General features: G+C 57.9%; 45 protein-coding genes, 1 tRNA gene, 18 pseudogenes and 1 riboswitch (1 of these 65 cut by a window edge). Of the genes and pseudogenes, 30 read left to right on the forward strand and 34 right to left on the reverse strand.

Annotation, left to right across the window (positions count from 1 at the left end):
- Window positions 1-28: 28 nt before the first annotated feature.
- From JCM25143_RS16240 to nfsB, 8 genes and pseudogenes are all read left to right on the forward strand, one after another.
- A pseudogene (locus JCM25143_RS16240) lies at window positions 29-765 on the forward strand (TlyA family RNA methyltransferase).
- Between the two features lie 143 nt (window positions 766-908).
- On the forward strand, window positions 909-1,496 hold the full coding sequence (locus tag JCM25143_RS02730) for a hypothetical protein (protein ID WP_025859943.1): 588 nt from the start codon (window positions 909-911) through the stop codon (window positions 1,494-1,496).
- 129 nt (window positions 1,497-1,625) lie between these two features.
- Entirely contained in the window at window positions 1,626-2,852 is a 1,227-nt protein-coding gene (gene rlmN, locus JCM25143_RS02735; protein WP_025859944.1) for a 23S rRNA (adenine(2503)-C(2))-methyltransferase RlmN, read from the forward strand.
- 110 nt (window positions 2,853-2,962) lie between these two features.
- Window positions 2,963-4,204, forward strand: a complete 1,242-nt coding sequence (locus tag JCM25143_RS02740) for an argininosuccinate synthase (protein WP_025859945.1) — start codon at window positions 2,963-2,965, stop codon at window positions 4,202-4,204.
- 92 nt (window positions 4,205-4,296) lie between these two features.
- Window positions 4,297-4,757, forward strand: a pseudogene (locus tag JCM25143_RS16245) (FKBP-type peptidyl-prolyl cis-trans isomerase).
- A 68-nt stretch (window positions 4,758-4,825) separates the two neighbouring features.
- Entirely contained in the window at window positions 4,826-5,284 is a 459-nt protein-coding gene (locus JCM25143_RS02750; protein ID WP_148299987.1) for a c-type cytochrome, read from the forward strand.
- Window positions 5,285-5,322: 38 nt separating this feature from the next.
- On the forward strand, window positions 5,323-6,318 hold the full coding sequence (gene trpS / locus JCM25143_RS02755) for a tryptophan--tRNA ligase (protein WP_025859947.1): 996 nt from the start codon (window positions 5,323-5,325) through the stop codon (window positions 6,316-6,318).
- A 111-nt stretch (window positions 6,319-6,429) separates the two neighbouring features.
- Window positions 6,430-7,080: an oxygen-insensitive NAD(P)H nitroreductase gene (gene nfsB, locus JCM25143_RS02760; protein ID WP_025859948.1), complete on the forward strand. Its 651-nt coding sequence runs from the start codon at window positions 6,430-6,432 to the stop codon at window positions 7,078-7,080.
- Window positions 7,081-7,135: 55 nt separating this feature from the next.
- On the opposite strand, the gene JCM25143_RS02765 is transcribed toward nfsB, so the two are convergent.
- The 18 genes and pseudogenes from JCM25143_RS02765 to JCM25143_RS02850 all read right to left on the reverse strand — a co-directional run bounded on the left by JCM25143_RS02765 (window position 7,136) and on the right by JCM25143_RS02850 (window position 23,124).
- Window positions 7,136-7,399, reverse strand: coding sequence for a DksA/TraR family C4-type zinc finger protein (locus JCM25143_RS02765; RefSeq protein ID WP_025859949.1), 264 nt, complete (start codon window positions 7,397-7,399; stop codon window positions 7,136-7,138).
- Window positions 7,400-7,556: 157 nt separating this feature from the next.
- A complete protein-coding gene (locus JCM25143_RS02770; protein ID WP_025859950.1) occupies window positions 7,557-9,338 on the reverse strand; it encodes an AMP-binding protein in 1,782 nt (593 codons plus the stop codon).
- A 20-nt stretch (window positions 9,339-9,358) separates the two neighbouring features.
- Complete coding sequence (locus JCM25143_RS02775) at window positions 9,359-10,606, reverse strand: MSMEG_0569 family flavin-dependent oxidoreductase (protein ID WP_025859951.1); 1,248 nt, start codon at window positions 10,604-10,606, stop codon at window positions 9,359-9,361.
- A 16-nt stretch (window positions 10,607-10,622) separates the two neighbouring features.
- Entirely contained in the window at window positions 10,623-10,910 is a 288-nt protein-coding gene (locus tag JCM25143_RS02780; RefSeq protein WP_025859952.1) for an MSMEG_0570 family nitrogen starvation response protein, read from the reverse strand.
- A pseudogene (locus JCM25143_RS16250) lies at window positions 10,898-12,074 on the reverse strand (MSMEG_0565 family glycosyltransferase). The gene JCM25143_RS02780 and the pseudogene JCM25143_RS16250 overlap by 13 nt, the downstream one beginning before the upstream one ends.
- Window positions 12,071-13,045 (reverse strand): sll0787 family AIR synthase-like protein, encoded by a 975-nt coding sequence (locus JCM25143_RS02790; RefSeq protein WP_025859953.1) that lies wholly within the window; start codon window positions 13,043-13,045, stop codon window positions 12,071-12,073. Before JCM25143_RS02790 ends, JCM25143_RS16250 begins: the two are co-directional and overlap by 4 nt.
- Window positions 13,042-13,596 carry an MSMEG_0567/Sll0786 family nitrogen starvation N-acetyltransferase gene (locus JCM25143_RS02795; protein ID WP_051542810.1) on the reverse strand — a complete coding sequence of 185 codons (555 nt, stop codon included), beginning with the start codon at window positions 13,594-13,596 and terminating at the stop codon, window positions 13,042-13,044. The genes JCM25143_RS02790 and JCM25143_RS02795 overlap by 4 nt, the downstream gene beginning before the upstream one ends.
- 6 nt (window positions 13,597-13,602) lie before the next feature.
- Window positions 13,603-14,709 (reverse strand): annotated as a pseudogene (locus tag JCM25143_RS16255) (MSMEG_0568 family radical SAM protein).
- A pseudogene (locus JCM25143_RS16260) lies at window positions 14,706-15,668 on the reverse strand (Nit6803 family nitrilase). The pseudogenes JCM25143_RS16255 and JCM25143_RS16260 overlap by 4 nt, the downstream one beginning before the upstream one ends.
- A gap of 25 nt (window positions 15,669-15,693) precedes the next feature.
- Complete coding sequence (locus tag JCM25143_RS02810; protein ID WP_025859955.1) at window positions 15,694-16,176, reverse strand: MSMEG_0572/Sll0783 family nitrogen starvation response protein; 483 nt, start codon at window positions 16,174-16,176, stop codon at window positions 15,694-15,696.
- A 339-nt stretch (window positions 16,177-16,515) separates the two neighbouring features.
- A pseudogene (locus JCM25143_RS16265) lies at window positions 16,516-17,917 on the reverse strand (aminotransferase-like domain-containing protein).
- Window positions 17,918-18,027: 110 nt separating this feature from the next.
- Window positions 18,028-19,202, reverse strand: a pseudogene (locus tag JCM25143_RS16270) (MFS transporter).
- Window positions 19,203-19,230: 28 nt separating this feature from the next.
- A complete protein-coding gene (locus JCM25143_RS02825) occupies window positions 19,231-20,439 on the reverse strand; it encodes an NTP/NDP exchange transporter (protein WP_025859956.1) in 1,209 nt (402 codons plus the stop codon).
- A gap of 77 nt (window positions 20,440-20,516) precedes the next feature.
- Window positions 20,517-21,155 carry an NADPH-dependent F420 reductase gene (locus tag JCM25143_RS02830; protein WP_025859957.1) on the reverse strand — a complete coding sequence of 213 codons (639 nt, stop codon included), beginning with the start codon at window positions 21,153-21,155 and terminating at the stop codon, window positions 20,517-20,519.
- Between the two features lie 139 nt (window positions 21,156-21,294).
- The gene (locus JCM25143_RS02835; RefSeq protein WP_148299988.1) at window positions 21,295-21,726 is read right to left on the reverse strand and encodes a cupin domain-containing protein; all 432 of its coding nucleotides are present in this window, start codon (window positions 21,724-21,726) and stop codon (window positions 21,295-21,297) included.
- A 72-nt stretch (window positions 21,727-21,798) separates the two neighbouring features.
- Window positions 21,799-22,260, reverse strand: a complete 462-nt coding sequence (locus JCM25143_RS02840; RefSeq protein WP_025859959.1) for a hypothetical protein — start codon at window positions 22,258-22,260, stop codon at window positions 21,799-21,801.
- A gap of 266 nt (window positions 22,261-22,526) precedes the next feature.
- Window positions 22,527-22,784: a hypothetical protein gene (locus JCM25143_RS02845; RefSeq protein WP_234394899.1), complete on the reverse strand. Its 258-nt coding sequence runs from the start codon at window positions 22,782-22,784 to the stop codon at window positions 22,527-22,529.
- A gap of 265 nt (window positions 22,785-23,049) precedes the next feature.
- Window positions 23,050-23,124, reverse strand: a tRNA-Val gene (locus JCM25143_RS02850).
- A 241-nt stretch (window positions 23,125-23,365) separates the two neighbouring features.
- On the opposite strand from JCM25143_RS02850, the gene cbiB reads away from it, so the two are divergent.
- Window positions 23,366-24,304, forward strand: coding sequence for an adenosylcobinamide-phosphate synthase CbiB (gene cbiB, locus JCM25143_RS16275; protein WP_234394900.1), 939 nt, complete (start codon window positions 23,366-23,368; stop codon window positions 24,302-24,304).
- Window positions 24,305-24,313: 9 nt separating this feature from the next.
- Here cbiB and JCM25143_RS16280 read toward each other — a convergent pair.
- Together JCM25143_RS16280 and cobO are read right to left on the reverse strand one after the other, a co-directional pair.
- Window positions 24,314-25,764: pseudogene (locus JCM25143_RS16280) on the reverse strand (cobyric acid synthase).
- Window positions 25,765-25,776: 12 nt separating this feature from the next.
- Complete coding sequence (cobO, locus tag JCM25143_RS02865) at window positions 25,777-26,424, reverse strand: cob(I)yrinic acid a,c-diamide adenosyltransferase (RefSeq protein ID WP_025859961.1); 648 nt, start codon at window positions 26,422-26,424, stop codon at window positions 25,777-25,779.
- Between the two features lie 63 nt (window positions 26,425-26,487).
- Window positions 26,488-26,719: riboswitch (cobalamin riboswitch) on the forward strand.
- A 107-nt stretch (window positions 26,720-26,826) separates the two neighbouring features.
- Here cobO and JCM25143_RS25505 point away from each other — a divergent pair.
- From JCM25143_RS25505 to cobJ, 9 genes and pseudogenes are all read left to right on the forward strand, one after another.
- Window positions 26,827-27,102, forward strand: a pseudogene (locus tag JCM25143_RS25505) (DUF1636 family protein); the annotation flags it as partial.
- Window positions 27,103-27,229: 127 nt separating this feature from the next.
- A pseudogene (gene cobW / locus JCM25143_RS16285) lies at window positions 27,230-28,287 on the forward strand (cobalamin biosynthesis protein CobW).
- 22 nt (window positions 28,288-28,309) lie between these two features.
- Window positions 28,310-30,289 carry a cobaltochelatase subunit CobN gene (locus JCM25143_RS23255; protein ID WP_234394901.1) on the forward strand — a complete coding sequence of 660 codons (1,980 nt, stop codon included), beginning with the start codon at window positions 28,310-28,312 and terminating at the stop codon, window positions 30,287-30,289.
- Window positions 30,256-31,548, forward strand: coding sequence for a cobaltochelatase subunit CobN (locus JCM25143_RS23260; protein WP_234394902.1), 1,293 nt, complete (start codon window positions 30,256-30,258; stop codon window positions 31,546-31,548). Before JCM25143_RS23255 ends, JCM25143_RS23260 begins: the two co-directional genes overlap by 34 nt.
- Entirely contained in the window at window positions 31,548-31,802 is a 255-nt protein-coding gene (locus tag JCM25143_RS22635; protein ID WP_199897813.1) for a hypothetical protein, read from the forward strand. Before JCM25143_RS23260 ends, JCM25143_RS22635 begins: the two co-directional genes overlap by 1 nt.
- A 44-nt stretch (window positions 31,803-31,846) precedes the next feature.
- On the forward strand, window positions 31,847-32,716 hold the full coding sequence (locus JCM25143_RS16295; protein WP_199897814.1) for a precorrin-3B synthase: 870 nt from the start codon (window positions 31,847-31,849) through the stop codon (window positions 32,714-32,716).
- Window positions 32,716-33,344 (forward strand): annotated as a pseudogene (locus JCM25143_RS16300) (precorrin-8X methylmutase). Before JCM25143_RS16295 ends, JCM25143_RS16300 begins: the two are co-directional and overlap by 1 nt.
- A 4-nt stretch (window positions 33,345-33,348) precedes the next feature.
- The gene (locus JCM25143_RS02895; RefSeq protein ID WP_025859962.1) at window positions 33,349-34,128 is read left to right on the forward strand and encodes a precorrin-2 C(20)-methyltransferase; all 780 of its coding nucleotides are present in this window, start codon (window positions 33,349-33,351) and stop codon (window positions 34,126-34,128) included.
- Entirely contained in the window at window positions 34,125-34,877 is a 753-nt protein-coding gene (gene cobJ, locus JCM25143_RS02900) for a precorrin-3B C(17)-methyltransferase (RefSeq protein WP_025859963.1), read from the forward strand. The genes JCM25143_RS02895 and cobJ overlap by 4 nt, the downstream gene beginning before the upstream one ends.
- Here cobJ and JCM25143_RS02905 read toward each other — a convergent pair.
- On the reverse strand, window positions 34,835-35,602 hold the full coding sequence (locus tag JCM25143_RS02905; RefSeq protein WP_025859964.1) for a cobalt-precorrin-6A reductase: 768 nt from the start codon (window positions 35,600-35,602) through the stop codon (window positions 34,835-34,837). The two genes, cobJ and JCM25143_RS02905, sit on opposite strands and share 43 nt — an antisense overlap.
- On the opposite strand from JCM25143_RS02905, the gene JCM25143_RS23265 reads away from it, so the two are divergent.
- From JCM25143_RS23265 to JCM25143_RS02935, 7 genes and pseudogenes are all read left to right on the forward strand, one after another.
- Entirely contained in the window at window positions 35,601-35,801 is a 201-nt protein-coding gene (locus tag JCM25143_RS23265; protein WP_234394903.1) for a hypothetical protein, read from the forward strand. The two genes, JCM25143_RS02905 and JCM25143_RS23265, sit on opposite strands and share 2 nt — an antisense overlap.
- Entirely contained in the window at window positions 35,786-36,817 is a 1,032-nt protein-coding gene (cbiT, locus tag JCM25143_RS16305; protein ID WP_234394904.1) for a precorrin-6Y C5,15-methyltransferase (decarboxylating) subunit CbiT, read from the forward strand. The genes JCM25143_RS23265 and cbiT overlap by 16 nt, the downstream gene beginning before the upstream one ends.
- Entirely contained in the window at window positions 36,814-37,251 is a 438-nt protein-coding gene (locus JCM25143_RS02915) for a cobalamin biosynthesis protein (RefSeq protein ID WP_025859965.1), read from the forward strand. Before cbiT ends, JCM25143_RS02915 begins: the two co-directional genes overlap by 4 nt.
- A pseudogene (cobM, locus tag JCM25143_RS16310) lies at window positions 37,211-37,992 on the forward strand (precorrin-4 C(11)-methyltransferase). The gene JCM25143_RS02915 and the pseudogene cobM overlap by 41 nt, the downstream one beginning before the upstream one ends.
- Window positions 37,989-39,311, forward strand: coding sequence for a cobyrinate a,c-diamide synthase (locus JCM25143_RS02925; protein WP_234394905.1), 1,323 nt, complete (start codon window positions 37,989-37,991; stop codon window positions 39,309-39,311). Before cobM ends, JCM25143_RS02925 begins: the two are co-directional and overlap by 4 nt.
- Window positions 39,312-39,357: 46 nt before the next feature.
- Window positions 39,358-40,128 carry a precorrin-6A synthase (deacetylating) gene (cobF, locus tag JCM25143_RS02930; protein ID WP_234394906.1) on the forward strand — a complete coding sequence of 257 codons (771 nt, stop codon included), beginning with the start codon at window positions 39,358-39,360 and terminating at the stop codon, window positions 40,126-40,128.
- Between the two features lie 121 nt (window positions 40,129-40,249).
- Window positions 40,250-40,564 carry a hypothetical protein gene (locus JCM25143_RS02935; protein WP_148299990.1) on the forward strand — a complete coding sequence of 105 codons (315 nt, stop codon included), beginning with the start codon at window positions 40,250-40,252 and terminating at the stop codon, window positions 40,562-40,564.
- A 69-nt stretch (window positions 40,565-40,633) separates the two neighbouring features.
- Here the strand turns inward: JCM25143_RS02935 and JCM25143_RS02940 are convergent, their stop codons facing one another.
- Window positions 40,634-41,347: a response regulator transcription factor gene (locus JCM25143_RS02940; RefSeq protein WP_025859969.1), complete on the reverse strand. Its 714-nt coding sequence runs from the start codon at window positions 41,345-41,347 to the stop codon at window positions 40,634-40,636.
- A 140-nt stretch (window positions 41,348-41,487) separates the two neighbouring features.
- Between JCM25143_RS02940 and JCM25143_RS16315 the strand changes: the two are divergent.
- Window positions 41,488-42,005 (forward strand): annotated as a pseudogene (locus tag JCM25143_RS16315) (L,D-transpeptidase family protein).
- Here JCM25143_RS16315 and JCM25143_RS16320 read toward each other — a convergent pair.
- The 4 genes and pseudogenes from JCM25143_RS16320 to JCM25143_RS02965 form a co-directional block, all read right to left on the reverse strand.
- Window positions 42,002-43,319: pseudogene (locus tag JCM25143_RS16320) on the reverse strand (RsmB/NOP family class I SAM-dependent RNA methyltransferase). The pseudogenes JCM25143_RS16315 and JCM25143_RS16320 overlap by 4 nt on opposite strands.
- A gap of 9 nt (window positions 43,320-43,328) precedes the next feature.
- Window positions 43,329-44,806, reverse strand: a pseudogene (gene guaB, locus JCM25143_RS16325) (IMP dehydrogenase).
- 135 nt (window positions 44,807-44,941) lie between these two features.
- A pseudogene (locus tag JCM25143_RS16330) lies at window positions 44,942-46,095 on the reverse strand (pyridoxal phosphate-dependent aminotransferase).
- A gap of 92 nt (window positions 46,096-46,187) precedes the next feature.
- A complete protein-coding gene (locus JCM25143_RS02965) occupies window positions 46,188-46,400 on the reverse strand; it encodes a hypothetical protein (protein WP_025859970.1) in 213 nt (70 codons plus the stop codon).
- Window positions 46,401-46,573: 173 nt separating this feature from the next.
- Between JCM25143_RS02965 and JCM25143_RS16335 the strand changes: the two are divergent.
- Together JCM25143_RS16335 and JCM25143_RS02975 are read left to right on the forward strand one after the other, a co-directional pair.
- Window positions 46,574-47,586 (forward strand): annotated as a pseudogene (locus tag JCM25143_RS16335) (ABC transporter permease).
- 8 nt (window positions 47,587-47,594) lie between these two features.
- The gene (locus JCM25143_RS02975; RefSeq protein ID WP_025859971.1) at window positions 47,595-48,569 is read left to right on the forward strand and encodes an ABC transporter permease; all 975 of its coding nucleotides are present in this window, start codon (window positions 47,595-47,597) and stop codon (window positions 48,567-48,569) included.
- A 30-nt stretch (window positions 48,570-48,599) separates the two neighbouring features.
- On the opposite strand, the gene JCM25143_RS02980 is transcribed toward JCM25143_RS02975, so the two are convergent.
- Genes JCM25143_RS02980 through JCM25143_RS23270 form a run of 3 tightly spaced genes read right to left on the reverse strand, consistent with a single transcriptional unit; the run spans window position 48,600 to window position 50,538 of the window.
- Window positions 48,600-49,703, reverse strand: a complete 1,104-nt coding sequence (locus JCM25143_RS02980) for a zinc-binding metallopeptidase family protein (RefSeq protein ID WP_025859972.1) — start codon at window positions 49,701-49,703, stop codon at window positions 48,600-48,602.
- Complete coding sequence (locus JCM25143_RS16340) at window positions 49,700-50,287, reverse strand: transglutaminase-like domain-containing protein (RefSeq protein WP_234394911.1); 588 nt, start codon at window positions 50,285-50,287, stop codon at window positions 49,700-49,702. Before JCM25143_RS16340 ends, JCM25143_RS02980 begins: the two co-directional genes overlap by 4 nt.
- 35 nt (window positions 50,288-50,322) lie before the next feature.
- Entirely contained in the window at window positions 50,323-50,538 is a 216-nt protein-coding gene (locus JCM25143_RS23270) for a transglutaminase N-terminal domain-containing protein (RefSeq protein ID WP_369347350.1), read from the reverse strand.
- A gap of 269 nt (window positions 50,539-50,807) precedes the next feature.
- Here JCM25143_RS23270 and JCM25143_RS02990 point away from each other — a divergent pair, with 269 nt between their 5' ends.
- Window positions 50,808-52,286: a circularly permuted type 2 ATP-grasp protein gene (locus JCM25143_RS02990; RefSeq protein ID WP_025859973.1), complete on the forward strand. Its 1,479-nt coding sequence runs from the start codon at window positions 50,808-50,810 to the stop codon at window positions 52,284-52,286.
- A complete protein-coding gene (locus JCM25143_RS02995; RefSeq protein ID WP_025859974.1) occupies window positions 52,268-53,290 on the forward strand; it encodes an alpha-E domain-containing protein in 1,023 nt (340 codons plus the stop codon). Before JCM25143_RS02990 ends, JCM25143_RS02995 begins: the two co-directional genes overlap by 19 nt.
- Before the next feature lie 289 nt (window positions 53,291-53,579).
- Here JCM25143_RS02995 and JCM25143_RS03000 read toward each other — a convergent pair whose 3' ends face one another.
- The 5 genes and pseudogenes from JCM25143_RS03000 to JCM25143_RS24615 all read right to left on the reverse strand — a co-directional run.
- Window positions 53,580-53,774 carry a hypothetical protein gene (locus tag JCM25143_RS03000; RefSeq protein WP_025859975.1) on the reverse strand — a complete coding sequence of 65 codons (195 nt, stop codon included), beginning with the start codon at window positions 53,772-53,774 and terminating at the stop codon, window positions 53,580-53,582.
- A gap of 13 nt (window positions 53,775-53,787) precedes the next feature.
- Window positions 53,788-54,920: pseudogene (gene cydB, locus JCM25143_RS16345) on the reverse strand (cytochrome d ubiquinol oxidase subunit II).
- A gap of 66 nt (window positions 54,921-54,986) precedes the next feature.
- On the reverse strand, window positions 54,987-56,582 hold the full coding sequence (locus JCM25143_RS03010; protein WP_025859976.1) for a cytochrome ubiquinol oxidase subunit I: 1,596 nt from the start codon (window positions 56,580-56,582) through the stop codon (window positions 54,987-54,989).
- On the reverse strand, window positions 56,573-56,890 hold the full coding sequence (locus JCM25143_RS25085) for an ATP-binding cassette domain-containing protein (RefSeq protein ID WP_081773461.1): 318 nt from the start codon (window positions 56,888-56,890) through the stop codon (window positions 56,573-56,575). Before JCM25143_RS25085 ends, JCM25143_RS03010 begins: the two co-directional genes overlap by 10 nt.
- Window positions 56,887-56,914, reverse strand: the end of a protein-coding gene (locus JCM25143_RS24615) for an amino acid ABC transporter ATP-binding/permease protein (RefSeq protein ID WP_267879905.1). Its footprint extends 1,253 nt past the window's final position; 28 of the gene's 1,281 nt are visible here — the last part of the coding sequence; the start codon falls outside the window, past its right edge — the gene reads right to left on this strand; the stop codon is at window positions 56,887-56,889. Before JCM25143_RS24615 ends, JCM25143_RS25085 begins: the two co-directional genes overlap by 4 nt.

The raw sequence follows: 56,914 nt of genomic DNA on the forward strand, positions 1-56,914 counted from the left end.
CAGCATGACCGAACAGACGGCCTAAGATATGGCGCGGCGTCGGGCTGATCAGCTCCTAGTTGACCGGGGGCAGGTCGAAAGCCGCAGTAAGGCACAGGCCCTGATTATGGCAGGGCTTGTGTTCTCGGGGGAAAAGCGGATTGCCAAGGCGGGCGATCAGATTGCCGAGGAAACTCCGCTTGAAGTTCGTGGGCAGCCGCATCCATGGGTCTCACGCGGCGGTTGCAAGCTTGATCACGCTCTTGCCCATTTTAACCTCTCCCCGCAGGGGCTGACAGGGCTTGATGTCGGAGCGTCTACGGGCGGATTTACCGATGTGCTCCTGACCAACGGCGCGGAAAAGGTTTACGCCGTAGATGTGGGGCATGGGCAGCTTGCATGGAAACTCCGGGCGGACCCTCGGGTGGTCGTTCTGGAAAAGTGCAATGCGCGACATCTCGACGAAACACTCATTCCGCAGCCGCCGCAGGCTATTGTCTGTGATGCTAGTTTTATTGGGCTGAGAACCGTGCTGCCGGCTGCACTTGCTCTGGCAGCGCCGGATGCATGGGCGGTGGCCCTTATCAAACCCCAGTTTGAAGCAGGGCGTGAGCATGTGGGCGCCAAGGGCGTGGTGCGTGATCCTGCCGTGCATGACGCCGTGTGCGCATGATAACAGAATGGTGGAGCGCCCTGCCCGGCTGGACTGTTCTGGGGGTTGAGGCAAGCCCGATCACGGGACCGGAAGGAAACCGTGAGTTTCTGATTGCCGCGCGCCGGGTCTGACGCGCGAGCGTTTCGATAGCGTTTCAAGCATTAAATTATTATTTCAGGTTTGCGCGCGTCTTTTGCATGGCAGCCACCTGTTTTTTTGTGTCAAACTCCTGAGAGGTCACAAACCTGTAACACTTGAAAGGGAGCAACGCATCATGCGCAAACTCGCAGCCTTGTTTGGCACAGCCTGTCTTATTGGTGCGACCGGTATCGCGCATGCGGGTCCCGTTGCTTCCTCACCCGCGATCAGCCAGCCACGCCTGCATGAGTCCGGTGTTGGCCTTCTTAGCCGTTACGAACATGACGGTCTGGTGCTGGCGGATAACGTTCAGGCTGGTTCGCTGACCATTCAAGCTGACCCGGCGGCCATTCAGGTCATGTCCGGCGAGGAAAGCAACCGCTATCGTCTGGCGTTGAAGGATATTCTTTCCGCCGCCGCGACATATGCCTATCTGTATTTTGGTCAGCATCCCGAAAAAGCGACTCTTGTTGTTACGGCAGATGTCCAGCGTGACGGTTTCAGCCATGCTAGCGCTTCCGCCGGTGCACAAGACAATGCAGGCCCGGCGCTGACCATGGAAATTGCCCGCCCGTCTTTCCCTATTTCGGCTGATTCCCGGCCTGATGCCTATTCGGCCCAGACCATTGGCATGATCCTTGACCAGATTGACACGGGCAAGGTGAGCATGGCGCCGTGGTTGCGTTCAGCTCTGAAAAAACAGGCAGCGCTGCCACGTCAGTAAAATGACAGGCCGGCGACGCAGGTAACAGGAAAAAGCCCATAAAAACCGATTATTGAAAGAGGCTGGTATCTGCCAGCCTCTTTTTTTGTTATAAGAACGGCCTTCTTCTCCAGCAACGCAGCCTGTCTTATGTCCTCTTTTACTTCGTCCTCCCCTTCCCTCACGGCGGATGCGCATGCCGTAGCGCTCATGGATGAGCGTGAACGCGCGCGTATTCTGGCCAAGGCTGCGCTTTTCAGTCCGCCATCTGCAACATTGCCGGATGGCCGTCGTGATCTTGTTGGTCTCTCGCGCGAAGAGATCACGGATATTCTGGTCGAAATTGGTGAAAAACCTTTTCGAACCAAACAGTTATGGCACTGGATTTACCATCAGGGCGTAACGGATTTTTCTCTGATGAGTTCGATCGCCAAGCCGTTGCAGCAAAAGCTGGCCGAGCGTTTCATTATCGGACGGCCCGAACCGGCTACGGTGCAGACCTCATCAGATGAAACCCGGAAATTTCTTTTCCGCTTCCGTGACGGGCAGGAGGCGGAAACCGTCTATATTCCTGACCGCAGGGAGGACCGGGGCGCTGTCTGTATTTCATCGCAGGTGGGTTGCACCCTTTCATGCACCTTCTGCCATACCGGTACCCAGAAGCTGGTGCGTAACCTTGGGGCTGCGGAAATTGTCAGCCAGTTCATGGCCGCCCGTGATTCTTATGCGGAATGGCCCAGCCCCAGAGGGGAAACCCCGCGCCTGCTGTCCACCATCGTGCTGATGGGCATGGGGGAGCCGCTCTATAATTATGAGAATGTGGCCAAGGCCATGAAAATCATTATGGATGGCGAGGGTATCGGGCTTTCACGTCGCCGTATTACCCTTTCGACATCCGGTGTCGTGCCGCTGATGGATCGGTGCGGGGAAGAGCTTGGCATTAATCTGGCGGTTTCGCTCCACGCTGTGCGGAACGACCTGCGAGACCAGATTGTGCCCCTTAACCGTAAATACCCGATTGAGGAAGTTCTGGCCGCCTGCCGTCGTTACCCGGCGGCGAGCAACGCGCGACGCATCACGTTTGAATACATCATGCTGCGTGATGTTAATGACAGCGATGCGGATGCGCGGGAACTGGTCCGGCTGATTTCGGGTATTCCTGCAAAGGTCAACCTTATTCCCTTTAACCCATGGCCGGGCAGCGACTATCGTCCATCCACCCGGGAGCGGCAGGCCAGATTTGCGGAAATCGTGATGAATGCGGGATTTGCATCCCCCATTCGCACGCCCAGAGGTCGCGATATTCTGGCGGCCTGCGGGCAGCTTAAAACCGCCAGCGAACGCGCCCGGGCGGGACAGGCACCGGCTGACGAGTAATTTTTGCATCGATACAGACCATATGCGCACAAAGCAGACTGGTTTGATGGTTGCCTCGGTGATAGGAGAGAGGCAACCAGTTGTTGAGCGTGTTTCAGGAGCACAGTTGTATGGGCATGACTTCCGCCAAAAAAGACGTCAAGAAAGTTGTACTTGCCTATTCAGGCGGGCTTGATACGTCTGTTATCCTGCGCTGGCTGCAGAAGACCTACCAGTGCGAAGTCGTGACATTTACTGCCGACCTTGGCCAGGGCGAAGAACTGGAACCCGCACGCAAAAAGGCGGAGCTGTTCGGCGTAAAGGAAATTTTTGTCGAAGACCTGCGCGAGACCTTCGTCAAGGACTTCGTTTTCCCGATGTTCCGCGCCAATACGCTTTATGAAGGGCAGTATCTGCTGGGCACCTCTATTGCCCGTCCGCTGATCGCCCAGAGGCAGATCGAGATTGCCGAGGCGGTTGGGGCCGATGCCGTGGCCCATGGTGCCACCGGCAAGGGCAATGATCAGGTTCGTTTCGAACTGGCTTACTATGCCCTCAAGCCCGATATCACCGTTGTGGCTCCGTGGCGTGAATGGGATCTGACATCGCGTACCCGCCTGCTATCCTTTGCCGAGGAAAACCAGATTCCGATTGCCAAGGACAAGCGCGGCGAAGCCCCGTTCTCGGTTGATGCCAATCTGCTGCATTCGTCCTCCGAAGGCAAAATGCTGGAAGACCCGGCGATCGGCCCGGAAGAAATCGTGTTCCAGCGCACGATCTCTCCTGAATCTGCCCCCGATAAGGCAACGGAAATCACCATTGATTTCGTCAGCGGTGATCCGGTTGCCATCAATGGCGTGGCCATGTCTCCTGCAACCCTACTGACCGAGCTGAACAGGCTGGGCAAGGAAAACGGCATTGGCCGCCTTGATCTGGTGGAAAACCGCTTTGTAGGCATGAAGTCACGCGGCATTTACGAAACACCCGGTGGCACCATCCTGCTGACGGCGCATCGTAGCATCGAGTCCATTACGCTTGACCGTGAAGCCATGCACCTCAAAGACAGTCTGATGCCGCGTTATGCGTCCATCATCTATAACGGGCTGTGGTTCTCGCCGGAACGGCGGATGCTTCAGGCACTGATCGATGCTTCTCAGCACTCCGTGACTGGCCGTGTGCGGCTGAAGCTGTACAAGGGGAATGTGATCTGCGTTGGCCGCGAAAGCCCCAACAGCCTGTATGATACGCGTGTCGTGACCTTTGAGGACGATGAAGGCGCGTATAATCAGGAAGATGCACAGGGCTTTATCAAGCTCAACGCCCTGCGCCTGCGCCTGGGTGCCCAGATCGGCCGCAAGGGTGGAACGCTGTAAGCCTGCGTTTTACCCGACCAGACCTTTTAAAAGGAGCCTGAACGAACATGGTCCGTCATTTTCTGTCAAAATCTGGAACTCTTGCCGCTGTCATGGCGGCCTCTCTCGCGCTGACAGGCTGCGGGGCGCACAAGGATTCAGATGAAGATCTGACACCCACCCAGCAGATGGCCAAGCTTGTAGCCGAGCCGGGTGTGGTGAAGCTGAAAGACGGACTGGCTTACAAGGTTCTGGAATCAGGCCCCAAAAATGGCGAGCAGCCCAAGCTGGGCGATGTCATGATGCTGATCTATGAAGCCGACTGCCTGATGGGTCCATTTTTGACAGCTCCGAACAGCACGGCAACGGCGCTTATATGCAGATGCCGCTGAATGGTCTGGTCAAAGGCTGGATGGAGGCGCTGCCGCTCATGCATGTGGGTGATAGCTGGATGCTGTATGTGCCGCCGGAGCTGGGTTATGGCCATAAGGCCATGGGCGTTATTCCTTCCGATAGCCCGCTTATTTTCCGTATCCAGTTGCTGGGTGTTGAACATACCCATGCAATGCCCTGATCAGGCACAGGCGCGTATGGGGGCCCTTTTTTCAGAAAAGGCCCCCATTTGCGTTTGATGGTGCAGAGATGCGCATGATGCGTCGGGGAATTATGACGGTGGCGGCAGTTCTGCTGCTCGCGGGATGCTCTCCAAAAAGTCCCAAATCACTTTACGGCAATAATTGCGGCATCTGCCACCATGGTGGTGATGGCATGCCGGGTTCCGTGCCGCCTCTTGTCGGGCGTATAGACAAGATAGCCGCAACGCCTGAAGGGCGGCATTATCTGGCGGATGTGCTCATGCACGGTGTCAGCGGCAGGATCATGGCCAATGGCCAGCCCTATAATGCCGAAATGCCCCCTTTTCGCTACCTGAAGGATGAGGATGTAGCCAGTATCCTGACATGGCTTTCCGCCCGGGGCGGGAGAGAGAATGCCCCTGCCATCAGCCCATCGGATATTGCTGCGGCGCGTGCCGCTGCCAAGTCCGCAGGACAGGTGGCGGATGAACGCGATGCTCTGAACCGTCAGCACCCCATTCCCTGAAATTTTGTATAACGTCACTACGGATAGCAGTTACTCTCATGCAGCGTATTTTTTCCGGTATCCAGCCTTCAGGCGTGCCCCAGCTAGGTAACTATCTCGGGGCCATTCGTAACTGGGTAAGCCTGCAGGCAGATCACGAGTGTATTTTCTGCCTTGTGGACATGCACGCCATTACGACATGGCAGGCACCGGAAGAACTGCGCCGTCATACGCTGACACAGGCTGCCATTCTGCTCGCTTCAGGCATTGATGCCTCCAAGCATATCCTGTTCAACCAGTCTGCTGTGTCGGCTCATGCCCGGCTGGCGTGGATTTTTAACTGCGTTACCCGTCTTGGCTGGCTCAACCGTATGACCCAGTTCAAGGACAAGGCTGGCAAGGACCGGGAAAATCATTCATCCGGGCTGTACGTGTATCCTAACCTGATGGCGGCAGATATTCTGGCCTACAAGGCAACTCGTGTCCCCGTGGGTGAAGACCAGAAGCAGCATCTGGAACTGGCGAACGATATCGCGCAGAAGTTCAACCACGATTACGGGGTTGAGTTTTTCCCGCAGGTTGAGGCCCTTATTCCGACAGCCGCTGCCCGGGTCATGAGCCTGCGCGATGGCACCAAGAAAATGTCCAAGTCGGACCCATCTGCCCAGAGCCGTATCGAGCTGACGGATGATGCAGATACCATCGCCCTGAAAATCCGCCGTGCCAAAACCGATACGGAAGTGCTGCCAGCGGAACCGGAAGGCCTTGCAGATAGACCTGAAGCCCGCAACCTTGTCGCCATCTATGCAGCGCTGGCGGATATGAGTGCCCAGCAGGTACTCGACCAGCATCAGGGGCAGGGTTTTGGTCCGTTTAAAGCGGCGCTGACAGAGGTTGTGGTGCAGGCCATTGCTCCTATCGGTGCGGAAACGACCCGCCTGCTTGGTGATGAAACGCATCTGCTGAACACCCTGCGTCTGGGTGCGCAGCGGGCTCAGGCCATTGCGGAACCGATTGTCAGCGAAGCGGAAAAGCTTGTGGGTTTTTTAAAATAGCCTGACCGCCCTGCCCCGTTAAAGTCGGGAGGCTGCCAGACGCTTGACCGGGAGGCTGAAACTTCCCATCCTGCCGTGCAGTTTTTCGTTATGTTTTTACGGGGCAGAACAATGGATCTGATCAAAGTTCTCGAAACGCGGTACACAACCAAGGCCTATGATCCGAGCCGCACGCTGTCGGATGAAACGGTAACCCAGCTACTGGCTTCGTTGCGTTACAGCCCTTCCTCAGTTAATTCGCAGCCATGGCATTTTATCGTGGCGGATACGGCAGAAGGTAAGGAACGCCTGGCCAAGGCACTCACCGGGCCGTTCAGCTATAATGCGCCCAAAGTGCGCGATGCCTCTCATGTTGTGGTGCTGTGTGCGCGTGACACGCTTGAACCCGCCTATCTGGATACCCTGCTGGCGCAGGAAGATGCCGATGGCCGTTTCGCTAATGAGCAGGCGCGTGATGCGCAGGGCAAGACCCGCTCAGGCTATGTCAATCTGCATGAGCAGGCTGGAGATGTCCCCCAGTGGGCGGAAAAACAGACCTATATTGCGCAGGGCTTCCTGCTTCTGGCTGCCGGTCTGCTAGGTGTGGATGCAACGCCGATGGAAGGGTTTGATGCTGCAGCTCTGTCGGAAGAATTCAACCTCAAAGCTCAGAACCTGACGCCTGTGGTGCTGGTCTCGCTTGGTTATCATGCGGAGAGCGATTTCAACGCCAAGCTGCCGAAGTCACGCCTTAAGGCTGATGTCGTGTTTTCACGCGCCTGAGGGGTAAGCCTCAACTAATGGTATCACCCGCTTGTAACAGGCGGGTGATACCCATTTAACGAAGCTGACTATCCTTGCTGCCACGCCGGTTGATGGCGGAGAAACGTGGCTGTTTATCCCGCTCTGTCTGGCAGTCTATGCACAGTTTGACGCCGGGTAGCGCCTTGGCCCGTGCGGGGGGAATATCTTCACCACATTCACGGCAATGGGGTTCGCTTTCACCCTGTGGGATATGAGCTCGAGCCCGCTTGACCGCATCGGCAACCGTATCGTCAATCTGATCCTGCACCGCACTATCCGGTGCCCAGCCACTGGCCATGCTGATGCCTCTTTATGCTGCCTCAGTTCTGATTTGAACACTGTACGCTAGCATAGGCTCTGCCTTCTCGCTTTTGTCGATCCGACTCGGGGATGCGCAAACACGAAAAGCAGAAGCAGGCTCGGCGATAGCGTTTTTTGGCAGGAAACGTGAGCAGTCAGAGGCTCTGTGCGGTGGCAAGGGCCTTACGGGTTATTTTGCCTGATTTGGTGGTGGGCAGTGCTTCGACAAAATGAATGTCGCGTAGGCCAGTCCACCGGCCGAGCGTTTTATTGACCTCTGTTATGAGGTCATCCGCTGTGGGGGGCGTGTCTGCACCAGTGTCGATCACGACATAGGCCACCGGGCGTTGCCCCCTGAGTGTATCGGCAACGGCTACAACGGCGCAGCTATGAACTGCCGGATGAATCGCGATGATTTTTTCGATCTGGATGCCCGAGATCCGTCTGCCTGAAACCTTGATGACATCGTCAGAGCGCCCAAGCATCCGCACGGCGTGATCCGTGTCGATCATGCCTTCGTCAAAGCTGCGATAGTATTGCCCGGTGTCGTCCAGATACAGGTCCGGTGCATGGATTGAGTGCTCACGCCACACTCCTGCCAGACAGCCGGGTGGCAGCGGCAGTGCGAGCATGATCTCGCCACAGGGTTCGCCCGGTAGTGCTGGTGCAATAACGGGACGAAAACCCGGTGCAGGACGGCCGATCTCGTTTGCAAGGTTGGTTGGCTCAGGCTCGTGCAGGCCGAAAAAGTGAGCGGTGATGCTCCACCCGGTTTCCGTCTGCCACCAGTGATTGACAACGGGCCGCTGAAAATATGACCGCGCCCAGTCGAGCAATGTCGGGTCCGCATATTCCCCGGCAACAAAAATACGGGCCAGTGTGGGTGGTGCCGGTGGGCAGATATGGCGGCTTTCCTGCCGTATCAGGCGCATTTGTGTGGGGGTGGTAAACAGGCATGTTACGGCATGCTCCGCACAGAGTGTGCGGATGGTGGAGGCCGAGGCCGAACCTTCCACTATGACACTGGTGCAGCCACTAATGAGGGGGGCGTAAACACCATAGGAATGGCCGACAACCCAGCCGAGATCCGATGTCGTGAAAAACGTATCACCCGGCTGGCAGCCGTAAACAAGCTCCATGGACAGGGCGAGTGCTACGGCATGCCCTCCATTGTCTCTTACAATGCCTTTGGCTTTTCCTGTCGTGCCGGATGTGTGGAGAATATAGAGCGGGTCTTCTGCCATTACGGGAACAGGTGGCACAGGGGCAGCCAGTTCCAGTGTATGGAAATCGTAGTCGCGTCCGGCCATCAGTCTGGTCGGGCATGCCGCCCGCTGCACAATGATGCAGGCCTGTGCTGTATGCGTAGCCCTTGCAAGAGCCTCCTGCAGAGCGGGTGTGGACGAAATGGCTGTGCGGCCCTGAAAGCTGCAACTGGCGGTGATGATGACTTTGGGGGCTACATCGTCAATCCGTGCGGCTAGTTCAGGTCCGGCATATCCGGCAAAAACTACGACATGCACAGCACCCAGCCGGGCGCAGGCCAGCATGGCTATGGCGGTTTCAATCATTGTAGGCATGGAAATCAGGACACGATCTCCCTTCCCTACCCCTAGAGCGCGCAGGCCCCCGGCAAATCCGGCCACCCTGCCCTGCAACGCCTCGTAAGTTATGCTTTGCTGTTCCTTTGTGGCGCAGGAATGCCAGACAAGAGCGGTCTGGTCTGCGCGGCCATTTTCAACATGGCGGTCTAGCGCATTATGACAGGTGTTGAGAGTAGCACCAGTAAACCAGTCGTACCATCCATCCTTCCGCACGCGGCATGCCGTGGCGGGGGGCTGCTTCCATGTAATGCGCTGTGCGGCTTCCAGCCAGAATGTCTCAGGCTGGGTTAGGGCTGCCGCGGTCATTGCTTCGTATGTTGTCCATGGAAGCATGGTTTTTGCTCCGTCTGGTTTCAGGCTACAGGGATATTGTGGCCTGTGATCTGGCTGGTCAGCCACGCGGCATCACGAGAGATGCCGGAAAACCGACCAGACCCCCATGTGTGCAGCCATGGCAGGCCAAGGAAGTAAAAGCCCGGCGCATTCGTAACGCCACGTTGCCACAGCGGTTTGCCCGCACCGTTGAAAACCGGCACGTCAATCCAGCGATAATTGGGACGGAACCCAATGCACCAGACAATGGAGGTAATACCGGCGGCTTTCAGGTCGAGCGGTGTGTTCTGTCCATCAGGTGTCCATACGGGTGTGTAAGGGGCTTCCGTAGGCGCGCTGATTCCTTTTCGGGCGATATAGGCATCGATAGACTGCTTGATGTCGGCATTGGTTTTGTCCGCATCATCAAGGTTTTCTTTTAAATCGGGCAGGAAATGCGCCACGTCATCGCGGATGGTCTCAAGCGTGCCGTGCAGCCCGACACCTTCACTGGCGAAAAGGCGCAGGTCAAGGTCATGCCCGCCATTACGGCCTGTGACGTAATGGTTGGTTTTGTCACGTGCACCATCGCGTAGCGGGTGATTATCGACTGTGAGATCATAGAAATGCATGTCCGCCAGCCAGTCCACAACATCCCGCCCGCGGTAGAAGCGCGAAACACGGGGGGCTGAGCCAACGCATAGATGGGTTTTACGCTTTTCAATAAACAGGTCTTCAACAATCTGGGCGCCTGACTGGCCGCTTCCCACTACCAGAACGGCGCCTTCGGGCAACTGGGCCGCGTTGCGGTAATCCTGCGAATGCACCTGCATAATGGAGGGGTCGATTGCACTGGCGTAACCGGGAATGACAGCGTCATGATATGCACCGGATGCGATAACCACATGGCGTGCATGCCAGATTTCATTATTGGCTACCACCCGATACCCACCGTTTTCATGCCGTGTAATGGATGTAACCGGTGTGTGCTCACGCAAGGGTGGAGTAAAGGAATTCACAAAGCCTTTTACATAATCGATAATTTCCTGCTTCACCATAAAGCCGTGCGGGTCTTTGCCCTTATAGGGGTGCCCGGGCAGTGCGCATTGCCAGTTAGGGGTAACAAGGCAGAAATTGTCCCAGCGTTCATCATCCCATGAATGGCAGGCTGTGCTGGCTTCAAAAACAATATGCTCGATATTTTCGCGGCAGAGATACCAGCTCATGGAAAGGCCAGCCTGACCACCGCCGACGATAATAACGGGAATGCTTTTTTCGTTCGATGTCATGGTACTATTCCGTTTTTCAGGATCTGAAAGACAGGACGCTTACTGTGGCGTCGGGTCGCTCGAGAAAGGGGGCGCAGCTCTGGCGTATGCTCTGTAACTGGCCAAGAGCCCGACTGCAGGGGAAGCCGTAACGGGCACGCACCCGCTCGCTGGCTTCGTTCAGGGCGGTTTCCGCTTTATTCAGGAAGGTGCTGACCGGGTAAGCCTGCCCCGGAACAAAGTGCTCCTGAATAACCAGCGAGGGGGAGTAACAATCCGCCTCCGTGCCGTCTGGCCAGCGCACGCGAAAGATCATTTCGGGCATGAGTGCAAATCTCCGAAAGCACGGGCGTCAATGCCGGACAGGGCCGCCAGACGCCGGTAAGCTGGAAGGTGGCGACGGGCGACACTGCGCCAGTCGAAGCGGCGGGCCGTAACGGGGCCTGCCGCCAGAAAATGTGTGCGGCTTTCCGGGCTCAGGGCTTCACGGAGTGCCTGCAACAGGCTGTGCGGCTGACCCGGGTTGCACCACAGCACATCAGAGCCGGATAGATGCTCGGTGAAAGGCGGCGCATTGGGCACGATAACGGGCGTGCCACAGGCCAGAGCCTCCAGCGGACATAGTCCGAACCCTTCAACGGCGGATGGATAGGCCAGTACGGCTGCCTGCCGGTAAAAAGCCGGCATGTCCTCATCCGCTACGGGGCCGGTTACGCTCACATGATCAGCCAGCCCGCTGGCCCGCAGACGGGCCTCGAATGCGGTCCGGCTGGCGGAATGGTCCAGAAGTGAGGCCCCGCCCGCCACGACCAGATAAAGGTCCGGCTGCTCCTGACAGAGAGCCAGAAACATCTCCAGTAGCAGCAGGGTATTCTTGCGGTGCTCGATCCCCCTACGGACAGGATCAGGCGTCTGTCAGCGGGCAGATGATAGCGCACCCGCAAGGCGGAATCCTGCTTATCGGGGTGGGGAGAAAACTTTGCGGGATCGACGCCATTGCCGACAACCGGGGCCGTCCGCCCATGTCTGTCCTGCAGAATGTTTTTCCACAGAGAACTGACGCTCAGCAGTTCGGTGGCGGCCATGAAGCCACGTTCCTGCCTTGCCGCCAGTTCGGGGTGATCAAAGCTGTCGAGATGGTGCACAGTACGGGCAAAGCCCGTTATCCTGCCTTCTTGTACCAGATCTGCCAGGGCATTGGCGCTGATGGGGTCCTGTGCGTGGAGCACATCAAAGGAATGGGAGCGCACAGCTTGCCGTATCTCGCCCACACGCTGCGTAACCAGAGCCGGCAGGCTCTGCGCGCCGCGCGCTGGAATGCACCATACCGGGCAGCGTGGTGTGCGGAAAAACCCCGCCCCGGTTTCATCAGGGGCAATCAGGGTTGCGTTGTACCCTTCTGCACACAGGGTTTCGGCCAGTGCATGGCATGCACAACCCCACCGCGCGGATTGGTGGAATGCGTCAGAATGCCAATAGATATACTCATGGCGCACATCCCATGAGCGGTGTTGTGGCGAGATCCCAGAAGGTTTCCTGTGTTCCGTTCCAGAGGACATCGAGCCGTTTTGTATCATCGCACTGGCCGATTATGGATGCTGCTATGCCACGAGCCTGAAAACGGGTGAGTATGGCCTGTGCATCGTCCGGCCGGGCGGTCAGCAGATAGCCATAGCTGGGAAAAGCCGAGAGCCAGCGCTCCATGGGGGCGTTATCCGGCCGGGGAATGTCCTCAAGCGTGATACGCATGCCGATTGCAGAACATTCCGCCAGCATGAGGGCGGTGCCCAGTAGCCCCGCCATGCTGATATCCTTGGCGGCGCGGCTTAGTCCTGCTTCGGCAATATCTGGCAGCAGTTCCAGATCACCCCTTAACCGTTCAGCTTCTCCGGCGGTGTAAAGAGCCGAACTGGCATCCCAGAAAGGATGCGGGTCATGCCACCGGCCCCGCAGGTCAATAGCGGCAATCAGCACCTCACCCGCACGGGCGTCAAAGCTGCTCAGCAGGGCATTTGCCCGCCCGAGAATGGCTACGGAAAGCGAGTTATGGGTGCTGCGCATATTGGTGTGCCCACCCACCACCGGCACGCTATAGGCGCGTGCGCCATCATGCAGGCCGGTGAGAATGGCGGCGGCGATATCACTCTCATCGCTCCATAGGGCGTCTGTTACAGCAACGGGCCTGCCCCCCATGGCGGCAATATCGCTGGCATTGACCATAACGCCGCAATACCCGGCAAACCACGGCATGGCGCGCACGAAACTGTCCTGAAAGCCTTCGCTGGCAAAAAGCAGGTAGCCATCGCCATCGGGAATGGCGGCGCAGTCATCTCCCAGTCGGGAGGGACCGCGCACGTCAGAGCCAAGAATACTCATGGCCTTTGCAATATCCTGCTTGGCCCCCAGAGCAGGCCCTTCGCGCAGGGTGTGGAGCAGGTTTGCCAGAGTGCTGGCCATTATGCTGCCTCCCGGTTGCGCGGCTGTGGCCGTAGCAGCCATGTCTGGTCACGCCCATGGGCTGGATAGCGTGAAAGATCCGCCTGCATGTCATGGTGGGGGCGACCATGGAGGGTAATGGCTCCAAGGCTTGTCCAGTAAAGGCGGCGGAAGAACAGCACATTCTGCTCCTGCACTTGCGCAAGAAACCGGGTTGCCCCTAGCCCATGCGCCGTGCAGACCGCCATGCGGATCAGTTCCGCTCCAATGCGCCCGAGTTTGCGGTGTTCGGCATGAACCGCCAGACGGGAGCCGCGCCATAGCCCCGGCTCGGGTTCATGAATACGCACGGCCCCTACAACCCTGTCCGGCATGCCAGCTACGCAGCAGGCTGCGATGATGGGGATGGCGGTTTCGTCAATCGCATCACGGTCATGGCCGGAAAACACCCCCTGCTCCGTGCAGAAGACCTCACGCCGCAGGGTATGATAGCCTGCGCGTTCCCACGGGGTGCGCGCGAGGCGGATGACATATTCCATGGGGATGAACGACCGGTTTTCCACGCCTTCAAACATCATGGCTCAGGCCTCATAGGCCGAGAGGGAGGAACAGGCGCCGCACCGGCCGCATCCAGCACGGATATCGGTGGATTTCATGTTTGCGTTGCGTAGCATCTGCCCCAGAGGGGCCAGAACGGATTTCATGAAATCGGCTGAAGGCGGGGTGTGCTGCTCAAGCGGGGTACCGGAAATGGGTACGAACGGCACCACAAAGGATAAACGCCCAGTGTAATCAGTCGCTCGGCCAGATTCAGGATTTCCTCGGCGCTGTCGCCTAGCCCCGCCAGAATGTAGGTATTGACTTGCCCCCGACCGAAAACCGGCACCGCGCTGGCAAAGGCCTCCATATAGCGCTCAACACTGACGGTTGCTTTGCCGGGCATGATTTTTTCGCGCACGGCCTGTGTGGCGGCCTCAAGGTGCATGCCAAGACTATCGGCCCCGGCGTCACGCAGGCGCTCGAACCAGTTGTGGTCGCGCGGAGGTTCGCACTGCACCTGTAATGGCAGGTCTATCGCTGCTTGATGGCGCGGCTGATTCCGCCAGCACGGCGGCACCACGGTCAATGACGTTGGGGGTGCCGGTTGTCAGCACCATGTCACGCACGCCGTCGAGTTCCACTGCGGCCTTTGCGACCTCGGCAAGTTGTGCTGGGGTTTTGTAGGCAATGGTGCGCCCGGCTTCAAGCGACTGACCAATGGCGCAGAACTGGCAGGATGTCCGGCGGTCGGCATAGCGGATACAGGTCTGGTGAACCGTAGTGGCCAGCGTATCGCGGCCATGCAGCAGGGCAATTTTCCAGTAAGGAATGCCATCTGCCGTGCTCCGCCCATAAAAGCGCGGCGCGGCGGGAAAATGGATGGTGCCAAGCCTCTGCCCGTCACGCAGCAGCGTGCTGGCACCACTCTGATCCGGCGGGCTGGCCTGAAAGGGCGAATGCCGTGCCCCGGATGTATAGACCGGCACCATAACCGTATGGCCTGCGATGGTGATGGTCTTATGGTCCGATGGGCCTGCGCCGCCTTTGCGGCCAATGCCGCTGGTATCATCGCCAAGCTGGAGCCCGAACGATTGGAGGTCGGTTACGAGCTTACGGCCAGTATAGGTGCCAAGTGTTGGAATGGTCATGACCCGGCCTCATCCGTGTTGAGCACCGCTTCACCCTCATAACGCACGGTGCGGGCCGGACGTCGGTCATGCAGGAGGCTGAGGAGTTCAGGGCGTGCATAGTGCCCCACGGAATCCATCATGCGCTTGCGTTTGGTAATGAGCGCGAAATCGAGATCCGCAATCACCATGCCCTCGCCTTCCGTAAGCGGTGTGCCGAGCAGCTTGCCTTCGGGCGAGACAATGGCCGTAAAGCAGCCGCCACGCAGGGGGCCTTCAAGAGCCGGGTCACGCGCGATTTCGCTGATCTGCTCTTCCGTAAGCCAACCTGTTGCGTTCACGACAAAGCAACCGGATTCCAGCGCGTGATGGCGGATTGTTACTTCCATCTGATCGGCAAAAATCTGCCAACCAGCGAGCCGGGAAACTGCGCGCAATGAATTTCCTCATGCTGGGTCATCAGCGCATAGCGGGCGAGCGGATTGTAGTGCTCCCAGCAGCTAACGCCCCGATACGGCCTGCGGCGCTATCGACCACCCGCAGCCCTGCCCCATCGCCCTGCCCCCAGACCATGCGTTCATGATAGGTGGGGGTAATTTTGCGGCGGCGGAGCAGAATTTCTCCCGTGGCGTCGAAAATGATCTGTGTATTGTAGAGAGTTCCGAAATCTCGTTCGTTCACTCCCAGCACAACAACCATTCCGGTCTCACGCGCCGCCTCTGCCACCATGTCCGTAACCGGACCGGGTATGACAACAGCGCGTTCGTAAAGCTCGAGATGTTCACCACCGAAGCGAAAAGCAGGCTGGATGAATGAAAAATATGGGTAATACGGAACAAAGGTTTCAGGAAAGACCGCCAGTTGCACGCCTTTTTCAGCGGCGTCACGGATGGTCTGGCAGACTTTCCGGGCAGTACCCAGACCATCGTCACCAAGGACAGGCTGATCTGGATGGCAGCGGCGCGGACTATACGGGACATGCGGGCGGTCCTTCCCGAAGGTTTTTCAGACGGTCCAGGTATCGAGGATAAAGGCATTATCCCGGCGGGCGAGCAGGATCAGGTCCAGCACATCCTGCGGGTTGATGGGGGTAATGCCCGGGATCAGGGATTTTTCGCCGTGGCCATAAAGAGCCTGCAATGCGAAACGACAGGCATAAACCTTGCCGCCTTCTTCAAGTATTTTCATGATCTGCTTGTTGCAGTTCATGTGGCCGGGGAAAGCTTCATCGCCAAGACGGGGAAAACCGCGCTGCACGCCAAGGGTTACACCGGGGCCATAGAGCAGCACCGATGTCTCGAACCCCTTGCGGATCAGGCGCGTGGCCTGCAGCAGATTGACAAAACCGATGGAGCCTTCAAACGCAACCGTATGGAAGGTAATCAGGGCTTTCTCGCCCGGTTTGGCCAGTACGTCTTCAAAGACCTTGTTTTCGTAATCAACGAAGCAATCGCCATCCTGATGGGGCGCATGTTCAATTTTGGGCATGTGCATCTCTCCCGTGTGCCACGGGTTGCGGCGGAAGGCCGCAACGGACCGTGGTGCTGTGGCGACCGTGGCACGGGATGGGAGACGCGTAAAATTTTGTATGACTTACTTTGTGGGTACAAAAACGAACAAATAAATGAAAAAGCTCCCATCGGAAAAAGACAGGAGCATACAAAAATTTTCAATCACTCATACAATCAGGGTTCGTATAGATAACACATTGATTTAAAATGGTTTTATTATCACGTATTCGTGAATATCATGCTGTCTTGTTTTTCTGCCCACCAGAAGCAGTGTCTGAAATCGGCATGTTTGACCGATTCCAGGTGGGGCAAGTCGTCAGACAATATCGGTAAAGCCGGGTGAGCGTTTGTGTTGCAACACGGACAGGACGCCATGCAGAGATTCCTCCAGACTGGCTACATCTGGTGCGCTACCGAGCGCGATACGCGCTCTTTGTGGTGGTTCTCCGCTGATGGTAAAAACCGTACTGGGCACAAGCGCCAGACCCCGGCGGCGGGCATAAGCCACAAAATCCGCACTCCCCCACCAGTCTGGCAGCTTCAGCCATACATGCGGGCCATCGGGGTTCTGGCAATGTCCATCGCCCAGAATCCGGCGGGCGACCGATTGTCTCAGGCGTAATTCTTTCTGAATTCCATGTAGTATGGCCTGTGCTTGCCCTGTCTGCATCCAGCGTGCAGCCAGCGCGCTGAGCAGACCCGCATTCGTAAGGGCCAGAGCCCGGATTGCCGCCGTAACCCGCCGGGTCATGTCCGGGTTGGGCAGAGCGACATAGGCCGTGCGCAGACCGGGACTTAAGGTCTTGGCCAGAGTGGCGATATAGCTTACCCGGCCATGATCAAGAGCGGCCAGTGCAGGAAGTGGGTTTTCCATCAGCAGGCTGTAAGGATCGTCCTCGGCAATGGTGAGGTGATGGTGCTGGGCAACCGCCAGAATATCCTTGCGGCGCTGGAGCGACATGGTGGCTGTTGTGGGGTTGTGAATGGTCGGGATACAATAAAGCAGCCGGGGGTGGTGTTCAGAGCAGACTCGGTCAAGCTGGTCGGGCATCATGCCTTCCGCATCGCTATCTACCCCCACCAGCATAAGGCCGAACTGCGCCGCTATTGTCCGTATGCCGGGATAGGCAATGCGGTCGGTTACGATGATATCTCCCGGCTGGGTGTGCGTGCTGACAATCGCGGCCAGCGCACTCTGCGCCCCCGGAGAGACAAGGATTTCGTCCGTCCGTCTTGGGCCGATAACCGGTTCGATCCACTTTGCGCCAAGCTGCCGTTCCGCAACGGTGCCCCCCGTCACCCGGTAGGACATCAGGCTGTTGAGGTCCTGCTGCTTCAGAATGGTGGCAAGGTCGTTCTGAATAATACGCTGGAGCGGTGGGTCTTGCGGAATGGGCGGTAGATTCATGGTCAGGTCCACCACGGCCGGGCCTGTATGCCGCCAGTGGCTTTCCCCCGCGCCGATGCGGATAAACGTTCCCCGCCCGACCGTGGCATCAATCAGCTCGCCGCCGGGCCTCGGTAAAGGCTCGGGTGACGGTTGTCAGGTTGGTTTCGAGATACTCCGCTATTGTTCTCTGCGGAGGCAGTTTATCCCCTTCCTGCAACACCCCTTTGCGAATGGACAGGGCAAGGGCATCGGCCAGTGTCAGGTAAATAGCATTTGGGCTGCGGTTTATTTCTTCTTTCCACTGCGCCAGATAGGCGTAATCAGCCATGATCGAAATTCCATACATTCTGTCTGTGTGGAGAGGACAATACTCCATACAAACAGAATGTTCATGGATTTCCGTATGACTGAACAGGCAGCACCGTTCAGGCGGGTTCCTTACTCAGCTTGCGGGGACAGCGTACCTGTACGGGATAAAAGAACCAGCAGAACGCCCAGCAGGCTGATAGCCAGCCCTGCGATAGACACCATGGAATACCCGAAGCCAAGCGAAAGCACGGCGCCACCCAGAGCCGCTCCTAATGCATTGCCGAGGTTGAACGCACCTATATTAACGGATGAGGCAAGGCCCGGTGCAGCATGAGCAGCCTGCATGGTGCGCATCTGCAAGGCGGGCATGATGGAAAAACTGGCAATACCCCAGAGCAGCACGCCAACCAGAGCCCCGGCGGGTGTCGTGGCAGCAAAGGGAAAGAGCAGCATGATCAGGCCGAGGAGCGGGAAACAGATCAGCAGCGTTCCGGCCGTGGAGCGATCTGCCGCCCGCCCACCAATGGCATTGCCGATGCTGAAGCCAACACCAATGAGCATCAAGCAATTGTCGTCAGGGTTGGGCTTGCTTTGGTAATATGTTCAAGCATCGGTACGATATACGTATACAGCTCAAACATGGCGCCCGCACCGATAACCGTCACACCCAGCGCCATCAGTGCGTTGGGCCTCAGAATGGCTTTGAGTTCTGCCGCTGCATCCGGTCTTGGTCCGGCTTCGGCTAGCGGCAGGGCAAAGGACAGGGCGGCAACGGCAACAAGACCCAGCAGGGAAATACAGGCAAAAGCGCTACGCCAGCCCAGTGTGTCGCCCAGCCATGTTGCTGCGGGCACACCAAAGATATTAGCGACAGTTAGGCCCATGAACATGCTGGCCACCGCACTGGCCCGGCGGTTGGCCGCTACAAGGCTGGCTGCTTCCACTGCCCCCAGACCAAAGAAGGCTCCATGGGCCAGACTGGTTAAAATCCGGGTCAGCAGTAGTTGCTGGTAACTGCTGCTGGCCGCGGATGTCAGATTGCCGATCGTGTAAAGGATCATCAGGCCGATCAGCGCGTATTTGCGCGGATAGCGCGCCAGAAACAGCGTAATGACGGGCGCTCCCCCCATCACCCCAAAAGCGTAGGCGCTAATCAGGCTGCCTGCCTTGGGAACGCTGACATGCACGCCATCGGCCAGCACGGGCAGCAAGCCCATGGGCGTAAATTCCGTTACCCCGATGGCAAATGCACCACAGGCCAGAGACAATAAGGCGAAACCGGATGAATACTCTGCTCTCGACAAAAGACACTACTTTCCATGTTCAGGTGAATCAGGCGCGTTCAGGAGCTTCATTTTTATGCTGTGCGAGCAGATAGCCACAGCCTGCCCATATGAGAGCCAGAAACGCGCCTGCAAAAGAAATATAAAGCGGACTATGTGCCAGCAGCATCAGGGTTGAACTAACCCAGCCGCTGATGGCATCTCCTGCCCTGTATACCACCGTATCCAAAAAATTCTTGGCGCGATACTTCACAGCAACCGGCATGCGTGTGAACAGCATCTCCCGGCCGGGGCGGATAAAGGCATATTCCCCTACCCGCCGAATTCCCATGACCACAGCAACCACACCAAAAGTCGGGCATGCAGCCAGAACCAGAAACCCTGCTACAATCAAGAGCGGAACGACGGTCAAAAGGCCTAGCAACCCAAACCGGCGTGCAAAAGAGCCGGTTATAAAAAGCTGGCAGATGAGCGAGAGCGCCTGAACGATTCCGTCTATCACCGAAAAAACACGGATCTGAGCACTGCGCGTGGGGAAATTTTCCGCAACCAGGCGCGCCTGTTCAAAATAAAGAAAAGTGGAGGCGGTGGTCAGCAGCATAACAAACCCTGCAAGACACAGCAGGTAAGGTGAGCCGATGACCAGCGTAAACCCTGAGAAAGGATTCCCCGAAACCGGCTGTTGACGGGATTCCTGTTCCGCGGCGGTATCGCGTGTAAGGCGCCACCACATCAGGCGGGATTTGGCAAATGCCGCACAGCCCAGCATCAGCGCGGATGCAACGAGCAGGCCAGACACCGACAGGATATTAACCATCAGCGCGCCAAAAACCGGCCCGGCTATGCCTCCAGCGCTGGCGCCACCTGCAATAAATCCGAAGAGACGGCGCGCCTGCGCCAGATCAAACACATCTGCCATCAGGCTCCATGATACGGAGACTACAAACAGGTTGAAAACGGATAGCCAGACAAAAAAGACACGCGCAAGCCATGGGCTGCTTGGCCAGAAAAACAGGCCGAGCGCGAAAGACAGCATATTGAGGGCGAAAAAACCGTAAATCCAGTCGACAAAACGCGTTCGTGGAACATGGGCGTTCAGCCAGCCATGAATAGGAACCGCGACCAGCATGGTGATGAACGTCGCGCTGAATAGCCATTGGAGATGATGGACACCACTGGCAATGCCCATGGCGTCACGCACGGGCCGCAGGATTGCATAGCTGGTGAAAAGAAAGAAAAAGAGCCCAAAACCCCACAATGTTGCACAAAATTCATCCGCGCGAGCATGAGTCGCCTGCTGTGCAACATGACGGATTTTTTTGAAAACGTGCCTGTTCAGAGTTCATGACCCCGAACAGGCACGCTGCCAGTGGCTTTGATCAGCTCGGATGCAACATCCCCGGCAGCGTTGTCCGTGTAGCTGTAGAGAATCTGGGTATTGCCGCCACCCCCATTGGCCAGACTGCTGGCATTGACGGAATTAAACGCCCGTACAAAATGTGTCTGCGGAAAAAGATGGGCGGAGTAGCGGGCTACACCTTCAGCATGGGCTTCGTTTGCGAGCGCGCCATCGCGGAAGGCATAGGCATTATCTGCATCGATCAGAATTTTTCCAGACAGTGCGGCTCCGTATTGTGCGGCAATTTCTGGCTCGGCTTTGTAAGGTACGGCAAGCACGATCACATTTGCGAAGGCAATGGCTTGTGCCACGCTGCCTGCATGGGCATTTGGCCCCGCTTCCGCCAGAGTTATCTGTAACTGGTCAGGATGGCGGGAAGAAAACATGACCGGATAACCAGCTCGCGCCCAAAGCCGCCCGAGTGTGCCGCCAACCTGCCCTGCTCCGATAATACCGATATGGCGCGGGGTGGTCGGGTCATCCGCCGCCATGGCCGTGCGTATACTTATACCCGTTGTTACGGCAACAGCGCCCAGAACAAGAGCACGGCGAGACAGTTGAAAGCGTGGCTGCATAGGTGATTTCTCCTGTTTCAGTCCTTTCTGGCAAGGTTTGTGCCTTTGCCGAGGGGGCTGCCCCGCGCAGTCCATGAGCAATTCAGGGCTCTGCCTTGCTGGACTGCTGCGGGCTCAAAGTCGGGTGCAATCCGGGGGATTAATGCTGATGTCTGGGGTCATCTCTGGGGTTGAGATAGGTCATTTCAAACGGGCCAACTCCCGAAACCTGCAAAATAACCGGGTGATCGCCTGCTTTGAGAGCATGCGCCATATTGACAGGGAGATGTACGAAGCCACCAGACGCCATATGATGTGTGGTCGCGTTTGTCATGCTGGTGCCTGTATAGTGATCAAGCCCGCCAGATATGACTGTCAGCATTTCATCAAGATTATGGGTGTGCAGGGGAATAAAGCTGTGTGGCGGCATCATCACCCGAAGGGTGAATGGCTCGTGCTTGGCAAGATCGCCATATAAGTAGGCTATCTTGATTCCAGAGGGGAAAATGGCCGGGGCTGGTTGCCATACAACCGCCCCGGCATCCGCAATGATTTTCTCTCCCTGATGTCCTTCAGCAAAGGCCTGATTCATCAGAGGGGTGGCCCACAGAATGGCCGACAGAAGAAAATAAAAGCGTTTCATATTAACCTTAACTTAACGTTATTACCAGCCGTAAGGCCCCATGCCTGGGTTCCAGTTACCCCATGCAGGATCCCAGCCGACCCATCCTGGTCCCATGCCCCAATCACCCCAGTTCCATGCGGCATCGTCATAATCAATAGCCGTTTCCTGCTGCTCGTTCGCCAATGTTTTTTGCTGGCGGTACTGCTGGTAAGCACTAAAGGCTTTCTGATCACCTACATACAGGCAATCACAAACGGTGGGATCGGCATAGACATAGAATACCTTACCGTCATGAATACGGCGTACAAACCGATGAGCAGGCAGCTTGTTCAGCATTGTCTGCCTTTGTGATGTATCCGCCAGATGGAAGGCAAAACCTGCCGCAGCCAGATGGTCTTCCTTGCTTTCAATACGCTGCGCGCTGGTTGCGCAGCTACTCAGCAGCAACAGCCCGGCACATACAGCACCAGAAATCGATTTTGCATGAATTTTAAAAGGCATGGCACTTCCTCTACGTATTCGTGTCGGTAGGAATGCTCATTAGCAATAAAATATAGACTACTTTCAATAGCGTATTTCCATAAAATATCTTTATGTGCCTAATTATACAAAATGCACATAAAATTTATATTTAATTATAGTTTATGGTTTATAGTCCCGAATAAAGTTAACGAGATATTGATTTGTTGTGGAATTTCATGGGTCATGAGTTTTTGATATCAACTATATTTCTCATATACAAATCATCACGAGCGCATGAAAAAATTTCAAAAATCGTAAGGGGTTATTTGTTCCATAATAATTTTATTATCGTAATATTTTTTCTTTATCCGGTTTTGCCGGAGGGATATATCTGAGCACGCCTTATTCATTTCCTTGGAGAGTATGATTTTTCTTTCACGCGGAAGGCTTTCATCCCATTCCCCGGAAAGATACTGGCAAATCTCGGCATCGTGTAAAAAGCGTTTAACATCTTGCGGAAGATTTTCTTTGTTTTGTGCATGGGCGCTATAGGAGGTGGCCATGCACATTGTCATCATTAAAGTAGTGACAAGAAAATACTTACAAATGTCCACCAAGTTCATGGGCTATACCCTCAGTCATTCTATAGACGGATATAGAGTTTGTGCATTTTGTTGGTAATTTGGACAAGCACATAAAACTGCGGGGTGGGCAGCCACATCCATTGGCCAAACGAAGCTTGGAGTGTTTTCCTCAATCTCAGTGAGATTGGATGATGTTTTCTTTATGGGAGTTTTTCTGTAACCCGCAGAAAACTGGGGCAAACCGTGGTGGGTGCGACAGGGATTGAACCTGTGACCCCCGCCGTGTGAAGGCGATGCTCTACCGCTGAGCTACGCACCCCGGTTTGTGGGGCTGTTCTTAGCCTGAGCGTTGCTGACTGGCAAGAGGGATAATTGTGGAATGTGAATTTTTTCTTTTATTTCTGTCCCATGGCCCCAATCCGCTTGCTGTGGGCTGTGCTTTCTCCCTGGACTGGCTCTGTCTTTCTGGGCTTCTTCTTCCTTTCCCTGTCCGAACGCGGCATTAGAACACATTAAGTGCCCGAAAGTGGCATGCCCTGTGGCGGATAGCGGGTGGGAACGTGCTGGATAGTTTTGCTTTTCATGCAGGGCAGATGGTGGTGGCATTGCTGCTTGATGCCCTGCTGGGTTGGCCCGCGCTGGTTTTTGCTCGCATTGGGCATCCGGTAAGCTGGATCGGGCATGTGGTGTCAGGGTTAGACCGGAACTGGAACCGTGACGTGCTCTCTCCTGTATTGCGCAGGCTTGCTGGTGTGGGAGTCGTGCTGGTTGTTACCGGTCTTGCCGGGGGCGTTGGTCTGGGTTTGTGCTTCTTGCTGCCTCATAACGGCCTAGGGGTTCTGATTGGAGGGGGGCTGGCATGGCCTCTTCTAGCCGTGCGTTCGCTTTATGCGCATGTTCTGGCGGTTGTTCAGCCTTTGAGTGCGGGAGATATGCCCGGTGCGCGCAAGGCTGTGTCCATGATTGTGGGGCGAGACCCGAATGTGCTGGACAGTGCGGGCATTGCCCGCGCTGCGGCGGAAAGTCTGGCTGAAAATACGTCCGACGGCGTGGTGGCACCGTTATTCTGGGGTATGCTGCTCGGTTTGCCCGGCCTTTATGCCTACAAAGCCATCAACACCATGGATTCCATGATTGCCAACCGCACGCCTCGCTACAGGTTGTTCGGGTGGGCCGCGGCGCGGGTGGATGATGTGGTGAATATTGTGCCGGCGCGGTTGTCTGGCGTTTTATACGCGCTCGCAAGTGCCGCTCCATTACGGGCATTTAGGGTTATGCTGCGTGATGCCCGGCGGCATCGTTCCCCCAATGCAGGTTGGCCAGAAGCCGCCATGGCTGGCGGGTTAGGTATTCGCCTCTCTGGGCCGCGTCTGTATGCGGAAGGCCCCAGCCGCGACCCATGGCTGAATGATGGAGCTCCTGACCCCACACCAACTGATCTGGCTGCCGGCTGGTTCTTTACCGGCGGGTTGTGCTGCTGGCGACGTTGTTTCTGCTGATACTGTTTTTTACCGGCAGCCCGCTATACGGAGCAGGCCGGTAACATCGACATGGCGCTCAATATGTGCGGCTAGCGCATCGAGTGTTTGTTCCATTTTTTCCGAGTAGCGCAATGTGGAAGGCTGTCCGCCTAGCCCTGCGATAAAAGCGGTGCGGAAGCGATCATCCGTAAACAGACCGTGGAGATAGGTGCCGCAGATGAGCCCATCCGCCGACTGAGCGCCCTCCGCCCTGCCCTGCACGGCAGCAAACGGGCGAAGCCGGTCTGGTCCCTCCGTCGTGCCGAGGTGAATTTCATAACCGCATACCGGTTGACCGCTGGCAGCGTGAACGGCCTCTACCCGTCTAACATGTTTTTCCGCCAGCATGGTGGTTTCGACATTGAGTAGGCCCAGACCGGGCATATTGCCAGCAGGCCCTTCCAGCCCAAGGGGGTCGCTTACACTATTACCCAGAATCTGGTAACCGCCGCAGATACCCAAAACATGCCCGCCCCGTCGCACATGGGCAGAAATATCGATATCCCAACCCTGGCTGCGTATAAACTCCAGATCAAGGCGGGTATTTTTCGTGCCGGGCAGAATAATCAGGTCACAATCTCCCGCGATTGCCTGCCCCGGCGCTATCATGGTCAGGTCAATGCTGGGTTCCTGTGCCAGAGGGTCCAGATCATCAAAATTGGCAATGCGTGAGAGCATGGGCACGGCCACTTTTATCCGCCCGCCAGAAGAGGTTCTGCGCAGATCGAGCGCGTCTTCCGCCGGAAGGGTGCTAGCGGCCGCAAACCATGGCAGAACGCCAAAACCCGGCCAGCCGGTTTTTTGACGGATCAGGCATAACCGTCATCAAACAGGCTTGGGTCACCACGAAATTTATTGACGATAAAGCCTTTTACCATGGCAGCGTCAGTTTCAGGCAGAACAGCCTGTGTGCCTATGATCTGGGCAATAACACCGCCTCGGTCGATATCCCCTACAAGAATGACCGGCACATTCGCCGCACAGGCAAACCCCATATTGGCAATATCATTCTGCCGCAGGTTGACCTCGGCCGGGCTTCCAGCTCCTTCAACCAGTACCAGATCATAGGCTTCATGTAGGCGATGAAAGCTTTCCAGAACGGCTGGCATGAGTGCGGGTTTGAGTAAGGCGTAGTCGCGCGCCTGAACGGTGGCACGCACCTGCCCCTGTACCACAACCTGACTACCCCGGTCGGATTCAGGCTTGAGTAGCACGGGGTTCATGTCCGTATGGGGTTCAAGCCCGCAGGCCAGTGCCTGAAGGGCCTGCGCGCGGCCTATTTCGCCCCCATTGGCAGTAACGGCAGCATTGTTGGACATATTCTGGGGTTTGAAAGGGGCAACACGCAGCCCCCTCCGCAGAGCGGCACGCGCCAGGCCGGCAACGAACAGAGATTTTCCCACATTCGAACCGGTGCCCTGAATCATCAGTGCGGGCATGGGTAGGCGTCCTTAAAACTCGACGCCGGGCTGCGCCTTGATCCCGGCGCGGAACGGATGCTTGAGCAGGGTCATTTCGGTAACCAGATCGGCCAGTTCAATGAGTTCCGGCTTTGCGTTGCGGCCTGTCAGCACGACATGGGTCAAAGGCGGCTTTTCTTCACGCAGGAAGGCCAGCACGTCTTCAATGGGCAGGTAGTCATACCGTAGGGCAATATTGATCTCGTCCAGCAAAACCATACGGATTTCTGGGTTGCGGATCAGTTCCTTGGCTTTTTCCCAACCACGGCGGGCTGCGGCGATATCGCGCGCCTTGTCCTGAGTTTCCCATGTGAACCCCTCGCCCATGGCGTAAAACTGGCAGAGTCCACCAAAATGCGTCTCGATCAGCCGCCGTTCGCCAGTATCCCATCCGCCCTTGATAAACTGCACGACAGCGCAGGGCATTTCATGGGCGATACAGCGCAGGATCATGCCAAAACCGGATGAGGATTTGCCTTTGCCCGCCCCGGTATGGACGATCACGAGGCCTTTCTCCCCTTCCTTTGTGGCCATCATCCGATCCCGTGCGGCTTTGATGCGCGCCATTTTCTGTGCGTGCTGGGCGGCATCATCCGTGGTGGTGGGTTCGTTTTGAGGCTGGGTAGAAGATGTTGGCATGAGTACGGAAGCTTCCGGTCCTGTCTGAGAATAGGCTCCAGCTTGACAGATGCGGCCTGCTAGCTCAATCCACTCAGGCTGGTTCCTGTGCCTGCCACCATGGCGGACATGGGCGAAGAGGGAATGCAGAAGAAAGCGGGCCTGCCCGCTTTCCATAACGCAGCCGCCCCCGCGACCGTCAGCAGATCAGGTTTCCCCCGGAGCCACTGAGCGCAGGTTCGGGAAGGCGGGGAGGCCATGGGTGTTCGCGCCCGGATCTGTCAGCCGGGAGACCTGCCAGCACGGATTGAACGGACAGCCGGGGTGCGCTGTGGCCGGATATTCAGCCCTGTGCGCATGTCATGCGGGCTGGGTCTTGCCATACCCACGCCCTGTCCCATGACAGACAAGGGCGCAGCACAGATGGCCGCAGAAACACCCTCCGCTCAGACAATCCTTTATGTCTGTTCAACCTGCCGGGCTGGCGTGGCCCCAATAGAGGGGCAGCCTGTAGCGGGTGCCCGCCTGCTCGCTGCCCTGCAGGTCGCTCAGGAGGCTTCTTCGGTCGACGCCGAAGATAGGCCCCGTCCGGTTATTCGTGCGGTAGAATGTCTTTCTGCCTGCTCACGGGGCTGTGCCATAGCCCTCGCCCGACCCGGTTCATGGACCTATATCTATGGCAATCTGAGCGAGGCCGATGTGGCGGATATTCTGCTGGGCGCTCAGGGCTACATAGCCAGTGCCGATGGCATTCCACCGTGCGTGAACGCCCTGTTATTTTCCGCAAGCAATGCGTTGCCCGTATTCCTCCACAGGAGATTGCACCATGAACACTCTTGCCAAAATTCCCGTTACGGTTGTCACTGGCTTTCTGGGGGCCGGAAAAACCACCCTTATCCGCCATCTGCTGCAAAACCCCGGCGGGCGCAGGCTGGCCGTGCTGGTGAACGAATTCGGCACGGTGGGTGTGGACGGCGAAATCCTGCGGGCCTGTGCGGATGAAAACTGCCCCGAAAGCGCGATTGTGGAACTGGCCAATGGCTGTATCTGCTGCACTGTTGCAGATGATTTCATCCCTACGGTTGAACAGCTCATGGCCCTGCCTCAGAAGCCTGACCATATCCTGATTGAAACCTCGGGTCTGGCGCTACCCAAGCCGTTGCTCAAGGCATTTGACTGGCCCTCCATCCGCTCGCGCATTACTGTCGATGGCGTGATTGCTTTGGCTGATGCGGAAGCGGTGGCAGCCGGGCGTTTTGCCCCCGACCCTGCCGCAGTGGACGCCCAGCGTGCGCAGGATGACAGTCTGGACCACGAAACCCCTCTGGCCGAAGTGTTTGAAGACCAGATTGCCTGCGCTGACCTCGTGCTGCTGACCAAGGCCGACCTTGTGATGAGGCAACGCTGGAAGCCGCGCGTGCGGTTATTCTGGCCGAAGCGCCACGCCCCCTGCCCGTTCTGCCCGTCCGTGATGGTGCGATTGACCCCACCGTTATTCTGGGCCTGAACGCAGCGGCGGAAGATGATCTGGCCGCCCGTCCCTCGCATCATGATGGTGAAGATGAACACGAACATGAGGATTTCGACAGCACGGTCGTAACCCTGCCCGAGATTGATGACCCCGAAGCACTGGCTCAGGCTATTATCCGCCTTGCACGCGAGCAGGATATTCTGCGCGTCAAGGGGTATGTTGCGGTTCGGGGCAAGCCCATGCGGCTGCTGGTTCAGGCTGTAGGGGCCAGAGTGCGCCACCAGTTTGATCAGCCATGGGGGAGTCGCCCGCGTGAGGGGCGCCTTGTGGTTATTGCCGAGCATGACCATCTGAACCTGCAGGCCGTGCAGGCTGTTCTGCTCGGCGCAACCGCGCAGATACAGGCGGGCTGAAGCACAGGCGGGGCTAAGGGTAATGCATGTTATCTTCCGAGAAAACCGTGGCCTTGACGGGCTGGAGAATGCCACGGATCTCGGCCAGAGCCCTGCCCCGCTTGTTGTCCTGTCCTTTTCAGACAGTGACCTGAGTGCCTTTGCGGCAGGATGGCAGGTTGGACAGAGCTCCCTGCCCGCGCTGCGCCTTGCCAACCTTGCCGCCCTTAAACATCCCCTGAGTGTCGATACCTATATCGAGCGTACTCTCGCCAACAGCAGGGCGGTGCTGGTGCGGCTGATTGGCGGCGCGGGATACTGGCGCTACGGGCTGGAACAGCTCAACGCTCTGGCCCGCTCTACCGGTATGGCGCTGGCTGTGATCCCTGCTGATGGCAGGGCTGACCCAACACTGGATGAGTTTTCGACCGTTCCTGCCGAAAGCCTGCGTAATCTTGCCCGGCTGTGCGACACAGGTGGGGCAGAGGCAGCCCATGCCGCACTCTGCCTACTGGCGCAAACCGCAGGCCTGCCCGCACCGCCTGTGGCCCCAGTGCCTACTATACCGGATTATGGCTGGTACCAGTCCGGTATGGGCGTTATGCCTGCTCCACCAGAGGGAGACCGCCCGCTTGCGGTTGTCGTGTTCTATCGTGCGTATCTGACCAGCGCTGACACGGCCCCCATTGATGCGCTGATAGAGGCCCTGCAAGCGCGTGGGTTTCGTGTCGCGGGTCTGTTTGCCCCCTCTCTCAAGGGAGCCGCAGCCCCATGGCTGCGTGCGGCACTTATGCAGGCCAGCCCGGCTGTTATTGTCAACGCCACTGCTTTTTCCGGGCAGGATGCAGGGGGCTCTTCTCCACTGGATACGCCGGGTTGCCCGGTTTTTCAGATCGCTCTTGCCACCAACAGCCAGCAGGACTGGCAGGACGCCGAGCGTGGGCTTTCCCCAGCAGATCTGGCCATGCACGTTGTTCTGCCTGAAGTGGACGGGCGGATCATGGCTGGTGTTGCCAGCTTCAAGGCGTTGGAAACACCGGACGAGGCGCTCCAGTTCGCCCGCGCCATACATCAGCCTGTTCCTGACCGGATCGCGGCCATTGCGGACAAGGTGGCAGCTTGGCACAGGCTGGCCGTAACGCCTGCCCACCAGCGCGCCGTGGCGTTCGTGCTTTCCACCTACCCGGGCCGAACAGACCAGATGGCCCATGCCGTGGGGCTGGATGCCCTTGCCTCAACCGAGGCCATGCTGGAAACGCTGGCGGCGGAAGGCTACACACTTGCACAGGCGGGCGAGCCTCTGGCCACAGCCCTGTCAAGGCAGGAAGCCACATGGCCAGTCTCTGCATACAAGGCAGCACTTAAACGCTTGCCGGCTCTCCTGCGGGAGCAGCTTGTGCAGGTCTGGGGTGAGCCGGAGCAGGACCCTGCCGTGCGCGATGGCATGTTTCACTTCGCGCTCACGCGCAGGGGCCGCATGTTGTTGGCCCTTCAGCCCGAACGCGGTCGTCATGCCGAGCGCGATGCGGATTATCACGACACCGCCCGTGTGCCCTGCCATGCGTATGTGGCGTTTTATCTCTGGCTGCATGAGCAGGGCCTGCATGCTCTGGTGCATGTTGGCGCGCATGGCACGTTGGAGTGGTTGCCGGGCAAGGCTGTTGCCCTGTCGCAAACCTGCTGGCCGGAAGTGCTCTGCGGGGCCATGCCTGTCATTTATCCGTTTATCGTCAACGATCCCGGCGAGGCCGCACAGGCCCGGCGGCGGATCGGGGCTCTTACCCTCGGGCATCTGCCTCCCGCCATGGTGCAGGCCAATGTGCCAGAAAGTCTGCTGCATCTTGAACGGTTGCTGGACGAATACGCCACGGCCGATGGTCTGGACCCGGCCCGCCGCAACCGCCTTATTCCCCTTATCCGGGCAGAAGCCCGTGCTACCGGCGTGGAGGCTGATCTGGGGTTGGATACTGCGGCAAGCCCGGCAGAAGCATGGTGCGGATCGACCGCTTTGTTTGCGACCTGAAAGAAAGCCAGTTTGGTGATGGCCTGCATGTTTACGGACAGGGTGAAGGCGAAAACCACGGCCTTGTGCGCGCACTGGCGGGCTTGCGGGTTGAGGGCGGGCCATCAGGCTCGCCCGCACGGGGGCGGACGGATGTTCTACCCACAGGGCGCAACCTGTATGCTGTGGACCCCCGCGCCGTGCCCAGCCGCGCGGCGCATGCGCAGGGGGTAAAACTGGCGGAGGAACTGCTCCGCCGTCATTTGCAGGACCATGGAGACTGGCCAAAGGGGCTGGTTATCGATCTGTGGGGTTCCGCTACCATGCGCACGGCGGGGGAAGAATTCTCCATGGCGCTGCATCTTGCCGGGCTTGCCCCCATGTGGGAGCCGGGTTCGGAACGGGTATCGGGGTTTGAAATCCTGCCGCCCGTGCTGCTGGAGCGGCCCCGGATTGATGTCACACTGCGCGTGTCGGGCCTTTTCAGGGATGTTTTTCCCGATCTGGCGCGGTTGTTCGATGCCGCAACCCGCGCGCTGGCCGAGCGTACGGGCGAGGATATGCTCGATAATCCTTACCGTAAGAGCGCGCCTCGTATTTTTGGTCCGCGCCCCGGCACCTATGGTCTGGCCATGGAGGACCCGGCAGAACGGTTTGATGAGCAGAGCCGACAGGCTGCGGGTGAAGCGTGGCTGAAAGCCTCTGAATGGAGCATGGACGCCACAGGCGCCATAAAGCGTGACCGCGCAGCGTTGGAAGAGCGGCTGCGGACGGCTGATACCTTCACCCATATTCAGGACCTGCCCGAAATGGATCTGTTGCTGGCCCGAGATTATGCTGCTCATGAGGGTGGGTTTTCGGCGGCCATGGCGGCTCTGGGGCATGCTCAGCCTGCACTGTATCACCTTGATACAACCCGTGCCGGAGCACCACAGGCCCGTATTCTGGGCGAGGAACTGGCCCGCATTGTGCGCGTACGGGCGACCAGCCCGGTCTGGGCGGCGGGTATGATGCGCCACGGTTTTCGTGGGGCAGCAGAAATAGCGGCTACACTGGACAATCTGGCAGCCTTCGCCCACCTGACGCGGCAGGTGCCAGCACATCTGTTCGACCTGTATTTTGAAGCAACACTGGGGCGGGACGATGTGTCCGCTTTCATGGAGCGGGAAAACCCTATGGCTTTGGAGGCGCTGCGCACGCGTTTTCAGGCGCTAGCCACCGCTGGGCTGTGGCGGAGCCGTAGTAACTCCATTATTGCCAGACTGGATGCTCCCGGCTGATGTCAGGTTCACCCGCCCCCCTTATCAAAGGATGGTGCCCCGGTGCTCTTCGCCCCATGCTGTCCGGAGACGGGCTGGTGGTACGGGTGCGCCCACATGGTGGCTGCCTGTCGCGCGTGCAGCTTGGTGGACTGGGGGAACTGGCGCAGGCTTATGGGAATGGGCTGGTTGATTTTTCGGCCCGCGCCAACCTGCAACTGCGGGGCATAAAGCCGGAGGGGCATGCCGCCGTTCTGGAGGGCTTAACGCCCTAAACCTGCTTGATACTGACCCCGAGATAGAGTCAGCGCGCAACATCATGGTCACGCCGTTCTGGCAGGCAGATGATGGCACAACCGCACTGGTGCAGGCGCTGGAGAATAGTCTCCAACACGCTATAGTGCATGACGGGCTACGCCTGCCGGGTAAATTCGGTTTTGCTATAGATTGTGCGGGCCCCCCGGTTCTGCGGCAGGCCTCGGCGGACATCCGTATCGAACGCACAGAGGCGGGCTCCCTGCTTCTCTATGCCGATGGTGCGCAAACAGGCAGGCTGGTAGATCCGCATAATGCGGTTGAACAGGCCATGGCGCTGGCAAACTGGTTTGTGCGCAGTGGTGGTGTGTGCAATGGCCGGGGGCGGATGGCCAGCCATGTGCGGCATATGCCTTTGCCGCCGGAATATAATACGCCTGTGCCGCTCGCCCCGCCTTTCATACCCGAACCCGGGATGACGTCAGCCGGGTGGATGGCGGGAGTGGCTTTCGGGCAATGCCATGCCTCAACGCTGTGCGCACTGTCCACCATGGCTCCCCTGCGCCTGACGCCATGGCGCATGATCGTTCTGGAGGGTGTGATACAGGCTCCAGATCTTGCGGAGCTTCTACAGGCCGGGGATGCCCGCCTGCGTGTGGCGGCCTGCACCGGGGCACTGGCCTGCCCGCAGGCGCTCGCACCCGTGCGGGCACTGGCATCTGATCTTGCGGCCCATGTGCCTGCCCACGCATTTTTGCATGTTTCGGGCTGTGCCAAGGGCTGCGCGCATCCGCAGGCGGCCACACTGACACTGGTTGCGCAAAGCGGGGGGTTTGCTCTCATCCATCATGGCACTACAACAGACCAGCCCATAGCCAGAAACCTTTCACCCGAAAGGTTGCGCGCCCACCCCGAGCTGATGACCAAGGACTGATGCCCCACTGCTTTGAAACCGATGGCGCCGCCATCTACCGCCAGTCTTTTTCCATCATCCGGGCAGAGGCTACTCTGGACGGCCTGAGCCCGACTGAAGAACAGGTTGTTGTGCGCATGATCCACGCGGCCGGTATGGTTGGGCTGGAAAAAAATATCGTCTTTACGCCCGGCATGGCGGAAACAGCGCGTGCAGCATTGCAGGGTGGCGCGCCTATTCTGTGTGATGCACGTATGGTTTCCGAAGGAATTACCCGCTCACGCCTGCCCGCACAGAACCGGGTGGTCTGCACCCTGCATGAACCACGGTGCCAGACCTTGCGCAAAGCATGGGTACAACCCGGTCCGCGGCTGCCATTGAACTGTGGCGGCCCTTTCTTGCAGGGAGCATTGTTGCCATTGGCAACGCGCCGACAGCCCTTTTCCACCTGCTGAACATGCTTGAAGATCCCGCCTGCTCACGACCGGCCGCCATTATCGGCTGCCCGGTGGGTTTTGTGGGGGCGGCGGAATCAAAAGAAGCGCTGCTGGAAGATGCTCCCTGTCCCGCTCTGATTGTAAGGGGTCGGCTGGGTGGATCGGCCATGACGGTTGCCGCCATCAATGCGCTGGCCTGCGACAGGGAGTAGCCGCATGGGCACGATCATATGCGTGGGACTTGGCCCCGGAGACCCGGATCTGATGAGCCGCAAGGCGGCTCGGCTGATCGAAGGTGGCCAGCATGTGGCCTATTTTCGCAAGGCGGGACAGTTGGGGCAGGCGCGCCGGATTGTGGAAGGGATGCTCCACCCGGATGTAACGGAATATCCCATGGAATATCCGGTTACGACAGAAATTGCCTTTGCCTGCGTTGACTATAACGACCTGCTGGCCAGTTTTTATGATGACTGGGCCGATCGTCTTTGCCAGATGGCGCAAAAGCACGATGTCATTGTCCTGTGCGAAGGAGACCCGTTCCTTTACGGTTCCTTCATTCACCTGCATGCCCGCTTGCAGGGGCGCTGCCCGGTAGAGGTTGTACCCGGTATTCCCGGCATGACTGGCTGCTGGCACGCAACGGGGCAGCCCATTACATGCGGGGATGATGTTCTGGCAGTCTTGCCCGGCACATTGTCTGAAGCAGCGCTTGTGCACCACATGCGTCAGGCTGATGCGCTGGTGATCATGAAAACAGGCCGTAACCTGCCAAAAATCCGCCGGGCGCTGGCCCAGACCGGGTTGCTTGAACGGGCATGGCTGATCGAACGGGGCACCATGCCCAACCAGCGGGTTATCCGGCTGGAGGAAGCCGCCGAGCAGGATTGCCCCTATTTTGCAATCGTGCTGGTGCATGGCAATGGCCGTCGCCCGGAACGGCGTCAACAGGTTGAGGCTATGGCAGGTGCCACTGACACGGATGGAACACAGTCATGAGTGGGAGTGTTGTTGTCGCGGGTCTGGGTCCGGGTGACTCGCTTCTGGTTACACCTGAAGTGCAGAGGGCGCTCGATAATGCCACTGATATTCTGGGGTATATTCCCTATGTAGCCCGTATTGCTGCCCGTCCCGGTTTAAACCTGCACCCAAGCGACAATCGTGAGGAACTTCACCGCGCCCGCCATGCGCTGGAACTGGCCCGGCAGGGTCGGCACGCGGTTATTGTGTCATCAGGCGATCCCGGCGTATTTGCCATGGCGTCCGCCCTGTTCGAAGCGCTTGAATCCGGAGACTACGACACAAATACGGATATCCGTATTCTGCCGGGCATTACCGCCATGCTGGCAGCGGCGGCCCGGGCAGGAGCTCCCTTGGGGCATGATTTCTGCGTCATCAACCTGTCTGACAATCTCAAACCATGGAGTGTGGTCGAGCAGCGGTTGCGAATGGCGGCCCGTGGTGATTTTGCCATGGCTTTTTATAACCCGCGCAGTAAAAGCCGCCCGCACCAGTTCGCGCATGTTCTGGAAATCCTGCGCGAGGAATGCGAAAGCCAGCGCCTTGTTATTTTTGCCCGTGCAGTCAGCACACCCGATGAAACCGTGCGGACAGTCACGCTGGCGCAGGCTACCCCCGATATGGCGGATATGCGCACGGTCGTTATTGTTGGCAACAGCCTGACCCGGCAGGTTGGTCGCTGGGTCTATACACCACGCTCTGTGGTGGTGCCTGCCTCCGCGCCATGAGCCAGCCAGTTCATGACAGCCTCTACACTATGCCTGACCGCCCGAGGTGGCACAGCAGGTCGGTCGATCAGGATTACGGGCAACCCCAGAACCCGCGCGGCATCCAGCTTGGCGCGGGCACCTGTGCCTCCAGCATTTTTGGCGACGATATGCGTGATGGCGTGCGTGCGCAGCAGGGCGAGGTCTTCGGCCTCAGTAAACGGCCCGCGTGCAATTACGGCTTGAGCTCGTGGCAGCGGCAGGGGCGTGTCGGGGGCATCAACCAGCCGCAGCAGATAGAAATGCTGGCTTTTATGGCTGAACGCGCTGAGTGTCTGTTTGCCGATAGCCAGAAACACGCGGACCGGGCTGTCTGGCAAAGCCTGCACGGCCGTTTCGGTATTGGGCACGGACAGCCATGTATCATCCGGTCCTGCCCGCCATGCCGGACGTTCCAGCGCACACAGCGCCACATTGGTCATGCCGCAGGCAGCAACGGCATTGGCGCTCATTTGCGCGGCAAAGGGGTGAGTCGCGTCGATAACATGGGTAATGTTTTCGGCCCGCAGATAGGCGGCCAGTCCTGTCACGCCGCCAAAACCGCCAATCCGCGTCGGCAGGGGCTGGCTTACGGGTGCCGTCGTGCGTCCAGCATAGGAAAAAACGGCATCAGCTCCGCTATTCGCCAGAACGCGCGCCATCTGCGAGGCTTCACTTGTGCCACCCAGCAGAAGGATACGTGGCATGTCTGAGCCTCTCCCGGGCACGGCATTTCCCTGGCTGTCTGTCATTGGCATGGGGGAAGATAGGCTTGAAGCGCTGCCACCGGCAAGCCGTGCCGCGCTCGATGAGGCTGAGGTGGTTTTTGGGGCCCCCGTCATCTGGCTCTGGCCGGGCTTGAGGCGTCTTCCCGTGCGCGGTTGTGGCCGGTGCCCTTTAGCGTAGAGCCGGTTCTGGCCCTGCGTGGGCGCAAGGTGGTGGTTCTGGCTTCAGGCGATCCATTCTGGTACGGCGCGGGGGGTAGCCTGTGCACACATCTCACGCCCGGAGAATGGCGGGCTTACCCTGCGCCTTCAACATTTTCATGGGTTGCAGCCCGTATGGGGTGGCGTCTGGAAGAAACACCCTGTCTGGGTCTGCATGCAGCCCCTTTTGAGCGGTTGGTGCCAAGCCTGTACCACGGCGGGCAGGCAATATGCCTCCTGCGTGACGGCAAGGCGCCCGAAGAACTTGCCCACTGGCTGGAACAGCGCGGGTTCGGGCTTAGCACGCTGCACGTCATGGAAGCGCTGGGTGGGGCGCATGAGCGTATCAGAATCACACGGGCCAACAGCTTTGACCTAACGGATATTCAGGCCCCGGTGGCCGTTGCCCTGTCCATGGTCGGGAGCGGACCTCATGCTGCCGGGTTGCCCGCAGGCTTTGGTCTGCCGGATGATCTGTTCGCGCATGATGGGCAGATTACCAAAAGCCCCATACGTGCCCTCACTCTGTCCGCTCTGGCTCCGCGTCGGGGTGAAGTGCTGTGGGACCTGGGGGCTGGTTCGGGCTCTATCAGTGTGGAGTGGTGTCTGTCTGGCGGCCGGGCCTGTGCCGTTGAGCGCGATCCTGAACGCTGTGCACGCATACGCGCTAATGCAGCCCGGTTTGGCGTGGAGCATAGGCTGAGCGTGTTGCAGGCGGATACAAACAGCACCCTGCCCCAAATGTCTCCCAGTGCTGTTTTTATTGGCGGCGGCGCGAGCGAGGCGCTGCTGGCGCGTGTGTGGGAGCGGGTGCCAGAAGGCACGCGCTTTGTTATCAACGCCGTAACGCTGGAAACCGAAACGCTGCTGGCTACATGGCATGCCCGTGTTGGAGGAAGCCTGCTGCGGATAGAACTGGCGCACTCCCAACCTCTGGGGCGTATGCGCGGCTGGTCTCCCTCGCGTCCGGTTGTGCAGTGGAGCGTGATCCGATGAGGGTTGTAGGGTTTGGCCTGCGCCCTCATGCCCCACGGAATGCGTTGGAGCAGGTGCTTGCCCGTGTGCTGGATGCAGCCCGTGCTCATGATGGTAAGCCGCCTATTGTGCACGCGATGGCCACTCTTGCACGCAGGGCGGAACACCCGGGCTTGCGGTGTCTGGCGCAGGCTTATGCGCTGCCTGTCATTGCGGTGGATGAAACCAGAGTGGCGGGGGTTGCCACCCCTACCCGCTCGGCGCGGATTGAAGCCCTTTTTGCCACCGGCAGCATAGCAGAGGCTACGGCCCTGCTGGCTGCTGGAGAGGGTGCGCGCATTATCGTATCACGTATCGTATCGCCTGATGGTACAGCCAGCGCCGCCATGGCCGAGACAGAAGGATTTATCAGGCATGACCGTTCATTTCATTGGCGCAGGTCCCGGCGCACCTGATCTTCTGACCTGCGGGGTGCCAAGCTGATCGCACAAAGCCCTGTCTGCCTGTATGCGGGCTCACTTATCCCCGCAGGGGTGCTGGAGCACTGCGCTGCGGGTACAAAGATTATTAACACTGCGCCCCTGTCGCTGGATGAGATCATGGCAGAAATTGTCTCGGCTCATGATCAGGGGCAGGATATCGCTAGGCTGCATTCGGGTGATCTATCGGTCTGGTCCGCCATGGGGGAACAAATCCGCCGCTTGCAGGCGCTCGATATTCCCTACGATGTCACGCCCGGCGTACCGTCCTTCGCGGCTGCAGCTGCTGCACTGGATGTTGAACTGACCCGCCCCGGTGTCGCGCAATCCGTGGTGTTGACCCGCACCTCGGGTCGCGCCAGCGCCATGCCGGAGCGCGAAACCCTGAGCGCTTTCGCCCAGACCGGTGCAACACTGGCCATCCACCTGTCCGTGCATGTTCTGCCTCGCGTTATCAGCGAATTATTGCCGCATTATGGAGCTGACTGCCCCATAGCCGTGGTATGGCGGGCAAGTTGGCCGGATGAGAAAATTGTCCGCGCGACACTGGGCACGCTTGATACGGATATTGCCGAGCAGATGGAGCGTACGGCCCTTATTCTTGTCGGTGCCCCTCTTGCAGCCGGTGATTTTGAGGAAAGCCGCCTGTATGCCGCTGATTACGACAGGCGTTACCGCCCGGTTGGCACGCAGCCGCGCTTTCCGCAAACTCCATGAGAAACGCATCAGGCATGCCCGGAGGGCTTGTTATTGCGGCTCCGGCTTCAGGTTCAGGCAAAACCACCCTGACCCTCGGCCTGCTGGCGGCATATCGCGCACAGGGGCTGGATGTCCGGGCCTTTAAAAACGGCCCGGATTATATCGACCCCGCTTTCCACGCCGCGGCATCAGGGCGGCCATCCTTCAACTTGGATAGCTGGGCGATGGATGCGCGGCATATGGCCGGACTGGTCAGCACGGCCCGCGATGCAGAGCTGATTATTGCTGAAGGCTCCATGGGGCTGTTTGATGGCGTGGCCTCTTCCGGTGCGTGCAGCAATGGCGCCAGTGCCGATATGGCGGCCATGATGGGCTGGCCGGTGGTACTGGTGCTTGATGTTTCCGGTCAGGCGCAGTCTGCTGCCGCCGTGGCCAAGGGCTTTGCTACTTTCAGGCCTGATGTGCGGCTTGCAGGTGTGATTCTGAACAGGGTTGCCAGCCCCCGGCATGAAGCTCTGGCTCGTGTCGGTATGGAACAGGCGGGTATTGAGGTGCTGGGGTCTCTGCCCCGCCAGACCGATGTAACCCTGCCGGAGCGGCATCTCGGGCTGGTGCAGGCGGGAGAGCACGAACATCTGCAGGCGATATTGTCGGCCCTTGCGGCCTTTATCGGCAGCCATGTTAGGCTGGAGCGTTTGCGTCAGCTTGCTTCAGGCGAAGTGTCCTGCGGGCCATTACCTTTTATTGCCCCACCGGGACAGCGCATAGCATTGGCGCAGGATCGGGCGTTTTCCTTTATGTACCCTCATCTTCTTGAACAATGGCGACAGGCTGGGGCCGAAATTCTGCCTTTCTCCCCTCTTGCGGATGAGGCTCCGGCTCCTTCGGCTGATCTGTGCTGGCTTCCCGGCGGTTATCCCGAGTTGCATGCGGGTGTGTTGGCTAATGCCGGGCACTTCCAGCAAGGGTTGCGACACTTTGCCCGCACGCGTCCCGTGCATGGCGAGTGTGGTGGTTATATGGTCATGGGGGAAACGCTGACCGATGCGGATGGGGTTACGCATCGCATGGCGGGCCTTCTGGGGTTACAGACCTCCTTTGCCAAGCGCCGTATGCATCTGGGCTATAGACTGGCGACACTAAGCGGCCCAATGGCGGGCCGTGAGGCTGGCCAGCGCTTGCGTGGACATGAGTTTCACTATGCCACCATAACGGCACAGCCGGATGAACCTCTGGCCTATGTGGTGGATGCGAATGGTGCTGCTGTGCCAGAAACAGGTTCGCGCAGAGAAAACGCCACCGGTACGTTTTTCCACTTTATCGCGGATGCCACATGAACGGCGTATTACCACCCTTACGGACCACGAAGGGCATGAGATGCTCATGCTCTCACTGATCGGCATAGGTACGGGCAATCCGGAGCACCTGACTCTGGCCGCTATGCGTGAAATCAATGCCGCTGATCTGATCCTTATTCCCCGAAAAGGAAAAGCAAAGGCTGATTTGGCCATCTTACGCGAAACGCTGTGCAGGGATGTGCTGACTAACCCGAAAACGCGTATCGTGTCGTTTGATATGCCGGTGCGGGATGCTGCCGACCCCGATTATCTGCGGGGTGTTGAGGATTGGCATGACGCCATAGCCGCTGTCTGGATGCGTGAGATTGCTGAGCACCTGCCAGAAGGTGGCCGGGTTGCGCTGCTGGTCTGGGGGGACCCGGCTCTGTATGACAGCACGCTCAGAATTGCGGCACGTCTGCTGCCGCCTGAGCGTATCCGCAGTATTCCCGGCATTATGTCGATTAATGCCCTTACGGCGGCCCATACAATTGCCCTGAATGAAATCGGGGCCGCTTTCATGGTGACGACGGGGCGGCATCTGCGTGAAAAGGGCTGGCCGGACGGCGTTGATACACTCGTTATTCTGCTCGATGGGGAATGTTCTTTTACCCATATCGATCCTGAAGGCGTGCAGATTTACTGGGGAGCGTATGTTGGCATGCCCGAGCAGATTCTCCGTGCCGGTGCATTATCAGACATGGCTGACGAAATTATACACACTCGTGCCAAAGCTCGTAAACAGCATGGCTGGATCATGGATATTTATCTTCTGCGCCGGACTATTATGCCGCATGGTGGAAAGGCTGCTCCATAAAATGGGAACGGTGCCTAGTTTCGTTTCCTTTTTATGAAAAAGCAGTAGAAATTTAAAAAGCAAAATACCTTTCGCAGAAAAATGCTAAGCTCTGGTGAGGTATTTTTATGAAAGGATTATCATGCCCACCGTAAGAACAGTATTTCTACCTTATTGCATAGAAATTAATGATGATGGCACGTTCCATATCCTAAACAGGTATTATGCGCCGATCGGGTTACAGAAGCGCGGGCATGTCAGCAAATACAAGATAGAAGGTCTGACGGAAAACAACCTGATTTCCATGGGGCTGGTTCGATCCAACTCGGAACATCATGTGTATTTCTTTTACGCGGACTGCACGACGCCTACGACATCTCCTGAAAACTGGAAGCGTTATTCCGAAATCATGGAAGAATTTGCAAAATACGAAATTCTAGATGTCATAGAACACTAGCGCAAAAAACATGGGCCGCAGACGTTCAGTACGTCTGCGGCCCATATCTATTCATGCTAGCTGGTTTTTTCAGCTCTGCGTTTCCAGTTCAGGGTTGAGGCGATAACCGCCCCCTTCCGTCACCAGCAGCGAGGCATGAGCCGGATCGGGTTCGATTTTCTGGCGCAGCCGGTAAATATGCGTCTCAAGCGTATGGGTGGTTACGGCGGCGTTGTAACCCCAAACCTCGTTCAGTAGAACCTGACGCGGCACGGGACGTGTGCCCGCACGGTACAGAAACTTGAGAATGGCGGTTTCTTTTTCCGTCAGACGGATACGACGGTTCTTGACCGTATCCTGCAAAAGCTTGGCGGAAGGCCTGAACGTATAAGGCCCGATCGAGAAAACTGCGTCTTCACTGTTTTCGAACAGCCTGAGCTGGGCGCGCAGGCGTGCCAGCAGTTCAGCAATACGGAAAGGCTTGGCCACGTAATCATTCGCGCCGGCATCCAGACCACGGACAATATCTGCCTCATCGTCAGAGCCGGTCAGCATGATCACCGGCATACGCAGGCCTTCCTTGCGGATTTCTGCGCAGAAATCGCGGCCATCTCCGTCAGGCAGGCTGACATCGAGCAGCAGCGCATCGCACCGTGCATCAGGGCCTTTTATTTTTTCGCGCGCTTCCGCCAGCGTTGCGGCTTCAATAACCTGAAATTCACCGTCAAGCTGCAACTGTTCCGACAATGTTTTGCGGATAACCTGATCATCATCAACAACCAAAATGGGGCGCGCACCCGTCATGGGGTCCATCTCCTTGTCTCAAGCCTACATCGCGGCTGTCTGACATATTCTACGTTCAATATCCGAATCGCTTCGGTTTCTGTTAGTCCGCATGATACGTCAATACCCCCAGAAAGCCATAAACGGGGGCAAGATTGGTAATGATGATACATATCTATGCCGGAGCAGATAGCCTGAGCGATGCACGACTGCATTGCGGAAACAATATCATGAAGGCCTGCATTGGACAAAACGGCATAAGCGAACGTAAGCACGAAGGCGACCTGTGCACCCCAACAGGCGTTTACCCCCTGCGCAGGTTTTTTACCGCGCAGACCGCATTGCCCGGCCTGTTACCAGCCTGCCCCTGTTACCCATAGCGCCAACGGATGGCTGGTGCGATGACCCTACCTCTGCCGATTATAACAGGCTTGTTACCTTGCCCCACCCTGCCCGGCATGAACGTCTGTGGCGGGATGACCATGTTTATGACCTTGTGGTGGTTATCGGGTATAATGACGAACCCGCGCACCCCGGTGCGGGCTCAGCCATTTTCATGCATCTGCAGCGCCCTGACCGTGCACCGACGGAAGGCTGCGTGGCGCTGAGTGAAAGTGACCTGCGCACTGTTCTGGCAGCAAAAGCGCAGGCTATCACCATTCACCCCCGAGGCGTTTAAGCCTGCGGGGTGTCTGCTGTGTCCTGTTCGGGAATGCGTTCCATAACGGCCCCAAAGAAACCATCGGTTTCATCACGCGCGGGTGTCAGGCTGATCATGCTTTCATGCCGCAGGGCTTCGGGGAGGTCTGGAGCTTCTGATGGCACAAGCCTGAAATCAGGATGTCGGGCCAGAAACGCACTGACCTGATCCGCATTTTCGGCTTTCAGCAGTGAGCAGGTTGCGTAAATCATGCGCCCGCCGGGCCGCACAAGCGCTGCGGCCCTGTCCATGATGGCAGCCTGCTTGACCAGCAACTCGGCCAGATCGGTTTCCGTGGTGCGGAAACGTGCATCGGGGTTACGCCGCCATGTGCCTGTGCCGCTGCACGGCGCATCAACCAGAACCCGGTCAAACGACTTGGCTCGGCGCTTGGCCCATTTGTCCCCCGCACCCAGCAGGTGCCGTTCCACATTATGCACGCCTGCGCGGCGCAGGCGGCGCACAGCTCCGTCAAGCCGGGGCTCGGACACATCGCACGCCACGATATGCCCGCGATTATTCATCATCATCGCCATGGCCAGTGTTTTACCACCGGCTCCGGCACAGTAATCCAGCACCCGCATTTCCGGTCCGGCGGCTGTCATGGCCGCAACAAGCTGGCTGCCTTCGTCCTGTATTTCCACCCGGCCATCACGAAACGGTGCACTGGCCGTAACCGGCAGACGCCCTTCAAGGCGCAGCCCCCAGGGGGAATGCGGTGTCAGTTCCGCATGCAGGCCTTCTCGTGCGAGCGCCTTGCGGGCTTCGGCACGATCTGCGAGCAATGTGTTCACCCGCAGGTCCAGCGGTGCTTCCCCTGAAAGAGCTTTGACTTCGGTCTCAAGAGCCGGGCCAAAGGTTTCCTCCAACCGGGGTAGCAGCCAGTCAGGCAGTTCCAGACGCACCGCGCGCGGCATGTCCGGGTTGTCCAGTGGCTTGTCCTGCATGGCGATAAAGCATCCCACTCGTGCCGTTCCAGCACGCCGGTGGCGTAACGGCCCTCGGCATACAGGTTGGCTACGCTGATACGGCCATGCCGTCGAGCACCAGACGTGCCCCGCACAGCAGACGGGCCGAAACCGGCAGGTTCTGCTTTTGCAGCCACCAGCCCAGCCTGCGCCAGCCGCGCATGACATCCCAGACAAGCCCGGATATGGCTCGCCTGTCCCCTCCGCCAATATAGCGTCGTTCCCGAAAAAAACTGTTGGCTACGGCATCCGCTGGTTTACGCGGGGCGGCTTCCATGGCCGCCAGCAGGTCAATGCTGGCGGCGAGCCTGGCGGAAGGTGTCATGTTAGGCTGTCAGTCCTGACGGTAGTTGGGGGCTTCACGCGTGATGGACACGTCGTGCACATGGCTTTCACGAAGGCCCGCTCCGGTAATGCGGCGGAAACGTGCACGGGTCTGCAGGTCGGTGATCTGCCGCGAACCCGTATAGCCCATGCCTGCCTTGAGGCCGCCAACGAGCTGGTGAATGACCGCCGCCATGCTGCCCTTATACGGCACGCGCCCTTCGATACCTTCAGGCACGAGCTTGAGAGCATCCTTGACTTCCTGCTGGAAGTAGCGGTCCGCCGAACCACGGGCCATGGCGCCCAGACTGCCCATGCCACGGTAAGACTTGTAGGAGCGGCCCTGATACAGGAACACTTCGCCCGGCGCTTCATCCGTGCCAGCCAGAAGAGAGCCGATCATCACCACATCGGCCCCGGCCCCAATCGCCTTGACCAGATCGCCCGATGTGCGGACACCGCCATCTGCAATGCACGGCACATCGAGTTCGCGGCAGGCTGAGACGTTTCCAGAACGGCGGAGAACTGCGGCACACCTACACCGGCCACAATACGTGTGGTGCAGATGGAACCGGGTCCGATGCCGATTTTTACACAATCCGCGCCGGCTGCAATCAGTGCCTGAGCGGCTTCTGGCGTTGCGACATTACCGGCCACGATCTGCACAGAGGCATCGAACGCCTTGAGGCGTTCCACAGCCTTGAGCACACCTGCCGAATGACCATGCGCCGTATCGACAACAAGCACATCCACCCCGGCCTCAACCAGCAGGCGGGCACGATTGAACCCGTCATCGCCCACGCCAGTGGCGGCAGCGCAGCGCAGGCGGCCCATGGCGTCCTTGATGGCCAGCGGGTGGGCTACGGCCTTGTCCATGTCCTTGACTGTCATCAGGCCAATGCAGCGGCCTGCGTCATCAACAACCAGCAGTTTTTCAATTCTGTGTTTGTGCAGGATCTGGCGGGCGGTGTCGGCATCGACACTGTTGCGCACGGTCACCAGATTATCGCGCGTCATCAGTTCAGATACGCGCTGGTTGAGGTCTACCGCAAAACGCACGTCACGGTTGGTCAGAATGCCAACCAGCCGCTGCGAGCCCGGCTCCACAACAGGTAGGCCGCTGATCCCATGGTGCTGCATGATCGCGCGGACTTCGGCCAGTGTCTGGTCAGGGCCGACAGTCACGGGGTTGACCACCATGCCGGATTCAAAACGCTTGACCCGGCGAACCTGCTCCGCCTGCTCTTCAGAGGTCAGGTTTTTGTGAATAACCCCAAGGCCGCCCTGCTGGGCCATGGCGATGGCCATCTGGTCTTCTGTTACGGTGTCCATGGCGGAGGAAATCAGGGGGATATTGAGTTCGATGGAGCGTGTCAGGCGCGTGCGCACCTCGGTTTGTCCGGGCACGACATCGGAAGCGTCGGGTACGACGAGCACATCGTCAAACGCCAGAGCTTCTAGAACACGGCTGTAGGGGGAAGAAGTCATGCAACGGGCACCCTTGCTGAAAAACAACGAGGCAGGCCAACCCGCTGACGAAACAGCGCCGCAGGTCACCCGACCATTGGCGCTTCCTCTTATGACTTTGGCCGCATAAACGCAAGCGTTGTGCGCAGTATTAACTCAGGTTTTTGCACTAGTATCCGCAGAACGGGCTGCAAACCACGGAATCATGCGGGCCAGCGCCTCCTGCACCAGTGCGGTAGAGGCCGCGAAACTGAAACGGATGAAGTGCCTGCCCTCTACCGGGTCGAAATCGATACCGGGGGCACAGGCTACCCCGGTATCAAGTAGAAGTTGGCGGCAGAAGGCCAGACTGTCATCCGTCAGGTGTTGGATATCGGCGTAAATATAAAACGCGCCATCGGGTGGAGCGATACGGTTGAGGCCCAGAGCGGGCAAGGCTTCAAGAAACAGGTCACGGTTGCGCCGATAGGTTGCGACATGAGACTGTAGCTCGGCATCGCAGTCAAAGGCGGCCAGCGCGGCATGCTGGCTCAGGCTGAAGGCGGCAGAAACAGGTTGCCCATGCGGGCTCGTGCTGCGTCCACCATATGCTCAGGCACAACCAGCCAGCCCAGGCGCCACGGAGCCATAGAGAAATATTTTGAAAAACTGTTGACCACCAGAGCCTCTGGCGCAAACTCCAGCATGCTCCGGGCCGGTTTATCGTAACTGAGTCCGTGGTAGATTTCATCGGAAATCAGCACCATACCGCGCTGGTTACAGAGTTCAGCAATGTCGCGTAGCGTGTCAGGCTCCAGAATGGTGCCGGTAGGGTTTGCAGGACTGGCAACGATTACACCGGCCGGAGCAGGGTCAAGCGCTTTGATGGCCTGCGCTGTTAGCCCGAAGCGTGTTTCTGGCCCACAGGGGATTTCCTGCACCCCGACATGCAGGGCGCGCAGGGTGTTGCGATAGGCCACATAGCCGGGGCGCGCCAGAGCCACGGACTGACCCGGCACAAAACTGCTGGAAATGGCCAGCACCAGCGCGGCCGATGCTCCGCAGGTCAGAATGATCCGTTCTGGCGCAACCGTGACGCGATAATGCTGGGCGTAATGGGCGGCGATACGCTGCCTGAGCGCCTCGCTTTCCCAATACCCCATGGGGTCAGTGTCGAGCACATGATGTGCGCGCTCAATGGCCGCTTTCGGCGCAGGCGTGGAAGGCTGGCCGAATTCAAGGTGGATAACGCTGCGACCCTGTGATTCGAGCTGATGTGCCAGTGCGCTGATGGCAATGGCATGAAACGGATCAATGGCAGGAACAGACATGACCAACCCAAAAAACTGTCAAAGCCTGTTCTTATAAAGAAGATCGGCAGACTGACCAGTATTTTCGAGGGGTTTTCAGCCCGGAAGCTGGCTCAGGAAAGCTCCACCCGAACCGTGCGGCACTCAGCATGACGAATCACGACCGGCCGTGCCAGCGCCTTTCTGCGCCCTGTTACCATCAGGGGCTTTTCCGCCTGTCCGTCCCATACGCGCAGCAGGGTGGAGCGCCACCGCTCGCGCACGGCTTCTCTCCAGCATTCCTGAGATACTGAAACGGTCTGTCCTGAAGCCTGCTGCGCTTTCATGGCCTTGCCTTTCTATTATCTTGTTGCAAGCAAGCGCACTTTACCTACTGCCAGCGATCCGGGGTGATAGTTTTATGAAAAGCCCTATGGGACGTTTTTGTCTGCGGAGTTGTCAAAACAAGCGGCTACCTCCATCCTGCTCTTTGCAATGACAGCCTTTAATGTCGGGATTGATGAATACGTCCTCCACCCAGTCCGAACGCCTTGCTGCAGCAGGGCCATGGAAAACGGCCCTGAGGGGGCTGGCCCGTGACCATGCGGCTCGGCTTGCAGGGCTTGGCCTATTCCTGATTGTTCTGGCTTGCCTTATGGCGCCGCTTTACGCATCGCACATCGCACATACGGACCCGTTTCGCGCCAATGTCGCGGGTAGCATCATGCTGGATGGACATGAGGTTGATCTCATGCAACCCAATGACAACCCGCTGCATCTGGGGCTGAGTCCCATAGGCCCCACATGGCAGGCGCGCTACCTGCTGGGTGCGGATAGTCAGGGCCGGGATATTGCAGCGCGCCTGCTCTATGGCGGGCGCAATTCGCTGCTGATTGCCTCGGCCTCCGCGGTGCTCTGTCTAGCGCTGGCTACGGTTATCGGTATTGCTGCCGGGTTTCTAGGGGGCGTGACAGATGCCGTGCTCTCCCGGCTGATGGATATTATGTGGCTGTGCCCGTTTATCTTTTTGCCATATGCCTTTCCATCGTCACCATCACCACGGGGCTGCATCTGGGGCCGTTTACACTTGAAGGGAACAGCCTTCTTGTGCCTGTCATGATTATTGCGCTGGTTTATGTGCCGTATGCCGCGCGCCCCGTACGAGCGCGGGTCATGAGCCTGAAAACCGCTGAATTTGTTACCGCCGCACGCTGCCTTGGTGTGCCGCGCTGGCGGATTGTGCTGGTGGATATCCTGCCCAATATCAGCGACACACTGGTGGTGCTCGGCCCACTTGTGATGGCCATGGCGCTTTTGACGGAAAGTGCCTTGTCGTTTCTGTCTATCGGTGTGCAGGCTCCGGCTTCCTCATGGGGTACCATGATTCAGGATGGGGAGGGCTTGATCTATACGCGCCCGATGGTCGCTATGGCACCGGGGGTGGCCATAGCCTCTGTGGTGTTGTGCCTGAATATTCTGGGGGATTCCTTTCGGGACTGTCTTGACCCCCGTGGCACGCGAGGGGAGCCATAAGCCAGACCATGCTCGGTGCACTCATCTCCCGGCTGGCGCAGACCCTGCTTGTTCTGTTCGGTATTTCGGCCATGGTGTTTGGCGTTTTTTTCGCCACACCGGGCATGGACCCAACGGCCCGTATCGCCGGGCGGGGTGCGTCTCCTCAGGTTATGGAGACAATCCGCCAGGAATATGGTTTCGACCGCTCCCTGCCCGTTCAGTATGGGATCATGATGAAGAAGCTCTTCATCACCCGTGATCTGGCCTCCTATGCCAATCGTGGGGAACGGGTGGTGCCGGAAATTCTTCAGGCGGCTCCGGTCACGGCTTCGCTGGTCTGTGGTGCTGCATTGATCTGGGTCTTGACCTCGCTTCTGGCTGGCACGCTGGCTGCAGCCATGAAGGGGCGCGCGGTTGATCGGGTGATTATGGCACTCGGTATGGTCGGGATTTCCATTCCGGTTTTCTGGTTGGGGGAAGTCATGAATATGCTTGCACAAAGCCGCTACCATGACAGGTGGTGGTTTGCGTGGGTGCCCCCACCCGGCTACGTCCCCCTTGTTCAGAGCCCTTCGGGGTGGTTTTTATCCCTTGTCATTCCGTGGTGCGTGCTGGCATTGGCCTTCACGGGCATATACAGCCGCGTTCTGCGGGCGGACCTGATTACCCTTTCGCATGAGGATTTTATCCGAACCGCCCGGGCCAAGGGCCTCTCACCCGCCCGGATCATGCTGCGGCATAGTCTGCGTATGGCGCTGATTGGCTATACGGCATTGTTCGGTATGGATTTTGCCCAGCTCGTCGGGGGTGGTGCACTCATGACCGAGGTAGTGTTCGGCTTGCCGGGTGTCGGTCATCTGACCTATCAGGCGCTCAGCAATATGGATCTGCCGTTGATTATGGCGACCGTTATGTATTCGGCAGCTTTCGTGGTTATTGCCAATGCGCTGGTGGATATTCTGCACATGGTGCTTGACCCGCGTATCCGCCCAAGCCGCTAGCGGCCTACTCCGGCGTGGTAAAGTCTGCGCTTAATACACAGCGCCATGAGCCTGCTTTTCCTGTGTGGCGCGGATAACCGTATGAATAAAGGCCAGTTTTGCCCTGACACCCTGTGTCAGCACGAAGGGGTAAAAATCCGGCAGGCCCATGGAGCGGTTGAGTGCATTGACCACAGAGGTCAGTGGTACCCATGCGTTGATGATCTCGTCAAACGACATCTGTGTGTAAGGATCGCCCGCATGGGCTGACAGTGCTGCCCCGCCTATATCGGCACTGACCGACACATCGTAAGACAGCGCCGTTTCTAGTGTTGAGACAATGTGAAAGTAATGCGCCCATGTCTCTGCGAAATCTTCCCACGGATGCGAGGTGGCGTACAGGCTGACGAAAGATTCTCGCCAGTTATCGGGCTCTACCCGGTGATAATAGACGGCAAGCGCGTCTTGATAATCCTGACGGTCATCCCCGAATATCGCGCGGCATTCTTCGAGCCAGTCCCCATCGCGGATCAGCAGCCCCCAGTAGTAATGCCCGATTTCGTGCCTGAAATGCCCTAGCAGGGTGCGGTAATATTCGCCCAGTTCAACCCGCATGCCCTCACGGTAGGCGTCATCCGCCTCCTTGGTGGCAATGGTAATGACGCCGTTTGCATGGCCGGTCATGATTGAGGTGGAATTATCCGGCGGGTCATCCAGAAAATCGAAGGCAAGCCCTGTCTCTGGCCTTTCCTTGCGCGTATGCACAGGCAGGTTCAGGCGCAGGATTGTGTAAAACAGCCTGTGCTTTGCGACTTCCAACCTGTGCCAGCGCTCCAGATTGCCCGGTCTGTCTAGATTGGGGATGATCCTGTTGAACTGGCAGGCAAAACAGAAAACCGTATCGGATACGTTTGCGGGTAACAGCCAGTTACAGACATTAGGGGCGTGATTGACGCAGAAATGCCGCTCAATGGGGTGGCCATCCACGGCAGCAGCCTGCCTGTCCAGCGGAAGCCATCCACCATTCGGGCCGGGTTGTAGTGCAGAGAGCCGGGCAGTTTCCTGCACAAAGCCAAGTGTGGCACCACAACGTTCGCAGGCTGTATTTTCAAAAAACAGCAGCTGCCCGCAGGACTGGCAGGAAAATTTTTTCATGAAAACAGACGCTGCACCTGCATGGAGACATCAAAGCAGGATTCACACCGATCCAGCAGGCCAGAAATAGGGGCGGCTCCTTCAGGCTCAGCGGCTACGGCAAGGGGGATATGCCCCTCCCCTGCCAGCCTGCCGGAAGTCGTATCGAACCCAAGCCATCCATGACCCGGTATAAGAATTTGTGCCCAGGCATGCAGGTCTCCGTTCAGGACTTCCTCCTCTCCCGGCCCATACAGGCTTTGCACCAGATACCCCGAAACAAAGCGGGCCGTGTATCCCATATGTCGCGCCAGCAGCACCATAAGCCACGCACTATCGCGGCAGGAGCCGCAGTTTCTGGCCAGAACATCCTCTGCTGAAAGCACGCCCGGCTCCATACGGCGTTCATAACGCACGCGCCGGGCAATCGCTTCATTGAGACGGATAAACTTCTGGGCAGGATCATCAGGTAACCCCGCAAGCAATCCGTTGATGAAGGCTGTCGCTTCCTCACCCAGCTCTGGCTGGTGTCTGCAGGCCGGGTCATCACCCTGTTGGGCGGGAACTTCTTCGCTGGTCAGGCGTAAGGGGTCATAGGCAGTCATGTCAGCCACGAGGCTGACCTCGACATTGAAATGGGTTACTTTTTCTTTGAAGTGGATACTGGCTGTTTCGTTGCCGTTGTTATCCTGCCCCCAGCCGAGTATCCCCCGGCTGGCTCGACCTTGAGCGTATAAGAGAGCACAGGGGTGCGGCAGTCCTTCATCGGGCGCAAGCGGACGGTCTGCGGCCCCATGGTAACCGGCCTGTCGTAACGGTAACACGTCCGGTGTACCAGCGTAATCTGGGAACTCATCAGAAAGCGGCCTATTCTTTCGCCTCGTATGGCGGCCCGGCCCTAGGGCCCGCCGGTCATGAACCATTGATTTCAAGCACAAAACCATATCAGCATCAAAAGCGCGCGCAAGCGTTACTGAACGTCGGACAAATAAAAAAAGTCTTTTGTTTTTTCCTCTTGGCAAAGGCGGGAATTCCTGCTCCCGTCAGTAACAGATCGCAACAATCTGGCGTGGCCCTTTTCCTGATCCGGGCACCCGACGCCAGACCGTTCACACGGGAGGCCTCATGAGTAGTGCCAAGCCGCATACTCTGTCCGAAACAACCCCAGCCGGCCTGCTGGATGGATATCAGGTTCCCGAGTTCTTCTGCGAGCTCATGAACCGTAAAGGCCCCATGCCAGAGGCTCTTAACCGTGTGCGTAGCAGGCTTGCAGCCATGGACGTGGCGGAACTACGCAAACGTACGGCCTCGGCCGAGGCTCAGCTTTACAGCATGGGCATAACCTTTACCGTTTATTCCAACCGCGAAGCCATAGACCGTATCCTGCCGTTTGACGCTATCCCGCGTATCATGACAGCGCAGGAATGGTCACATATCGAACGTGGCGTGCAGCAGCGCATTCAGGCACTCAATCTCTTCCTGCATGACATCTATCATGACCGGAAAGTCATTCAGGATGGCATTATCCCCGCCGAACTGGTTCTGAACAACCCGAATTACTGCGAGGCCATGGTGGGCTTCAAGGTACCTGGCGGTGTTTATGTTCATGTCAACGGAACCGATCTCATTAGAGATATGGACGGGCGTTTTCTTATTCTTGAAGACAATGCCCGCACGCCCTCCGGCGTTTCCTATGTTATTGAAAACCGCCACATGATGCTTCGGCTCATGCCGGATCTGGCATCCGGTCTGCCTGTCCGCTCGGTTGAGGAATATGGTCCCCGCCTGCACCAGACCCTGTGTGAAGTCGCACCCGAAGGGGTGATGAACCCGCAGGTAGTCCTGCTTTCCCCCGGTATCTACAACTCGGCCTATTTCGAACATGTTTTCCTTTCGCGGGAGATGGGCGTGCCCCTTGTTGAAGGGCGAGACCTGTTTGTGGAAAACCACAGGGTGTACATGCGCACCACCATGGGGCCCAAACCAGTTCATTCCATTTACCGTCGCCTCAATGATGAATTTCTTGATCCCCTCGCCTTTAACCCGGACAGCCTGCTGGGTGTGCCGGGTCTGATCGATGCCTACCGGCGTGGCAACGTGACACTGGCCAATGCTCTTGGCACCGGCGTTGCGGACGACAAGGCGGTTTATGCCTACATGCCGCGCATCATCCGCTATTATCTGGGCGAAGACCCTATTCTGGACAGTGTTGAAACCCATATCTGTGCGGAAGAGGAAGGTTTGGCCTATACGCTGGCCAATCTGGACAAGCTGGTTGTCAAACCGGTTGGGGAATCAGGTGGGTATGGTCTGTTGATCGGCCCGCAGGCCAGCAAGGCAGAGCTGGATGAATTCCGCCAGAAACTGCAGAAGGACCCGTCCAATTATATCAGCCAGCCGGTTATCGGCCTGTCCGTAACCCCCACCCTCTGCCCTGATGGTGTGGAAGCCCGCCATGTCGACCTGCGACCCTTCGCCCTGACAGGGAGATCGGTCTGGGTGCTGCCCGGTGGGTTGTCACGCGTTGCCCTGCGCAAGGGCTCGCTTGTCGTCAACTCTTCTCAGGGCGGTGGGTCAAAAGATACATGGGTCATGGCATCATGATGGAACTGGCGCATTTTCCCCTTCTGTCGCGTTATGCGGAATGCATGATGTGGCTCGCCCGCTACATGGAGCGGATGGAAAATCTGGCCCGATTGCTGGAGGTGACCGAAACCTTCGTGCGGGATGCCGAGGGGCAGACAGCGTGGGATTCTATCGTCAGCATCAACTCGGATGAAAACCTGTTCAGCCGCCTCCACCCGGATGGTACCAGTGCGGATGCTGTGCCTTTTTACGTGACGGAAATCGGAAACCCCGGCTCAATCCGTTCCATGGCGCATGCTATCCGTGAAAATGCCCGCGCTGTTCGCCCTCTGGTTTCCACTGAGTTATGGACGCACCTCAACGTCTTTACCCGCTGGCTGCTGGAACTGGACGAAACATCCGTGCAAACCAGCAGCCTTTCTGGTCTGTGTGGGCGCATACGGCAGGAATGCCAGACCCATTACGGCATTGCGGAAGGCACGCTTTACCGCGATCAGGCGTGGCTATTCTACCGGCTTGGCAAGCATCTGGAAGGTTGTGACCAGATCACACGTCTGGTGGATATCCGCTACCATATGCTGTTGCCACAGGGTGAAGTGCCGGGTTCAGCCATTGATATTACGCAGTGGACATCCGTGTTGCGCTCTGCCGCAGCGCATCACTCCTTCCGGCGCCTGCGGCCAGTAACGGTTACGCCAGCGAATATCGTTGGTTTTCTGCTCAAGAACGAGGGCTTTCCCCGGTCCCTGTCTTCCAACCTGCGGCAGATTGACGATGTGCTGAGCCTGCTGGCCAATCATGCCGGACTGTATGGGTTATGCGCCCCGTTGCAGGAATGCTTGGACGAACTGCGTACCACGCTGAGCGACCAGACAGCCGGAGATATCATCCTGCGAGGCCTGCATGATTACATGAGCTGGGTTCAGACCCGGCTGGCCAGTACGCAAAACGCCATTGCTGATACCTTCTGGCCCAGTGTCCCAACCGCGGTCACTCAGGTGGCGCTACAGGTTCAGGAATAACCTTTTTTCCAAACCATTTCTGAGCGGTTCAACGACAAAATGCCCCGGTCTTTCGTCCGGGGCATTTTGCATGAGCTATGTAAAAGTCTGATGTCAGCCAGAAACCTTCTACAAAAAATTGATACCACAAAGCAAATATTATTCAAATAAAAACTTTACGGTTATCAGTATAAAGTTACTGGCATAGCGTTATGGGAAAAGTTTTCTGCAAACAGCCCATGCGGTAAGATAGAATGTCAGGTAAAGAAAAGGAATAAAAAGGATAATACCTTCAAGGTCTCCCAACATGTCACACCTCCCCTTCTGGAGTATTGTCAGTCTGGGCATCAAACAGGATAGCTCCTGCCCCGGCTATCAGAACGATCATGACCGTTCCGACAACCCACGCAAAATACCATGGCCCCTGATCTCCGACGAAAACCGCAAACAGTAGTGCCACGACAAGAACCAGACCCAGACCTGCAATCCGTAAAAGCGTCGTCATTGCGGTTCCTCCTTCAGTAACTATGCGTGTCATTGACAATGGTTTCCGTGCGTACCTTGCCCCCCATGATGTAGTAACACCACGCGGTATAGGACAGGATAAGAGGCACGAAGATCAGCGCTACAACCAGCATGCAGGTAAGCCCGTACTGGCTGGCCGAACTGTTCCAGATTGTCAGGCTCTGGTCCGGGTTGGTGGTGGACGGCATAAAGAACGGAAACATGGCTCCAGCACGGTGCCGATTGTGCCAATCCATGAACCAAGGCCTGTCCACCATGCCAGATACGGCCGGTTGGCCCGCACGCAGGCAGCCCCCGCCAGCATGGAGAAAATCCCCAGTACAGGCAGCAGCCACAGCACAGGGTGGGCCGCATAGTTATGCAACCACGCCCCGGCTTCCATACTCACATGCTGCCCACGCATCGGGTTGGAGGGCATGCCGGGCTGGCCTTCCAGCAGAATAAACCCCCGCAGGCTCCGCACCCATACGCCACCGACTACAAACAGTGCCACCGCTATTAATGCGCCTGTCTGGGCATAACGCCGGGCACGGGCATAGATCGGGTTTTCAGAGCGCATCATCAGCATGACACCGCCCTGAAAACGCTCAGACTTACCGCCATCAGCCGCATAGAATGGCAAAGGGGTTAAGCAGGTAGCTGAAAAAGGAGCTGTCCTGAAAATACTGCCCGCTCCACGCGAAGTGATAGCCGACACCCTGAAGGATGTTACCGAACGCCGCGCCATATACGAACATGGGCAGAAAACCGGAAACCAGAAAAGCCCAGTCCCAGCTCGCACGCCATAGCCGCGCATCAACCTTGGAGCGGTATTCGAAAGCCACGGGGCGCAGGATCATGCTGAACAACAGCAGAATCATCACCACATAAAACACGGAAAAGGATGTGGCGTAGAGCGTTGGAAAGGCAGCAAAAATCGCGCCACCACCCAGAATGAACCACACCTGATTGCCATCCCAGTGCGGACCGATGATGTTGAGCGCGGTGCGGCGTTCGGCATCATTACGCCCGACAAAACGCAGGAGCGTTCCTACCCCCATATCCATGCCGACCATAAGCCAAGCCCGATCAGCAGGATGCACAGCAGGCCAGCCCAGATGAGTTTGAGAACTGTATAAATATCCATGATACTTCTTCTTTCCCCAACCATGCGGCGGATTGAAGGTTCCGCCGCGCGTGTTGCTGCTCCCGCTTAATGCGCGATAACCGAGAGCGAGGGTGTGCTGCTTTCCGGGTCATGCGCGCCATGACTTTCCGGGCCAAGCCGTGCGAACTTGAACATCAGGTAAAGTTCCGCCGCGATGAAAATGCTGTAGAGCACGGTAAAACCGGCCAGAGAGAACAGCATGTAGCCCACGCCATGCGACGAAGCGGACATGAAGGTCGGCAGTTTTTCAAACACGGTCCATGGCTGGCGGCCTGCTTCAGCCGTAATCCAGCCGAATTCGGTTGCAAGCACCGGCAGGGGGATGGACCACAGGCACAGCTTGAGAAACAGGGGGTAACGTTCGAGCTGTTTCTTCAGGCTCAGATAGGCAGCCACTGCAAAGATCACAAAGAAATACAGCGACAGGAATACCATGATCCGGAAGGCCCAGAACGTTACGAACACGTTGGGCAGGATATCGGGCTTGGTCTGTTCCACCACGCGGTGCAGCTCTTCGGCCGACATGCCCGAAACATCCTGATTGGGTGCATGGCGGGTTGCCAGAAAACCATAACCCATGTCGCTTTCATGCGCCTGAAACTCAGCCAGATCCTCGGCAAGGTGGCTCTCACCATAGCGTTTGAGGGCAGCAACGGCTGTAATCCCGGATTCAATGCGGGGGCCTGCCTGCTCTTGCAGTTCACGCATGCCGGTAATGGGCGTGTTGAAACTATGGGTGATCAGTGGGGTAAGAACGTAAGGCACCCCAATTTCGAAATAACTTTCCTGCTTGGCGTCATCTGGCAGGGCTGCAAGTATCCAAGGCTCATATGGCGGCTTGCTGGTATGCCACAGCCCTTCGATAGCCGCGATTTTCGTGGGCTGATGTTCATAATCCATCCGGCCCAGAACATCGCCAAGGGTAATGACTGCTACCGTGGAGATAATGCCGAAAATGGCCGCCATGCGGAAAGAGCGCGCGGCAAACTGCCTGTGCTCACGCCGCAGCAGGTAAAAGGCGCTGATTCCCATGACGAAAAGCGACGCCGTGACATAGCCCGCAACCGATGTGTGCACGAACTTGGCCTGAGAGTCCGGGTTGAACACGACCCGCACGAAACTGTCGAAAGTCATCCGCATGGTTTCGGGGTCAAAATGCGCGCCGTCTGGCACATTCATGCTGGCATTGGCCACCAGGATCCACAAGGCCGACAAGTTGGAACCCAGAGCCACAAGATAGGTCACAGCCAGATGCGCCTGACGGCTCAGCCTGTCCCACCCGAAGAACATGATCCCCACGAAGGTGGATTCCATGAAGAAAGCCATCAGGCCTTCGATTGCCAGAGGGGTGCCGAACATGTCGCCAAAAAAGCGCGAATACATAGACCAGTTGGTGCCGAACTCGAACTCCATGGTCAGGCCGGTGGCCACACCCAGAGCAAAGTTGATACCAAACAGCTTGCCCCAGAACATAACCATGTCTTTGTAAATCTGCTTGCCGGTGACGACATAGACCGTCTCCATCGCGGCTAGCATGAAGGTCAGCCCCAGTGTCAGAGGTACAAACATGAAGTGGTAGAGAGCCGTAAGCGCAAACTGGAAGCGCGAAAGGTCAACCACGGAGGGGTTTATCAAATCCATTTTTCAAGACCTTGTAATACGAGAAAACCTGTTTTTCTTTCTTTCAGTTTTTCATGTCTTTTCCCCTTCGGGCCACAATCGCCCTCCTTCAAGGCGCACGACCCTGTCCATGAAAGGCAGTACGCCAGCCTGTGGCTGATACACAGGATGGTTGTCCGGGGGCACGCGGCCAGTAGGGCCTGCATCAGGGCCTGCTCCGTGGCTTCATCCAGCCCTTCGGTCGGTTCATCCAGAACCAGCCAGGGCGTGCGGCGCAGTACGGCTTGCGCAACACAGAGCCTGCGTGCCTGTCCGCCAGACAGCCTCAGCCTTCATTGCCCACGAGCGTGTCC

Source organism: Acetobacter papayae JCM 25143 (assembly GCF_000613285.1).
Lineage (GTDB): Bacteria > Pseudomonadota > Alphaproteobacteria > Acetobacterales > Acetobacteraceae > Acetobacter > Acetobacter papayae.

Excerpts from the sequence above, each read along its gene's own strand:
- JCM25143_RS02730 (WP_025859943.1), top strand. The coding sequence starts at position 909 with ATGCGCAAACTCGCAGCCTTGTTTGGCACAGCCTGTCTTATTGGTGCG.
- rlmN (WP_025859944.1), top strand. The coding sequence starts at position 1,626 with ATGTCCTCTTTTACTTCGTCCTCCCCTTCCCTCACGGCGGATGCGCAT.
- JCM25143_RS02740 (WP_025859945.1), top strand. The coding sequence starts at position 2,963 with ATGGGCATGACTTCCGCCAAAAAAGACGTCAAGAAAGTTGTACTTGCC.
- JCM25143_RS02750 (WP_148299987.1), top strand. The coding sequence starts at position 4,826 with ATGCGCATGATGCGTCGGGGAATTATGACGGTGGCGGCAGTTCTGCTG.
- trpS (WP_025859947.1), top strand. The coding sequence starts at position 5,323 with ATGCAGCGTATTTTTTCCGGTATCCAGCCTTCAGGCGTGCCCCAGCTA.
- nfsB (WP_025859948.1), top strand. The coding sequence starts at position 6,430 with ATGGATCTGATCAAAGTTCTCGAAACGCGGTACACAACCAAGGCCTAT.
- JCM25143_RS02765 (WP_025859949.1), bottom strand. The coding sequence starts at position 7,399 with ATGGCCAGTGGCTGGGCACCGGATAGTGCGGTGCAGGATCAGATTGAC.
- JCM25143_RS02770 (WP_025859950.1), bottom strand. The coding sequence starts at position 9,338 with ATGCTTCCATGGACAACATACGAAGCAATGACCGCGGCAGCCCTAACC.
- JCM25143_RS02775 (WP_025859951.1), bottom strand. The coding sequence starts at position 10,606 with ATGACATCGAACGAAAAAAGCATTCCCGTTATTATCGTCGGCGGTGGT.
- JCM25143_RS02780 (WP_025859952.1), bottom strand. The coding sequence starts at position 10,910 with ATGCCCGAAATGATCTTTCGCGTGCGCTGGCCAGACGGCACGGAGGCG.
- JCM25143_RS02795 (WP_051542810.1), bottom strand. The coding sequence starts at position 13,596 with ATGTTTGAAGGCGTGGAAAACCGGTCGTTCATCCCCATGGAATATGTC.
- JCM25143_RS02810 (WP_025859955.1), bottom strand. The coding sequence starts at position 16,176 with ATGCCCAAAATTGAACATGCGCCCCATCAGGATGGCGATTGCTTCGTT.
- JCM25143_RS02830 (WP_025859957.1), bottom strand. The coding sequence starts at position 21,155 with ATGCAGCCACGCTTTCAACTGTCTCGCCGTGCTCTTGTTCTGGGCGCT.
- JCM25143_RS02835 (WP_148299988.1), bottom strand. The coding sequence starts at position 21,726 with ATGAATCAGGCCTTTGCTGAAGGACATCAGGGAGAGAAAATCATTGCG.
- JCM25143_RS02840 (WP_025859959.1), bottom strand. The coding sequence starts at position 22,260 with ATGCCTTTTAAAATTCATGCAAAATCGATTTCTGGTGCTGTATGTGCC.
- JCM25143_RS02845 (WP_234394899.1), bottom strand. The coding sequence starts at position 22,784 with ATGGCCACCTCCTATAGCGCCCATGCACAAAACAAAGAAAATCTTCCG.
- cobO (WP_025859961.1), bottom strand. The coding sequence starts at position 26,424 with ATGCCAACATCTTCTACCCAGCCTCAAAACGAACCCACCACCACGGAT.
- JCM25143_RS23255 (WP_234394901.1), top strand. The coding sequence starts at position 28,310 with ATGCATGTTATCTTCCGAGAAAACCGTGGCCTTGACGGGCTGGAGAAT.
- JCM25143_RS23260 (WP_234394902.1), top strand. The coding sequence starts at position 30,256 with ATGGTGCGGATCGACCGCTTTGTTTGCGACCTGAAAGAAAGCCAGTTT.
- JCM25143_RS22635 (WP_199897813.1), top strand. The coding sequence starts at position 31,548 with ATGTCAGGTTCACCCGCCCCCCTTATCAAAGGATGGTGCCCCGGTGCT.
- JCM25143_RS16295 (WP_199897814.1), top strand. The coding sequence starts at position 31,847 with ATGGTCACGCCGTTCTGGCAGGCAGATGATGGCACAACCGCACTGGTG.
- JCM25143_RS02895 (WP_025859962.1), top strand. The coding sequence starts at position 33,349 with ATGGGCACGATCATATGCGTGGGACTTGGCCCCGGAGACCCGGATCTG.
- cobJ (WP_025859963.1), top strand. The coding sequence starts at position 34,125 with ATGAGTGGGAGTGTTGTTGTCGCGGGTCTGGGTCCGGGTGACTCGCTT.
- JCM25143_RS23265 (WP_234394903.1), top strand. The coding sequence starts at position 35,601 with ATGTCTGAGCCTCTCCCGGGCACGGCATTTCCCTGGCTGTCTGTCATT.
- JCM25143_RS02905 (WP_025859964.1), bottom strand. The coding sequence starts at position 35,602 with ATGCCACGTATCCTTCTGCTGGGTGGCACAAGTGAAGCCTCGCAGATG.
- JCM25143_RS02915 (WP_025859965.1), top strand. The coding sequence starts at position 36,814 with ATGAGGGTTGTAGGGTTTGGCCTGCGCCCTCATGCCCCACGGAATGCG.
- JCM25143_RS02925 (WP_234394905.1), top strand. The coding sequence starts at position 37,989 with ATGAGAAACGCATCAGGCATGCCCGGAGGGCTTGTTATTGCGGCTCCG.
- cobF (WP_234394906.1), top strand. The coding sequence starts at position 39,358 with ATGCTCTCACTGATCGGCATAGGTACGGGCAATCCGGAGCACCTGACT.
- JCM25143_RS02935 (WP_148299990.1), top strand. The coding sequence starts at position 40,250 with ATGCCCACCGTAAGAACAGTATTTCTACCTTATTGCATAGAAATTAAT.
- JCM25143_RS02940 (WP_025859969.1), bottom strand. The coding sequence starts at position 41,347 with ATGACGGGTGCGCGCCCCATTTTGGTTGTTGATGATGATCAGGTTATC.
- JCM25143_RS02965 (WP_025859970.1), bottom strand. The coding sequence starts at position 46,400 with ATGAAAGCGCAGCAGGCTTCAGGACAGACCGTTTCAGTATCTCAGGAA.
- JCM25143_RS02975 (WP_025859971.1), top strand. The coding sequence starts at position 47,595 with ATGCTCGGTGCACTCATCTCCCGGCTGGCGCAGACCCTGCTTGTTCTG.
- JCM25143_RS02980 (WP_025859972.1), bottom strand. The coding sequence starts at position 49,703 with ATGAAAAAATTTTCCTGCCAGTCCTGCGGGCAGCTGCTGTTTTTTGAA.
- JCM25143_RS16340 (WP_234394911.1), bottom strand. The coding sequence starts at position 50,287 with ATGACTGCCTATGACCCCTTACGCCTGACCAGCGAAGAAGTTCCCGCC.
- JCM25143_RS23270 (WP_369347350.1), bottom strand. The coding sequence starts at position 50,538 with ATGAGTTCCCAGATTACGCTGGTACACCGGACGTGTTACCGTTACGAC.
- JCM25143_RS02990 (WP_025859973.1), top strand. The coding sequence starts at position 50,808 with ATGAGTAGTGCCAAGCCGCATACTCTGTCCGAAACAACCCCAGCCGGC.
- JCM25143_RS02995 (WP_025859974.1), top strand. The coding sequence starts at position 52,268 with ATGGGTCATGGCATCATGATGGAACTGGCGCATTTTCCCCTTCTGTCG.
- JCM25143_RS03000 (WP_025859975.1), bottom strand. The coding sequence starts at position 53,774 with ATGACGACGCTTTTACGGATTGCAGGTCTGGGTCTGGTTCTTGTCGTG.
- JCM25143_RS03010 (WP_025859976.1), bottom strand. The coding sequence starts at position 56,582 with ATGGATTTGATAAACCCCTCCGTGGTTGACCTTTCGCGCTTCCAGTTT.